This window comes from Clostridioides sp. ZZV15-6598 (assembly GCF_020657705.1).
Taxonomy (GTDB): domain Bacteria; phylum Bacillota; class Clostridia; order Peptostreptococcales; family Peptostreptococcaceae; genus Clostridioides; species Clostridioides difficile_F.
This window is the reverse complement of record NZ_JAGWCS010000008.1, coordinates 1-57,671: the sequence shown is the minus strand read 5'-3', so window position 1 is coordinate 57,671 and position 57,671 is coordinate 1. Positions and strand designations below refer to the sequence as shown.

General features: G+C 27.6%; 70 protein-coding genes and 2 pseudogenes (1 of these 72 running past the window's edge). 62 read left to right on the top strand and 10 right to left on the bottom strand.

Going from position 1 to position 57,671, the window contains the following annotated elements:
- Both KGF50_RS02925 and KGF50_RS02920 read left to right on the top strand, forming a co-directional pair.
- On the top strand, nucleotides 1–299 hold the 3' portion of the coding sequence (locus KGF50_RS02925) for a nitroreductase family protein (protein WP_227846742.1). The gene continues 214 nt to the left of window position 1, outside the view; 299 of the gene's 513 nt are visible here — the last part of the coding sequence; its start codon lies off the left edge, out of view; its stop codon occupies nucleotides 297–299.
- A gap of 93 nt (nucleotides 300–392) precedes the next feature.
- Nucleotides 393–704 (top strand): hypothetical protein, encoded by a 312-nt coding sequence (locus tag KGF50_RS02920; RefSeq protein ID WP_227846741.1) that lies wholly within the window; start codon nucleotides 393–395, stop codon nucleotides 702–704.
- Between the two features lie 211 nt (nucleotides 705–915).
- Here KGF50_RS02920 and KGF50_RS02915 read toward each other — a convergent pair whose 3' ends face one another.
- The 6 genes from KGF50_RS02915 to KGF50_RS02895 form a co-directional block, all read right to left on the bottom strand.
- Nucleotides 916–1,305: a hypothetical protein gene (locus tag KGF50_RS02915; RefSeq protein WP_227846740.1), complete on the bottom strand. Its 390-nt coding sequence runs from the start codon at nucleotides 1,303–1,305 to the stop codon at nucleotides 916–918.
- Nucleotides 1,306–1,564: 259 nt separating this feature from the next.
- Complete coding sequence (locus tag KGF50_RS22515; protein WP_413926777.1) at nucleotides 1,565–1,714, bottom strand: type I toxin-antitoxin system toxin; 150 nt, start codon at nucleotides 1,712–1,714, stop codon at nucleotides 1,565–1,567.
- A gap of 212 nt (nucleotides 1,715–1,926) precedes the next feature.
- Entirely contained in the window at nucleotides 1,927–3,141 is a 1,215-nt protein-coding gene (locus tag KGF50_RS02910; protein ID WP_227846739.1) for a replication initiation protein, read from the bottom strand.
- Between the two features lie 1,231 nt (nucleotides 3,142–4,372).
- Nucleotides 4,373–4,846 (bottom strand): hypothetical protein, encoded by a 474-nt coding sequence (locus KGF50_RS02905; RefSeq protein ID WP_227846738.1) that lies wholly within the window; start codon nucleotides 4,844–4,846, stop codon nucleotides 4,373–4,375.
- Between the two features lie 33 nt (nucleotides 4,847–4,879).
- Nucleotides 4,880–5,086 carry a helix-turn-helix transcriptional regulator gene (locus KGF50_RS02900; RefSeq protein ID WP_038812036.1) on the bottom strand — a complete coding sequence of 69 codons (207 nt, stop codon included), beginning with the start codon at nucleotides 5,084–5,086 and terminating at the stop codon, nucleotides 4,880–4,882.
- 4 nt (nucleotides 5,087–5,090) lie between these two features.
- Nucleotides 5,091–5,402 carry a DUF6442 family protein gene (locus tag KGF50_RS02895; RefSeq protein ID WP_227846737.1) on the bottom strand — a complete coding sequence of 104 codons (312 nt, stop codon included), beginning with the start codon at nucleotides 5,400–5,402 and terminating at the stop codon, nucleotides 5,091–5,093.
- A 236-nt stretch (nucleotides 5,403–5,638) separates the two neighbouring features.
- Between KGF50_RS02895 and KGF50_RS02890 the strand changes: the two genes are divergently transcribed.
- Nucleotides 5,639–6,034: a hypothetical protein gene (locus KGF50_RS02890; protein ID WP_227846736.1), complete on the top strand. Its 396-nt coding sequence runs from the start codon at nucleotides 5,639–5,641 to the stop codon at nucleotides 6,032–6,034.
- Nucleotides 6,035–6,462: 428 nt separating this feature from the next.
- On the top strand, nucleotides 6,463–6,738 hold the full coding sequence (locus KGF50_RS02885; protein WP_227846735.1) for a hypothetical protein: 276 nt from the start codon (nucleotides 6,463–6,465) through the stop codon (nucleotides 6,736–6,738).
- 335 nt (nucleotides 6,739–7,073) lie between these two features.
- Here KGF50_RS02885 and KGF50_RS02880 read toward each other — a convergent pair whose 3' ends face one another.
- A complete protein-coding gene (locus KGF50_RS02880) occupies nucleotides 7,074–7,544 on the bottom strand; it encodes a YbaK/EbsC family protein (protein ID WP_227846734.1) in 471 nt (156 codons plus the stop codon).
- Nucleotides 7,545–8,462: 918 nt separating this feature from the next.
- Between KGF50_RS02880 and KGF50_RS02875 the strand changes: the two genes are divergently transcribed.
- The 3 genes from KGF50_RS02875 to KGF50_RS02865 all read left to right on the top strand — a co-directional run bounded on the left by KGF50_RS02875 (nucleotide 8,463) and on the right by KGF50_RS02865 (nucleotide 17,542).
- Nucleotides 8,463–11,120 (top strand): GTPase, encoded by a 2,658-nt coding sequence (locus KGF50_RS02875; protein WP_227846733.1) that lies wholly within the window; start codon nucleotides 8,463–8,465, stop codon nucleotides 11,118–11,120.
- A 14-nt stretch (nucleotides 11,121–11,134) separates the two neighbouring features.
- On the top strand, nucleotides 11,135–16,354 hold the full coding sequence (locus KGF50_RS02870) for a GTPase (protein ID WP_227846732.1): 5,220 nt from the start codon (nucleotides 11,135–11,137) through the stop codon (nucleotides 16,352–16,354).
- 1,032 nt (nucleotides 16,355–17,386) lie between these two features.
- On the top strand, nucleotides 17,387–17,542 hold the full coding sequence (locus KGF50_RS02865) for a hypothetical protein (protein ID WP_227846731.1): 156 nt from the start codon (nucleotides 17,387–17,389) through the stop codon (nucleotides 17,540–17,542).
- A 23-nt stretch (nucleotides 17,543–17,565) separates the two neighbouring features.
- Here the strand turns inward: KGF50_RS02865 and KGF50_RS02860 are convergent, their stop codons facing one another.
- Nucleotides 17,566–17,934 carry a helix-turn-helix domain-containing protein gene (locus tag KGF50_RS02860; protein WP_227846730.1) on the bottom strand — a complete coding sequence of 123 codons (369 nt, stop codon included), beginning with the start codon at nucleotides 17,932–17,934 and terminating at the stop codon, nucleotides 17,566–17,568.
- Nucleotides 17,935–18,106: 172 nt separating this feature from the next.
- On the opposite strand from KGF50_RS02860, the gene KGF50_RS02855 reads away from it, so the two are divergent.
- The 11 genes from KGF50_RS02855 (at nucleotide 18,107) to KGF50_RS02805 (ending at nucleotide 22,825) form a co-directional block, all read left to right on the top strand.
- Nucleotides 18,107–18,268, top strand: a complete 162-nt coding sequence (locus tag KGF50_RS02855; protein WP_227846729.1) for a hypothetical protein — start codon at nucleotides 18,107–18,109, stop codon at nucleotides 18,266–18,268.
- Between the two features lie 35 nt (nucleotides 18,269–18,303).
- The gene (locus KGF50_RS02850) at nucleotides 18,304–18,519 is read left to right on the top strand and encodes a hypothetical protein (RefSeq protein ID WP_227846728.1); all 216 of its coding nucleotides are present in this window, start codon (nucleotides 18,304–18,306) and stop codon (nucleotides 18,517–18,519) included.
- 32 nt (nucleotides 18,520–18,551) lie between these two features.
- Nucleotides 18,552–18,866 (top strand): helix-turn-helix domain-containing protein, encoded by a 315-nt coding sequence (locus KGF50_RS02845; protein WP_227846727.1) that lies wholly within the window; start codon nucleotides 18,552–18,554, stop codon nucleotides 18,864–18,866.
- 22 nt (nucleotides 18,867–18,888) lie between these two features.
- Nucleotides 18,889–19,356 (top strand): conserved phage C-terminal domain-containing protein, encoded by a 468-nt coding sequence (locus KGF50_RS02840; RefSeq protein ID WP_413926778.1) that lies wholly within the window; start codon nucleotides 18,889–18,891, stop codon nucleotides 19,354–19,356.
- Between the two features lie 429 nt (nucleotides 19,357–19,785).
- Nucleotides 19,786–20,061 carry a hypothetical protein gene (locus KGF50_RS02835; protein WP_227846726.1) on the top strand — a complete coding sequence of 92 codons (276 nt, stop codon included), beginning with the start codon at nucleotides 19,786–19,788 and terminating at the stop codon, nucleotides 20,059–20,061.
- Between the two features lie 14 nt (nucleotides 20,062–20,075).
- The gene (locus KGF50_RS02830; protein WP_227846725.1) at nucleotides 20,076–20,246 is read left to right on the top strand and encodes a hypothetical protein; all 171 of its coding nucleotides are present in this window, start codon (nucleotides 20,076–20,078) and stop codon (nucleotides 20,244–20,246) included.
- Nucleotides 20,247–20,421: 175 nt separating this feature from the next.
- On the top strand, nucleotides 20,422–20,967 hold the full coding sequence (locus KGF50_RS02825; protein ID WP_227846724.1) for a sigma-70 family RNA polymerase sigma factor: 546 nt from the start codon (nucleotides 20,422–20,424) through the stop codon (nucleotides 20,965–20,967).
- A gap of 29 nt (nucleotides 20,968–20,996) precedes the next feature.
- A complete protein-coding gene (locus KGF50_RS02820; protein ID WP_176702517.1) occupies nucleotides 20,997–21,143 on the top strand; it encodes a hypothetical protein in 147 nt (48 codons plus the stop codon).
- Nucleotides 21,144–21,157: 14 nt separating this feature from the next.
- Nucleotides 21,158–21,454, top strand: a complete 297-nt coding sequence (locus KGF50_RS02815) for a hypothetical protein (protein ID WP_227846723.1) — start codon at nucleotides 21,158–21,160, stop codon at nucleotides 21,452–21,454.
- A gap of 104 nt (nucleotides 21,455–21,558) precedes the next feature.
- Nucleotides 21,559–21,999, top strand: coding sequence for a RinA family protein (locus KGF50_RS02810; RefSeq protein ID WP_227846722.1), 441 nt, complete (start codon nucleotides 21,559–21,561; stop codon nucleotides 21,997–21,999).
- A 193-nt stretch (nucleotides 22,000–22,192) separates the two neighbouring features.
- Complete coding sequence (locus KGF50_RS02805) at nucleotides 22,193–22,825, top strand: hypothetical protein (RefSeq protein WP_227846721.1); 633 nt, start codon at nucleotides 22,193–22,195, stop codon at nucleotides 22,823–22,825.
- A 229-nt stretch (nucleotides 22,826–23,054) separates the two neighbouring features.
- Here the strand turns inward: KGF50_RS02805 and KGF50_RS02800 are convergent, their stop codons facing one another.
- Together KGF50_RS02800 and KGF50_RS02795 are read right to left on the bottom strand one after the other, a co-directional pair.
- Nucleotides 23,055–23,786, bottom strand: coding sequence for a hypothetical protein (locus KGF50_RS02800; protein WP_227846720.1), 732 nt, complete (start codon nucleotides 23,784–23,786; stop codon nucleotides 23,055–23,057).
- A 264-nt stretch (nucleotides 23,787–24,050) separates the two neighbouring features.
- On the bottom strand, nucleotides 24,051–25,316 hold the full coding sequence (locus tag KGF50_RS02795; RefSeq protein ID WP_227846719.1) for a cell wall-binding repeat-containing protein: 1,266 nt from the start codon (nucleotides 25,314–25,316) through the stop codon (nucleotides 24,051–24,053).
- Nucleotides 25,317–25,500: 184 nt separating this feature from the next.
- On the opposite strand from KGF50_RS02795, the gene KGF50_RS02790 reads away from it, so the two are divergent.
- The 44 genes and pseudogenes from KGF50_RS02790 (at nucleotide 25,501) to KGF50_RS02585 (ending at nucleotide 57,431) form a co-directional block, all read left to right on the top strand.
- On the top strand, nucleotides 25,501–26,637 hold the full coding sequence (locus tag KGF50_RS02790; RefSeq protein ID WP_413926776.1) for a Fic family protein: 1,137 nt from the start codon (nucleotides 25,501–25,503) through the stop codon (nucleotides 26,635–26,637).
- A 330-nt stretch (nucleotides 26,638–26,967) separates the two neighbouring features.
- On the top strand, nucleotides 26,968–28,479 hold the full coding sequence (locus KGF50_RS02785) for a catalase (RefSeq protein WP_227846717.1): 1,512 nt from the start codon (nucleotides 26,968–26,970) through the stop codon (nucleotides 28,477–28,479).
- Between the two features lie 32 nt (nucleotides 28,480–28,511).
- On the top strand, nucleotides 28,512–28,652 hold the full coding sequence (locus KGF50_RS02780) for a hypothetical protein (RefSeq protein WP_227846716.1): 141 nt from the start codon (nucleotides 28,512–28,514) through the stop codon (nucleotides 28,650–28,652).
- A 408-nt stretch (nucleotides 28,653–29,060) separates the two neighbouring features.
- Nucleotides 29,061–29,636 (top strand): hypothetical protein, encoded by a 576-nt coding sequence (locus KGF50_RS02775; RefSeq protein ID WP_227846715.1) that lies wholly within the window; start codon nucleotides 29,061–29,063, stop codon nucleotides 29,634–29,636.
- Nucleotides 29,637–29,646: 10 nt separating this feature from the next.
- A complete protein-coding gene (locus KGF50_RS02770; protein WP_227846714.1) occupies nucleotides 29,647–29,835 on the top strand; it encodes a hypothetical protein in 189 nt (62 codons plus the stop codon).
- Nucleotides 29,836–30,087: 252 nt separating this feature from the next.
- The gene (locus KGF50_RS02765; RefSeq protein WP_227846713.1) at nucleotides 30,088–30,765 is read left to right on the top strand and encodes a BRO family protein; all 678 of its coding nucleotides are present in this window, start codon (nucleotides 30,088–30,090) and stop codon (nucleotides 30,763–30,765) included.
- Between the two features lie 142 nt (nucleotides 30,766–30,907).
- Complete coding sequence (locus KGF50_RS02760) at nucleotides 30,908–31,324, top strand: hypothetical protein (RefSeq protein ID WP_227846712.1); 417 nt, start codon at nucleotides 30,908–30,910, stop codon at nucleotides 31,322–31,324.
- Between the two features lie 3 nt (nucleotides 31,325–31,327).
- A complete protein-coding gene (locus tag KGF50_RS02755; RefSeq protein ID WP_227846711.1) occupies nucleotides 31,328–31,972 on the top strand; it encodes a tyrosine-type recombinase/integrase in 645 nt (214 codons plus the stop codon).
- Between the two features lie 203 nt (nucleotides 31,973–32,175).
- Nucleotides 32,176–32,394, top strand: coding sequence for a helix-turn-helix domain-containing protein (locus KGF50_RS02750; protein WP_227846710.1), 219 nt, complete (start codon nucleotides 32,176–32,178; stop codon nucleotides 32,392–32,394).
- Between the two features lie 84 nt (nucleotides 32,395–32,478).
- Nucleotides 32,479–32,628 carry a hypothetical protein gene (locus KGF50_RS02745; RefSeq protein ID WP_227846709.1) on the top strand — a complete coding sequence of 50 codons (150 nt, stop codon included), beginning with the start codon at nucleotides 32,479–32,481 and terminating at the stop codon, nucleotides 32,626–32,628.
- A gap of 223 nt (nucleotides 32,629–32,851) precedes the next feature.
- A complete protein-coding gene (locus tag KGF50_RS02740) occupies nucleotides 32,852–33,409 on the top strand; it encodes a recombinase family protein (RefSeq protein WP_227846708.1) in 558 nt (185 codons plus the stop codon).
- A gap of 187 nt (nucleotides 33,410–33,596) precedes the next feature.
- Nucleotides 33,597–33,722: a hypothetical protein gene (locus KGF50_RS22275; protein WP_255654715.1), complete on the top strand. Its 126-nt coding sequence runs from the start codon at nucleotides 33,597–33,599 to the stop codon at nucleotides 33,720–33,722.
- Nucleotides 33,710–35,449 (top strand): hypothetical protein, encoded by a 1,740-nt coding sequence (locus KGF50_RS02735; RefSeq protein WP_227846707.1) that lies wholly within the window; start codon nucleotides 33,710–33,712, stop codon nucleotides 35,447–35,449. Before KGF50_RS22275 ends, KGF50_RS02735 begins: the two co-directional genes overlap by 13 nt.
- Before the next feature lie 22 nt (nucleotides 35,450–35,471).
- Nucleotides 35,472–36,749 (top strand): phage portal protein, encoded by a 1,278-nt coding sequence (locus KGF50_RS02730; RefSeq protein WP_227846706.1) that lies wholly within the window; start codon nucleotides 35,472–35,474, stop codon nucleotides 36,747–36,749.
- A complete protein-coding gene (locus KGF50_RS02725; protein ID WP_227846705.1) occupies nucleotides 36,727–37,491 on the top strand; it encodes a minor capsid protein in 765 nt (254 codons plus the stop codon). The genes KGF50_RS02730 and KGF50_RS02725 overlap by 23 nt, the downstream gene beginning before the upstream one ends.
- Nucleotides 37,492–37,549: 58 nt before the next feature.
- A complete protein-coding gene (locus tag KGF50_RS02720) occupies nucleotides 37,550–38,152 on the top strand; it encodes a DUF4355 domain-containing protein (protein ID WP_227846704.1) in 603 nt (200 codons plus the stop codon).
- 24 nt (nucleotides 38,153–38,176) lie between these two features.
- A complete protein-coding gene (locus tag KGF50_RS22510) occupies nucleotides 38,177–38,677 on the top strand; it encodes a hypothetical protein (RefSeq protein ID WP_413926775.1) in 501 nt (166 codons plus the stop codon).
- Nucleotides 38,665–39,081, top strand: coding sequence for a hypothetical protein (locus KGF50_RS22505; RefSeq protein ID WP_413926774.1), 417 nt, complete (start codon nucleotides 38,665–38,667; stop codon nucleotides 39,079–39,081). Before KGF50_RS22510 ends, KGF50_RS22505 begins: the two co-directional genes overlap by 13 nt.
- Nucleotides 39,082–39,092: 11 nt before the next feature.
- Nucleotides 39,093–39,374, top strand: a complete 282-nt coding sequence (locus KGF50_RS02710; protein WP_227846703.1) for a Rho termination factor N-terminal domain-containing protein — start codon at nucleotides 39,093–39,095, stop codon at nucleotides 39,372–39,374.
- Complete coding sequence (locus KGF50_RS02705; RefSeq protein ID WP_227846702.1) at nucleotides 39,358–39,519, top strand: phage head-tail connector protein; 162 nt, start codon at nucleotides 39,358–39,360, stop codon at nucleotides 39,517–39,519. Before KGF50_RS02710 ends, KGF50_RS02705 begins: the two co-directional genes overlap by 17 nt.
- An 11-nt stretch (nucleotides 39,520–39,530) precedes the next feature.
- Nucleotides 39,531–39,878 (top strand): hypothetical protein, encoded by a 348-nt coding sequence (locus KGF50_RS02700; RefSeq protein ID WP_227846701.1) that lies wholly within the window; start codon nucleotides 39,531–39,533, stop codon nucleotides 39,876–39,878.
- Complete coding sequence (locus KGF50_RS02695) at nucleotides 39,878–40,234, top strand: HK97 gp10 family phage protein (protein ID WP_227846700.1); 357 nt, start codon at nucleotides 39,878–39,880, stop codon at nucleotides 40,232–40,234. Before KGF50_RS02700 ends, KGF50_RS02695 begins: the two co-directional genes overlap by 1 nt.
- An 8-nt stretch (nucleotides 40,235–40,242) precedes the next feature.
- Nucleotides 40,243–40,692: a DUF6838 family protein gene (locus KGF50_RS02690; RefSeq protein ID WP_227846699.1), complete on the top strand. Its 450-nt coding sequence runs from the start codon at nucleotides 40,243–40,245 to the stop codon at nucleotides 40,690–40,692.
- On the top strand, nucleotides 40,693–41,748 hold the full coding sequence (locus KGF50_RS02685) for a phage tail sheath subtilisin-like domain-containing protein (RefSeq protein ID WP_227846698.1): 1,056 nt from the start codon (nucleotides 40,693–40,695) through the stop codon (nucleotides 41,746–41,748).
- 15 nt (nucleotides 41,749–41,763) lie between these two features.
- Nucleotides 41,764–42,204 carry a phage tail tube protein gene (locus KGF50_RS02680; RefSeq protein ID WP_227846697.1) on the top strand — a complete coding sequence of 147 codons (441 nt, stop codon included), beginning with the start codon at nucleotides 41,764–41,766 and terminating at the stop codon, nucleotides 42,202–42,204.
- A gap of 14 nt (nucleotides 42,205–42,218) precedes the next feature.
- Nucleotides 42,219–42,635, top strand: a complete 417-nt coding sequence (locus tag KGF50_RS02675) for a phage tail assembly chaperone (protein WP_227846696.1) — start codon at nucleotides 42,219–42,221, stop codon at nucleotides 42,633–42,635.
- A gap of 26 nt (nucleotides 42,636–42,661) precedes the next feature.
- Entirely contained in the window at nucleotides 42,662–42,811 is a 150-nt protein-coding gene (locus KGF50_RS02670; RefSeq protein ID WP_227846695.1) for a hypothetical protein, read from the top strand.
- 3 nt (nucleotides 42,812–42,814) lie between these two features.
- Nucleotides 42,815–44,647 carry a phage tail tape measure protein gene (locus KGF50_RS02665; RefSeq protein WP_227846694.1) on the top strand — a complete coding sequence of 611 codons (1,833 nt, stop codon included), beginning with the start codon at nucleotides 42,815–42,817 and terminating at the stop codon, nucleotides 44,645–44,647.
- A gap of 10 nt (nucleotides 44,648–44,657) precedes the next feature.
- Nucleotides 44,658–46,184 (top strand): hypothetical protein, encoded by a 1,527-nt coding sequence (locus KGF50_RS02660; protein WP_227846693.1) that lies wholly within the window; start codon nucleotides 44,658–44,660, stop codon nucleotides 46,182–46,184.
- 84 nt (nucleotides 46,185–46,268) lie between these two features.
- Nucleotides 46,269–46,904 carry a LysM peptidoglycan-binding domain-containing protein gene (locus KGF50_RS02655; protein WP_227846692.1) on the top strand — a complete coding sequence of 212 codons (636 nt, stop codon included), beginning with the start codon at nucleotides 46,269–46,271 and terminating at the stop codon, nucleotides 46,902–46,904.
- Nucleotides 46,905–47,179: 275 nt separating this feature from the next.
- Nucleotides 47,180–48,661, top strand: coding sequence for an NlpC/P60 family protein (locus tag KGF50_RS02650; protein ID WP_227846691.1), 1,482 nt, complete (start codon nucleotides 47,180–47,182; stop codon nucleotides 48,659–48,661).
- Nucleotides 48,662–48,675: 14 nt separating this feature from the next.
- Nucleotides 48,676–49,008, top strand: a complete 333-nt coding sequence (locus KGF50_RS02645; protein WP_227846690.1) for a DUF2577 family protein — start codon at nucleotides 48,676–48,678, stop codon at nucleotides 49,006–49,008.
- Complete coding sequence (locus tag KGF50_RS02640; protein WP_227846689.1) at nucleotides 49,001–49,435, top strand: DUF2634 domain-containing protein; 435 nt, start codon at nucleotides 49,001–49,003, stop codon at nucleotides 49,433–49,435. The genes KGF50_RS02645 and KGF50_RS02640 overlap by 8 nt, the downstream gene beginning before the upstream one ends.
- Nucleotides 49,428–50,477, top strand: a pseudogene (locus KGF50_RS02635) (baseplate J/gp47 family protein). Before KGF50_RS02640 ends, KGF50_RS02635 begins: the two are co-directional and overlap by 8 nt.
- A 1-nt stretch (nucleotide 50,478) precedes the next feature.
- Nucleotides 50,479–51,096, top strand: a complete 618-nt coding sequence (locus tag KGF50_RS02630) for a putative phage tail protein (RefSeq protein WP_227846688.1) — start codon at nucleotides 50,479–50,481, stop codon at nucleotides 51,094–51,096.
- Nucleotides 51,097–51,879: a phage tail protein gene (locus tag KGF50_RS02625; protein ID WP_227846687.1), complete on the top strand. Its 783-nt coding sequence runs from the start codon at nucleotides 51,097–51,099 to the stop codon at nucleotides 51,877–51,879.
- A 16-nt stretch (nucleotides 51,880–51,895) separates the two neighbouring features.
- Nucleotides 51,896–53,332: a hypothetical protein gene (locus KGF50_RS02620; protein ID WP_227846686.1), complete on the top strand. Its 1,437-nt coding sequence runs from the start codon at nucleotides 51,896–51,898 to the stop codon at nucleotides 53,330–53,332.
- Nucleotides 53,333–53,348: 16 nt separating this feature from the next.
- Complete coding sequence (locus KGF50_RS02615) at nucleotides 53,349–53,696, top strand: hypothetical protein (protein ID WP_227846685.1); 348 nt, start codon at nucleotides 53,349–53,351, stop codon at nucleotides 53,694–53,696.
- Between the two features lie 11 nt (nucleotides 53,697–53,707).
- Nucleotides 53,708–53,878, top strand: a complete 171-nt coding sequence (locus KGF50_RS02610) for a hypothetical protein (RefSeq protein WP_227846684.1) — start codon at nucleotides 53,708–53,710, stop codon at nucleotides 53,876–53,878.
- 335 nt (nucleotides 53,879–54,213) lie between these two features.
- On the top strand, nucleotides 54,214–54,894 hold the full coding sequence (locus KGF50_RS02605; protein WP_227846683.1) for a hypothetical protein: 681 nt from the start codon (nucleotides 54,214–54,216) through the stop codon (nucleotides 54,892–54,894).
- Nucleotides 54,895–54,910: 16 nt separating this feature from the next.
- Nucleotides 54,911–55,201: a hypothetical protein gene (locus KGF50_RS02600; RefSeq protein ID WP_227846682.1), complete on the top strand. Its 291-nt coding sequence runs from the start codon at nucleotides 54,911–54,913 to the stop codon at nucleotides 55,199–55,201.
- Complete coding sequence (locus KGF50_RS02595) at nucleotides 55,201–55,383, top strand: hypothetical protein (protein ID WP_227846681.1); 183 nt, start codon at nucleotides 55,201–55,203, stop codon at nucleotides 55,381–55,383. The genes KGF50_RS02600 and KGF50_RS02595 overlap by 1 nt, the downstream gene beginning before the upstream one ends.
- Nucleotides 55,384–55,515: 132 nt before the next feature.
- Nucleotides 55,516–57,168 (top strand): glycine rich domain-containing protein, encoded by a 1,653-nt coding sequence (locus tag KGF50_RS02590; protein WP_227846680.1) that lies wholly within the window; start codon nucleotides 55,516–55,518, stop codon nucleotides 57,166–57,168.
- A gap of 12 nt (nucleotides 57,169–57,180) precedes the next feature.
- A pseudogene (locus KGF50_RS02585) lies at nucleotides 57,181–57,431 on the top strand (hypothetical protein).
- The last annotated feature ends 240 nt before the right edge of the window (nucleotides 57,432–57,671 follow it).

Below are 57,671 nucleotides of genomic sequence, written 5' to 3'. Positions count from 1 at the left end.
TATGTATAGTAGTACTTGGAAATAGAGAGAAATTCTTAAAACCTGGTAAATGGATGCAAGACCTAGGTGCTTGTACACAAAACTTATTATTAGAAGCTACTAATCAAGATCTAGCTGCTTGCTGGGCAGGAGTGTTTCCTAAAAATAAAGTGGTGAATAAAGTTAGACAAATTTTAGATTTACCAACAAAACTAGTACCATATGCTCTTATATCTATAGGGTACAGTGAAGAAAAAAATGAATTCATAGATAGATTGGATAAAAATAAAATACATAGAAATGTATATAAAAATATATAGTATTTAGTTGGCAAATTATTTATTCATATTTACGATATAAGAAAGTTCCTAGTTATACATTATGAATTGTATAATAAAAAAAGGGGGCATTTTATGAAAAAAATACTGTCTATAATATTACCAAGTATGATAATACTTGCAATAACTCTATGGGGTAGAGCCGAAAAAAACATATTAGTTGGACTGTTTTTACTATTTCCAATCATCTTTATTATACAAGGGGTAATGTATTCGAATTCTAAAAATGAATTACTTATAGGGTTCACTTTATCATCTATAACATTTATAGTACCTATAAATTTATTATATAATACGGGAAATTGTATAGATTTATTAATAGTATATAATATGTTGGGTATTGGAAGTTTCTTAGTTAAAAAGAAAATATCCTCTAGACATAGTTAATCTTTTTTAAAGTAATTATTTTTCCTTCCAAGCAACAATATTTTTACATAAATTCCATTATAGAGATTTTATTTCTTATTGCTAAAATTGATTCTAATATGACTCAGAATTTAATTAGTATTATATAACAAAATAAAAAATAACTTATTATATAAGTTATTTTTTATTTTGTTATATAAATTTTATTATAAATTATTTTTAAAGTTAACTACTATTTTTTCTTTAAATTTATACTTTCTTCATTTCCATTCCAATATATAATTACTTTATAGCTAGATTCCCTATTTGAATAAAGACCTGGTCTTTCTATTTTTATTGCTTTTTCTTGACCTGCTTCTAAAACTTCATCTTTTAAAATTACCACTGCATCTTTACCATCTATAAACTCATATGAATAATCAAATTTTTGGTCAAATGCTTTTTTACTATCTTTATATTTTATTTCTAATTCTGATCGTTCTTCAGTAGTTACAAACTTAGCTGTCCAATGCTTAGATTCTCCAATAAAAATATTTTCATCATTTGTTTTAGTTTTATTAAATATAAGAATTGCAAAAAATATTAAAACTATAAAAATACCTATAAAAAGTTTTTTTACCATATCAATCCCTCCTTCGAATAAGTATCTGTATTATATCATTGAAAAGATTTATTTCTATTTTTTATCTCAATTTTCCAAATATTTTTACTATTATTATTTTAATACAATAGAATATATTTATTATTAGTAACTTTGGAACAGGTGTTTTGACCAATTCAATATAAAATTGTATCAAACTTAAGTTTTTATGTTATAATAAAAGCAAGAGAACTATATTCTATTTAGCGACAGAATGGAGTTCGTAATTTAAAATAAAAAATTATTTGAACTTTTTGAACTTGATTTTTAAATCGAGTTCCCAGCCACTCTTGCCGGAGTGGCTTTTTACATGTCTAAATAATTTGCAAATTAAATAGAATATTAGACTAGCTATAACAGCAGCCAATATGTTTAGTAAAAAGTTATCCATACTTAGCCACCTCCCTTCAACATTGTTGGGAGGATATCTTTTGTTGTACAGACTCCACTCTTTTTTAGAATATATTTTTTCTCTTGCTAAGACTAATTACACCATAATATGGTAATCAATTAACTTTATTTTAATAAGAATTAATAACTTATATATTAATTTTCTTTTTATTTTATTATATAACTTAATATATAAATTAAAATATAACTTATTTAAAAAGTTATTCTATCTTTTTCTTCTTTACATTTTTCATAGATAGCTTTAAATACCTCGTATTTTTTCTTATCTGGTTTTATTATCCTCTCAAGAAAAGTAACAGGACTCATATCAAGCATTTGCATTTCTTCTAGTTGTTCTTCCGTTAAACTTATTTCAATTAGTTCTATATCAATGACTTCTTCTCTCACTTTTAAATAAGATATTTTATTTCTTAATACTGAAGAAAATAACTCATAATTTGTTGGAACTATTTTAGAAGAATTATCCTTTTTCAAAGTAATTTCTTCTGCTTCTAGTAAAAGCTTATAATACTTTGGCTCACTAAAATCGTATTCTCCAAATTCTAACTTAAATAGATTTTTCAGTTTATCACTCAAAGATATTTCTTCTGGTATAAAAAACTCTTTTTTATTTAAGTTTATATTTTTATTTTCATGTTTATCTTCGATAGCATCTTTTTTATCTTTATAAGAACTTTCTATATTTTCCTTTTTCTCTCTTATGGTGAACTCTATTGATTCAACACTTCTACCCTTACGGATTGGTTTGTACTCAACAAATATATCTGATTTTTCATTAATTTGTTCTGTACTCTTTTTCAATACATACTTATCAAGATCATAATACCTCTTGTATTTATCTTGAATTTCTAAAAGTTCTTTAAAATAGTCTAATTTAAATACTATTCCTTGTCTTGTCCCACTCCACTGTTTTAATAACTCATAAATTCTCATTGCAAAAAAGGTTGTAAAGGAATAAATACTAGCAAAATCTAATTTAGTGAAATTTTCTTCTATGGCTTGTATGTATTTAAATATATGCTCATCTATTATTAAAGTTATTTCATTGTAATCTAAGTCTCCTTTTATAGCGTACCACTGTGTCCTTATAAACTGATCTCCAATGATTACCCTAGGTTGATTGTTTTGGATTCCTTCAATTAGATTTTTAAATTCCTGTTTAGTTATATTCTTATCTACTATTCCACTATAGTCTTTGTATATCGTATCAAATTTGAAAGAGATCTCTCTTGAAGAATAATTCCTCTTTTGAATTATCTCAAAAAGCTTGTAAACAAATTTCTGTTCAGAAGCAGAAAGAGTATATTTTCCCTGTATAAGATTATTGTGTTTTACAAGACTATTGTAGTCTTTAAAAATTTCTTTTTTATCGTATTTATTATAAATGACTCTTTTTACATTACCCATATATCTTAATGTATTAAACTAAAATTTAATACATGCCTCCTTCTTTAGTTTCTAACAAAACAATTAATACGTTTTTACTTACAGTTATATATTAACCTATTTTTCACGAAAAATATATTGTTTTTCGTTTTTAGTTTCCCAAATGCTCGTTTCTATATTTTTTAAAATTATTCAATTGAATTTAATTGGTAAAATTTTATATATAAATATGTCAAAATATTGAAATTTGCAGCTTTTAAAAGGATTTATATTTTCTATAAATGTAAATATTTTTGTTTTTACACTTTTATCTTAGTTTAATAAATTCCCAAACACTCGTCATTAAAAACTCCCAAATGCTCGTTGTTAAATTCCCAAACACTCGTCGTTAAACTCCCAAATACTCGTTGTTAAATTCCCAAACACTCGTCGTTAAATTCCCAAATACTCGTCGTAAATTCCCAAACACTCGTCGTTAAACTCCCAAATACTCGTCGTAAATTCCCAAACACTCGTCGTTCGACCTCTGTACATAAGTAATTTCAATGTGTTCAAATCGTCTAAAATAATAAAATATAAAATAAATAAAATGTTTTTAAAATAGAATAGAATAGTAAAAGAAAAAACACAAATACTTTTCTATTCTGTACTGTCTATATAAAAAATAAAAATATCTTTCTTTTGTAAATTTTAAATTTGTATAAATGCTATTTAAGTTCTAATTATTTATAAAAACAATTTAGATAAAAGAGTTATTTATTAAATAAATTTGAAAGGGCTTTTTAAAGAGTTTTAAAACGTCTGTAATGCTTTCAAATAATAAATACAATAATTTACTTTATGACAAGGGCAAACTCCCTTAAAATGGCAATAAAATGTATTAAACAATTTATTTAATAATATAAAGTTATATTTAATTAGATCACTCAATCTTATTAATGAAAAGTTAATAATTTAAAGAAATATCTTATTGAAAAATAGTAAAATACATACTCCAATCTTTATCTTCATAAAGGATGGGGTATTAAATTAGCAAATAGAGATGCAGTTAAATATTGCATTTGTGAATAGGTATGTTTAAACTCTAAGATGATAATTAAAACATCATTATAAACGATACAAGCCATCAGAAAAGATTTCATTGTTTGTTATAAATAAATAATGTTAAATTATAAAACAAAAGATTTTAAATGGAAATAAATAGATATCCTAAATAAAAGAGTAAAAAAGCAGATAATAAATATCTGCTTTTTTACTCTTGATATAAATTGTGTAATGAACTAATCTTAAAGTTTAAAACATTTGGTTTTAATTCTGTAGTTTGTAATAGTTCATTATATAATTTAAACGGATTGTCATCATAAACAGTTAAAAGTTTTTTAATTTCTTTGTTTTCATGAGTATAAAATAAAGTACTAACATTATTTTTAAACTCTACAAGACTTATTCCAACATGTTCAATAACGTTTTTTTCATCCTTATTAAATCTTTTTTCTGAAATAAAATGTACTTTGATTAGATTTGATCCAGCATCAAATTCATTCGGATTATCCTTATAAACATCAATTAAATATGGATAATCTTCTAACTCTGCTTTTCTTTTGCAATCTTCTAATACATAAAAACCCAGTGTTTTATTAAAATAATCTCCTGTTTTTACAAGTCTCAAAATTTCAAAATCTTTCATTCTAAATTCTCCAACCAGATAAACATTTGGTTTTTTCATTCATTATATCTCCTTTATCCAAAATCAATGCGATTAAAAATAAAATAAATCTTCAAACTTTTTATCTAGAGCAATACACAAAATAAGTGCTAATTTTGCAGTCGGATTAAACTGACCCGTTTCTATTGAACTTATAGTATTTCTTGATACTCCAACCATTTCAGCTAATTGAGTTTGTGATAACTTTTTCTCTGCTCTTGCTGCTTTTAAGTGATTTTTTAAGATTAGTTCATCATTCATATATTTACCTCAATGATGTTGAAACAAAATTAATTAATGAAAGAATTGTTAAAATCGAAGAAGCAACAGCCAAAATTAAGTTCCCTTTATCACGTGTAAATTGGTATTTTACAGTATTTTCAGCAGCCCCAAATGTCCAAACTAAAGCAAATACTGCATCATTTTCTTGGCCAGTGAAAAAGCCAAATATTAAGATGAAAAAAGATACACCAGCGAAAATTGAATAACCTATTTTTCGCCATTTATTTTCAATATATTCGAGCCATTCATCATTATTTGATTGACGGCTTTTTTTTAGAATTTCATCTTTGTCCATTTAAAGCACCTCCGTTTTGAATGCAAAGTTTACTTGGTATTTCTATTATATCATGCCAAGTTTTATTGTCAATAATTTTGAAAAGAAAACTTGGCAAAAATATGCTATAATGAATGTATAATATGTAATGTGCAACATTAAAAAATAGTTAAAATGGTTGAAAATACAGATTCTGATTTGGGACTTTATATTAACTAAGTGGTATGTAAATAAGGTAATTATAGGAGTGGTTTTCAATGTTAATAAATTATTACGATAGAGGTTATTTCAAACAAATTTATATTACAAGTATTCTTGTAATAATATTTTCGATAATATGTGCATTCAAGGTAACATTTCTATTCTTATTACTTGCAGGTTTTTATCTTGAACAAACATATAAATTTTTAATAAAGTATAAAAATAAACTTTATATTTCAATTACTGATGATGATATTTTGATTGATAATAAATATATTTTTAGAGGTAAAAATACTAAAAATCATATCAACTTTAAAGATATTGTAGGTGTAAATAAACAAGATAATATTATCGAAATTTTTACAAATGAAAACTCTTATTGTATATATTTAAAAGCTTTAAGCATTGAGAGCGAAGAATATCTAATAAGTAGACTAAAATCATTTTGTTGATTTCATATATTTTATAAGTAGAAAACAGAGTAGTTAAAACTACTCTGTTTTTGCAAGTGAACTACCATCCAATTAATTACCTATGGTAATATTTAAAACGGTGGCTGTTTGGTCAAGATAACTACTGTTATCAGTATTACCAAGCGAATAGGGTAGTTAATACCCCTTGTATTTACCATTCATATGGCTAAGTTTACTAGATTGATACTTGCATTTATATTTCTCTCATGTAATGTTCCACACTTTGGATATTCTCATTTTATTAAACCTAAGCTTTTATATATAAGGAGATGTGTGCAACTGATTTAAATCGTATTTGTCTGACTCAATATTTGTTATTTATTCCGCTAAATAGGTTATCTGTTCCAAATTATTGAATTTAAGTAATAAATTTAATAAAATTAAAAAAAACAAGGAGGATACTTTCTATGACAGATTTGAATTTAAGAAAAACTGATTTAATTGATATCAAGGCATCAGGGGCTGTTGAATTTGATGAAGTGTATCTTGCTGAGAAGTTTAAAGAAAATATAAGCGATGCTACTTTGATGTCTTCAACTAATGATACAGTGACTCAAAAACTTATATCTTTGGAGGATGAGGGACATCAACCAGATATTGCGATTATAGAGCGTACCAAGATGATGTTGGAAGACTGTTTTGGAAGTAACTTCAGTAAAGAAAATACAAATTCGTTGATTTAAGTTGTTTCTCAGCAAAATAAAAGTGCAGATTTATTAGAAGAAATGGACGAAGAAGAAAAGAGTAAAGTCCACTTGCTATTGTCATGTTGACCCTCTATGGATAGTCTAAGTCCAAACTTGATGTATATTGACTGTTCGTTAGCTATTGCATCTTGGGAAATGGAAATAATCTCAATCACTTCCTTGTTGAAGGGAAAGTAACAAAAATTAACATATAAAAATCCAAAAAGGGAGCTGAACTTAAATTTTTGTACTAAATATGATTTATTCACACTATAGTTAAGCATGATTTCTACTGTTATATTTTTCTGGTTTACAATTATGATTAGAATTCATTAGTATATATATTTATAAGTTGCATTGTTTATATTGTTTATTACTTTTTCAAACCCATTAGATGTAATAATAAATGTCTTTTCTGGTATTCCTGGAGAGAAGATTATTTTATCATAGTTAAATATATCTTGATCTATTACAAGAGATATATTTTCTTCATACCCAAAAGGCGATACACATCCAGGCAAACATTGTGTTTTTTGTGTTAATTCTTCTTTTGAACATATAGATACTTTTTCACCTAAAATATTTTTTATAGTCTTTGGATCTAGTTTTTTTCCTTCTGTTGCTACAAATATATAGTAGTTTCTAGATTTGTCTTTTATAAATAAACTTTTGCTTTCTACTCCAGTATATTGTAATCTTTCTTTTACTTCTTTAGCCTTTTCAAAGGATAGAATAGGTTCATGATTGTATTCTTCAAACGTTATATGGTTTTCTTTTAAAATATTTTTGATATTGCTGTACATAATTTTTTTCCTTTCTATTTGAAATTAATTTATATAGTATTCAATTATTTTTCAATTATAAAGTAATTTTATAATATCTTGAAACCATCACAAAAAGCATTCACATGCTGTAGGAATAAATTATATAAAATTTCCTAGAATATAGTGAATATCTATATTATAACCTATTTTTCATATTGCTGAGGATGAAATTGTTTAACTGAGTCAAAATAATGTATATTTAAAGGTATTTAAAATTTATAAAATACATTAAAAATAAATGTGGATAGAACTATTTCTGTATAAGAATTGAAGATATTAAGAATATATATTCTTTTAACTGAACTTCCACATATTTAGGGATAGGAGTTTCAGTTAGTATTTTAGTAAGTTTAGCAATTAATATAATAGTTTACTTGATTATTAATTTTTTACAGAGGAAAACTTTTTCATGAGGTTATACTTTATTTGAAATAATGATTGTTTTTTAGATAAGAAATACAATAAATATTGTATAATAATTTTTTTATATTTATGACAAAATCTTTTAATAATTTATTATATTATTCTACATAATTTTGCCCAATTTTGAACTTTAAACGACCAATTATGCATGTTCATTGACTAGTTATACAAAAAGATTGAGTGTCATAAAAATTTGTACTAATATATTAATAAAAATATATATAAAATATATTTTTTGTATGAGTATTTTGTTGCTGGAGGGTCAAAATTTAGGACTATTAAAAAAAGATTTAACTGAAAATAGTAAAAAAGAAAATGAATATTTTGTAGTAGTTAAAAATATTTTTACATATCACAGTGATGTATTTAATAGTATCAAAAACAATCATTTAAAAAATTATGATATAAAAATACTATTAACTTAAGTGATGAAACTTTATTTAAATAAAAATCTATAATCAGGGAGATAAATAAATGCCAGAAATTAACAATAAACTTTTAAATGAAATAAAGGTCTTATTAGAGAAAGGAAGAGACGAAATAGATAAAGCTGAAGATCAAAACTTAATTCTAATTCTTGGTAGTACAGGTTGTGGGAAAAGTACTGCAATTAATTATCTTACAGGATGTGTAATGAAGGAAGTAGAAGATGAAGATACTTGTGTTTCCTATGTTGAATGTTTAAATCCTGTATCAGAAATTGGTTCAGGAGCTGTTTCTCAAACTTTGTATCCGAATGTTGTAGATATGAGAATACCAGTAGAAGGCATGAATGCAAAATTATGTGATACTGCAGGATTTAGTGATAATAGAGGGGTAACTTATGATATTAGTGCAGCAGTTTCATTAAGAGAGGTATTTGAAAGATCTTTATCTATATGTGCAGTAGTTGTATTAATACCAGAAGCAGATATATTAGATTCTAGACTTATAAAATTGATGGACTTATTTCAACAACTTAATATGTGTCTTCATAGAGAAAATTTTAAAGATAGTATAACCTTTTTCATTTCAAAAAGCTTTTTAGGAAAAACAGAAAAACAATTATACAATATTATTAAAAGAAAGTATGAACAATTATGTGAAAATTTAGAAAATAATATAGAAGAAAAAGCTTGGTTATTTGAAGAATTTCTAAAAGATAATGGACAAAATATTCATCTTTGTAATCCACTTGCATCAGATAAAAGAGAATATTTGTTAATGAAAATATTAGAGCTAGAAGCTGTGAAAGACAAAACATCTGCATTCCAATATCCAATTAGCGCAGATGCAAAATTAGTTTTAGATATATTGATAAAAGATATTCGAAGCAATATATTATCTAGTTTAGAAGATTATGTTAGGGCATATATAGAAGATTTTATCGAGGTTATTGAAAGAATAACAATGATTCAAGAAATATCTAAATATGATAAAACCATAAGCGTATTTAAAAACTGGTTGGAGAATAAAGAAAGTTTTACTGTAGACAGTTTTATTAATGTATTAACTAAGGAAAACAAATCGTTCTTGAAAGAAAATTGTATTAACTTACAAAATCAGATAAGTGGAAATTTAGATATAATTGATGCCTTAAGTAAATATACAGAGTCTGAAAATGAGAAGTTTTTGTTATCTTCTGTACATATGGAATTAATCATAGAAAAAACAAGTAAGAAAATAATGGAACAAAAATTTGTGATAACAAAGAAGAAATTAGAAGAAATTTTAACCTCTTATGAAGTACAAAGACAGGTATTTATATTACCTAACAGAGAAAAACTAATAGATGTTGAGAATGAAAAGAATTATATATATAGTAGTTATGATTTTGAGCCACTTTTTAAAAATATTACAGTAACACAATGTGAAGATTTAAGAGAAAGTATAACAATTTTAAGTAAATATAGAGAAAAAGGAAATGAAATAATTAGAGATTTTATAAGTAAATACATTTTAAATCCATTTATAGTAAATGAAATTAAGATTAACGATAAGAAAGATATTGAAATAGAGCGCTTGGCTCCAAAATGGGTTCCAAAATGGATAATTAATAATGAATTTGTACATAAATTTATTTTAAATCCATTTATAATAAAATCACTTCTAAATAAAGATAAAAAAGGAATTGAAATAAGAGCATTGACTCCAAATTTGGTAATTAGCAGTGTATTGCAATACTTAAAAAGTAGAAAAATTGATGAAAATATTTCTACTTTTATGTTCTTTGCTAAAGAAACCATTTATATGGATGATAATATTGAAATGGACCTTGTATCAGAAAAGAATGTCATTATTGCTTGTAATAATCTTGATGTAAGTAGTAATGTAAAGATTAATGTAAGTGGAAAGAATGGAGAATTAGTAGACGATTTCATATATGGGAAAAATGGTGAGGATGGTAAAGATGCAGGTAATATTTATTTATATATTAAAGGAGAAATTAGAAATAATCGTTTAACACTGATTGCAAATGGAGGAAGTGGTTCTAAAGGAGCAAATGGTAAAAAAGGCGAAACTGGAAATTCTGGAAGCAATGGAATTGATGCAGGATATATTGCATGTGCAGGATATATTGCATATGATATCTCATTTTTTTTAGTACGCTTTTCAAAGGGTATAAGTGGTAAAAAAGGTGAGAAAGGTGGAACTGGCAGAAATGCTGGAAGAGGTGGAAATGCTGGTAAGAAAGGCAATATTTACATCATTGCAGATTCAGAGGAGCAAAGAAATAGGTTAATGAATAGTTGTGATATGACAATAAAAGATGGGAAAGTAGGTCAAGATGGTATACCAGGTCAAGGTGGAGATGGAGGAAAAGGTGGCTATCATGGATATAATACAATTTCATTTTCTAATTTTAATAAAATTATGGAATGTTATACAGGGTATTTTTCAGATGGGGAAATATCTGATAAAAAATTTCCTATAGGTTATGAAAAGCTTATACATTTGGATAAATTTATAGAAAATAAGGGTATAAATTGTAGAAAAGGTAAAATAGGTCCTGAAAGAAAATATGCTGAATATGGAGACGAAGGAGACAAAGGAGGACTTAATGATCCAAACACTAAGTTATCAACAGCTGTTTCAAAAGTAGAAGAGAATTTTATTAAAAAAGAATATCAAAGTTATTGTTCTGAGGTATAGAAAGGGATGGATGTATGGCAAATAAACTTTATAGTAGAATTATAAACCTTTTAGAAGAAGGAAGGGGCGAACTTAGAAAATATAATTTAGAAGAAAAATCGATTTTATTATTTTTAGGTACCTCAGGTGTTGGAAAGAGTACTTGTATCAATTATTTAAAAGGCTGTGTAATGGAAGAAAAGACAGATGAAGAAACAGGACAAGTATATATTACTGCAGAAAACTCAGCTGTTGAGATTGGAAATGGCGTATACTCTAAAACTTTATGTCCAAAAGCTTTAGATATTTCAGATAGAGATTTCTCATTATGCGATTGTCCAGGTTTTTTTGATAATCGTGGAGCAGATTATATGATTGCAGGTGCTATGCTTGTAAGAGAAGCTATCTCTACATCTTCAAAGGTTAAGGGAATAGTAGTTATTTTAGATTATCAATCTTTACTAGACTCTAAGCATGCACTCTTAATAGAAACAGGCAAAAACTTAAAAGATATGTTTGGTGATTATGAAAAACATAAAGAAAATTTCTTTTTTCTCATTAATAAAATACCTAAGGAAATTAGTGGTAGATTAACTGAAGATAAAGCAAGAAATATACTGAAAAAAGTAAAAAAAGACCTAGACAATCAAGAAGAAAACTATGAAGGTTATAAGGAATTAGGATATTTATTAAATGTAATATTATCAGATAATGTAGCTATTAAATTATGTAATCCATTAGATAAAAAGCCAAAAGTTTTATTGGATGAAATGAGAACTCTTCCTCCAACTTTTAAAAAAACTGATATGGGGTTAATGCTTACTGCTTCTTGTAAAATGGAAATACAAAAAGCTGTTGATGTAACATATAAGGAGTTGGAAAAACTTTTAGTTCCTTATACAAAAAGTGTTACGAAAGGTATAGAAGATTCTATTTCCATTTTATCTTCTATAAAGAGCCTAAATGATAAAAAAATTCAATTAGACAAGATGTATATAGATTTATGTAGCAGAGCTAATAGCATGAAAGAGCTTATGGAGTTTATACAAGAACTTTCATATGATGATGGTGTACAAAAAGTAAATATATTAGAAGAAATGCGTCTTCTTTTAGAGCTAAATAGTTATTGTAGCGAAACTCATATTGTAAGTCTAAATGAATTGTTAAAATCATTACTAAAGAATACATTAGAAAATACATTAAGGGATATTAAATATCAGATAATAGAAGAAGAAACTAAGGAAGAAGAAAGCAAAAAGCTTGAAGATGCAGAATATAGGAGAAAGAGGATTCGAAGTTGTACATACATAAAATCATACAAGAAAGAAAATATACTTTCTCTATATATACCTATACCTAAAGTGAATTTATCAGATTTGACTAAAATAATTTCTGGTTATCAACTTGATACTATATCATCTATATATATGTATGGAGATTGTGAGCTAAAAATAGATTGTAATATGGAAAAAGAAGTTTTCTCAGGTAAAAATATTGTACTACTTACAAAAAAAGTATTTATACCAGAAGGCACTTATTCAATCAATGTATCTGGTAAGGATGCAGAGCAATTGGTTGGAGAAAATACTATTTATAATGGATTGGATGGAAGAGATGGTAATAATGCAGGAACTTCAGGTGATATTTTATTATCTTTTAAGGAGATAGAAAAAAGAGGAGAACTCAAACTTTATACAGACGGCGGACAAGGTGGAACTGGAGAAGATGGAAAAATAGGAGCTGCAGGAATAACTGGAGAAGCTGGAGCAAATGCTAAAATGGATTCTAAAAGAGAGTCGAAAGAATTTGCTAAAAAGGGTGATACGCATGGATTAATAAGATTTTTTATGATAAAAGCAGAAAAAGGAAAACAAGGTGGAACTGGAGGTACAGGAGGTAATGGTGGAAATGCAGGTATTGGGAGCAAATCTGGGCAGATTTATCTCCTTGGAAAAGCGATTGTATTAAAAGGAAATATAAGCAAAAAAGATGGAAGTCATGGTATGGCAGGAAAAGGAGGTCCTGGAGGAAAAGGAGGATCTGGAGGTCTTGGCGGAATTAGAGGTATATGTGAAGACACAAGGTTTTTTAATGGTTATAATATAAACAATTATAATATAAACTACTATTTTTTTGATAGATGCATATTACACGAATATAAAGACGAATATAAAGAAATACTAGATGATGGAGAGAAATTAAAAGCCCTTTATGAAAAACATAAGGACTGGACAATTAGCAAACGTGAAGAGTCAGGTTCAGATGGTGAAGATGGAAAAGAAGGTCGTTTTGGAGATGCACTAAAAGAAAGAGAATTGTTAAAACAAGAATATTCTTTATCAATGGATACATTCTTCTATGAGTTCTTTGAGAGATTTGGCTTTTCTGGAAGTAAGGGGTATAGAAACCTTAGATTATTGTGTGCAGTAGGAATTTTAGAAGCTGATATTTTAGAACTTTCACATATATATGAAATTTTTCATGCAGTTGAGAAAGTAGAGATGCAGTTAAATAGAGAAATACTTCAGAAGTATTCTGGTTTTGATAAGAAAAATAAAGCAGTCATTTCTTTGGATGATATGAATATAAAGAAAGAATTTTATAAAGAGGCAAAGGAAATTTATGAATACCTTATAAATAAATTGATGCAGTCTGATAGAATAGAATCTTTTATAGGAGAAAAGCAGAATTTTAGCGAATGGAGTATGATTTTATTTGCACTTGAACAAAAGGCAGCCTTTTATGTTCAGATGATAGAAGAAAATGAAATTGGAGGAAATCGTGTTACAGATATTCGTAGTTTGACAGAGTATTTAGATAAGATTTTAAAAGAACTGGAACAAGGAAAGAAGGATGAGCTAAAAGAAGGATATTTCAATACATATAAAGAAAGTGTCCTAACTCAAATCAAATATGGGAATCAACAAATTGAAGTTTTAAAAAAAGAACTTGAGAATAAAATGCTTTCTGTTAATGCAAAAATGAATCTGTTGATTCAAGAGATTATAAAGATAAAAGAAAATGAAAAAGAGGATATAGAGAAACTAAAAGAAAAGCAGAAAAAACTTAAGAAACAAATGAAAACACAATTAATTCTTTCAGGAATACAAAGTGCATTGGGCTTACTAACAGCATTTAGTGGTGTTGGACAAGCTTGTCTAGGAGCATTTGATAGTGCAAAATCTTTGCAGGAAAATCTTTTAGCTAAAGAAGAAGAACGCAAGTGGACTAACACTATGTATGATTTTTCAGATTTTAAGTTAAATTTTGATGGTATAGACTTTGTAGTTGAAAAACAGTTAAAAGAAGATAGAAAGAAAGCTTTAGGTAAAATGACTTATAACTTGGCAGGGATTGATGGAGTAACAGAAGTTAAATTTGACCAAATTAAAGCTATCATGGATAAGTCTATAGAGGATTATAACTACCCAAACAAAGCTAATGATATTCAAATAGCAAAAGAGGGTTTAAATGAAGGTAAGTATGAGGAAATTTACTCAAAAATCCAGAAAAAAGAAATAGGTGTGCTAGAAGCTAATTATAATAATAAACAACAAAAGGATAAGTTGGATGCACTAAGAAAGAGTAAAGAGGCTATTGAAAGACAACAAAAAATATCTACTATTAAAAATGCATTAAGTATTGGTAGTTCTGCTTGTTTTCTTGTTAATACAGCAATTAGTGGTGTTAATAATTGTCTTAATGTAAAGTCTAGTTTTGAAAGCAAAATAGAGGTAGTTAAAGAGGCAATTAAAGATAAAGAAAATAATATTAAGAAGTTAGATGAATTAAATACTCAAATGGCAGAGTTTAAAGATAAGACTTTTAAAGAATCTATTATACCATTTGTAGAAAAATTTGATGATACAGTTAAAAGCCAAGATATTTTTGAAAATGAGATAAGTAAATTAAAGATGAAGGAAGTTTTAACTGAATTAAGTACAAAGTTTGCAAGTTTAAAAATGGAAAATTCAGAGGACATTTCTATAATATTCAAAAAAGTACAGGATATGATGGAAACTCAGATTGTCATTACTGATAAGATTGATAAGAAAAAAGATAACCTTGCAATGGGAGAATTAATTTATCAAATATCAGATAGTGGTAATCAAATTAATGAATATCAGAAAAAACTTATTCACCAAATCGAATTAAATCAGGTTAGATATTTGTGTCAGGTGGAGGCAGCAGCTTTTCAACTATGGACGTTTCCATTTGGAAGTAATATAGTAAATATCTTAAATAGATGCCATGTAGGTATCACAGAAGATGAAAATGAGGTTGTAAATCAAGCCAAGGAGCAGAATAGACAGATTAAAGAGTTTCTTGACCAAGATGCTTATCAATGGCAAAAAACAGACAATCATATTTTTAAAATATCATTAGCAGGAAGTTTAGATGGAAAATCATGTGTAGGATTTGAAAATACATATTCTCTATATGATTGTAATGAAGAAGAAGTGAAAAAGCTTTTGACGGGAGATGAAATTAGTTTTAAAGTTCCACTAAATCAAAATTTTGATGCTGTAAAATACATAACTATGTATGCAAATATTCCTAACCTTAGACGAAATATTTTAGATGACAGTCAAAAAGTAAAGGTGCATATTCATTTGTATGATAGCGGATATTTCTCTCTATATGATGGTAGAAAAGATACCTATATTCAATATGTATTTCCACAAAATTATATTGATATTACACATAGTATTGATGTTAAGTATAATGATTCAGATTCGATAAACTCAATATGGTCTTCAGTAGAAGATAAAGGCATAGAAAAGTTCAAGAATGCTGGTTTAAATTCTGGTAGAAGTCCATACTCTATGGCTAAGATTTCTTTGAAGGCACATTTTAATAAGAAGCTTTCTTATGATTTACTTACAAATGGACAGAAGAAGAACTTAGAATCATATTTCGAGAAATCTAGTAAACATGTATGGATCGAAAGTATGAACATATTAGAGAATATAGGATATATTGATTCAAAATATGTATTGGTAAAAAGTTGGTCTGAAATCAAGAGAGATATAGATAATGATGGTGAGATTATGAAATATTTTTCTATATTACAGATTGATTTGTTAGAAAGAATTATTTACGAGCAGACTAGTATATTAAAGGGAAATATACCTGATTTGAAAATTGAATTTGTAGGCTGTGGTGTTTATGTAGAGTCTGAATTTGATTATCTAAAACAAAATGATTTAAAATGTTATGAACAAAGATTAGTTGAAAATATGATTGAAGTATAAGCTTTAAAGAAATTTATAAAAGAGGATATTTCAAATTTTTATTTTGAGGTATCCCCTTTTATTTGATGCAAAAATTAAAATATAACTTAAATAAAAATGTATAAATAATTTATAAAATAAATTAAATAATAAGTTTTATAAAAATGTATATATAAACTCAAATTATTTTGGTTTTCTATATTCAGTTTATTTAATAAATCGAAATTCTTATTAGATAAATTATGCTATAATAAATATATAAATATGCAATGTGCGATACTTTGAAAATAAACGCTGTAAGGGTTGTAAATACTGAATTACAATGTGTTTTTGGAAAATATCAAAAAACACTATCTTGTGCTCACTGCAAATTTTAATATTTTCTATATCTTAAAGTATTGAAAATGCTCAATTTATTTTGGGCTTTTATATTAACTAAGTGGTATGTAAATTCTCATAACAACGCTATATATGTAATAAATAAGCATACTTTTATATTAACTAAGTGGTATGTAAATGAAGTTATTTCTGCTATTGCAACTACTTTAGTTTGCGCCTTTTATATTAACTAAGTGGTATGTAAATTTCTACATCATAATAATTTACATGTTATAATTAATTTCTTTTATATTAACTAAGTGGTATGTAAATGTTTCATACGAAGAAATTTGAGAAAGTGATAGTCCTAGTTTTATATTAACTAAGTGGCAAACAGAGCAATTTTTAATTGCTCTGTTTTTTATTTGCAAATTTAAGATAATAAATTTTATATGGTAAAAATTGGAAGTTAATTATTGAAAAAATAGGTACTATACTTGTAGTATAAAGAAGATATATATCGAAATAATACATATAAACTACGTACGTAAAACAATTTTAAAATAACCATAATCTTTAATTTCAAATTCATCTTAGAACATGACATACGCAAGTAAAAAATATGGAATATATTAGTTTCAAAAAACTTCAAATGAGGGAAGATGTCTATTGTTTTTCGGAAATAGAGGAATTGTAAAAAAATAAATCAGAATATTTTGAATATGGGGGGATATTATGGGAGAGTTAAAACTTGAATCAAAAATGAATTACACTAAGAATAAGAAAAGAGTTGCTATCTCTATACATCGAATGAAAGAAATCTCTAAAAAAGATTATAACTTTTTAACAGATTGCATAGAAGCATTTTATATAAAAGTAAAAGAGGTTTGATAAAGTTCAAACCTCTTTTATCACTATTTATTTTTCTTTTGTAAGAGTTCTATCATTTTTAAGATAGCATCTCTATCTTCCTGTTCTAATTCATAAAGTTTGTTAGTTATTTCTTTTACATCATCATCAATTTCTAAGTCAGCCAGACAATCTTTATAAATTTCACCTTTTCCATTTCTTAGCCATTCTTCACTTACTTCAAATTCCCTACATATGTCATTAATACTTCTTTCTGTCAAAACTCTTTTTCCTTTTTCTAGTAAAGAGATTTGGTCTTGCGATAAGAAAATTCTTTCTCCAAATGCTCTTTGTGAAAGGCTTTCGAGAGTTCTTAATTCATTTAACCTTTTTCCAATTTCTTTAGTTTTTAATTCTTTTGAAACTTCTGTCATTTTTACAATCCTCCCTTGTCATTATTATACTATAATAAAACGACTTTGTCATTTAGAAAATAATAATAACGACAAAATCATAATAATAACAAAAAATATATTGATTTTTAACGACAAAGTAGTTATAATTAAAATAAGCTAAACGACAAAGTAAGTATAGGAGGTGTGAAAAATGATTTGCTCAAACAAAGAAAAAGTAGAAACAGCTCTGATGATAGACTATTTAAAAAAAAATGAACCTAATGAATGGAGAACTATAGAAACCATAATTTCCAGTACATACACATTGAGTAATTTCAAAAAGGGAAATAAGAGTGTTATACATCAGAAATAACAGTTAACAGTGAATATTTAAAGGGAGTGATAAGTTTGAAAATCACAGATTTTGATAGAAATCACATAGGAAAAGCAGTTCAATTACAAGAGACAAGATTTAATACCAAAATGGATTGCATCATTACAAAAGTAGAAAAAAATGAAATACTAGTCATGTATTATGAAAAAGAAATAGAAGAAATAATATACAAAACTATAAGTAAAGAGGATTTAATATTCAATGATTATAAATTCGAATTATTATCTTAAAAAAATAACTTAGCAGGAAGGAGGTGGAGCTTTTGGAACTTTTAAAGGACTCTAGGAAAAGGGATTGGTTTTGGATAGAAAATGAACTCATAGATGATGCTAATTTAAATATCTATGAAAAAATGGTTTATATTGTTTTGACTAGGCGTGCAGATAATGAAAGCTCATGTTTTCCAAGTATTTCATTAATAGCTAAAAAAATAGGGTGCGGAACAACAACTGTTAAAAAAACATTAAGAGGCTTAGAGGAAAAGAAACTAATAATAAAAGTTAAACGCAAAGTTGAGAATAAAAAAGAAAATGATACCAATATGTATTATGTAATGAGTTTAAAAGGTAGGTCGTGAGGCGACCAGTAACAAGACTAATATTAACAAGACTAATTTAACTAATAATATATATAGTCCTCCAGGGCAAAAAGAAGATAAAACAAATGACAAAGAGACACATAAAAGAATTATTGATTACTTAAATGAAAAAGCAGAGAAATCTTTTAAAAGTACAACAAAGAAAACTACGTCTTTAATTGACTCAAGACTCACAGAAGGATTTATTGAAGAAGATTTTTACAAAGTAATAGATAACAAAGTTCTCGCATGGCTAGAAGATGCTAAAATGAGCGTCTATTTACGCCCTGAAACGCTTTTTGGCAACAAGTTTGAGGCTTACTTAAATGAAGTGCCTCGGATGGCTAAAAATGGAAATGAGAAGGTTAAAAGAGATAAAGAAGTTAGTAGAAATAGATTTGCTAATTTTGAACAGACATTTACTAAATATAGCAATAAAGAGTTAGATGAAATTATAAAGAAAAGTCAAAAGGTAAAGTTTGAAAAATAAGTAAAGAAAAGAGGAAGTTTTACAAAGTAATAAATTTGAACAAAATTCAATATTGAAAAAGGGTCATTTTTCAATATTGAAATTATGGATTTACAAGGTATTGAAAATCAATATTGAAAAAAATTAAAAGATATAGTAATTGCAATACTTATAGAATGCGATTACATTACGCAAAAAACACAGATTTAAAGAAGTTGTCAAAAATCATTAAAAGATGGTAATGATAGAGAGAAAAAATAAAATTAAAAATTTTGATAAAAACGTTATTAAATTATAGTCAAAGTTTATTAATTAATTTCCTAGTAGAAAAATAACTTTTAATAGAAAGAGGTACAAAAATGAAATTAGAAAAAATCTTAAACAGAAATAAAATAGATGTTACATTTGTAAATAAACATATGAAACTCTTGTTAATAGAAAGGAAAGTATATGTTATTTAATATTGTAATTTTGATATTATGCTTTGATGCAGTTTTCAGCATTAGAAACAACATTAGATTAAGAAAAAGTATTAAGTTAATAGAGCAAGATATAAAAGAAATTGGTAACTTTAAAAATAGTTTATACAAAAGTACTAATTCATCATTAGATATTGCAGTCAAAATAAATAGAGCTTTTAATGATGCAATTAAAACAGTAGAAAAAACTAAAGAAATAGAAAATAAATGTCAAAACATATATGAAAAGTTAAAAAAAGATATATAAAAGGGGACTAGTTCATGAAGAAAATATCACATATGAACATATTAGAAAAGACAGAATTTATTAATAAAATAGCATCAGAAATAAAATCTGAATCTAAGTCAATGAGTAGATATGAATCATTATTAAAAGCAACAGAGGTTGTAAAAGAGATGGAAAAAAGAGAAGAAATAATGTATGAAAAATAGTAGTAAATAAGAATAGAAAATATGAAGAACATGGAGAGAGAAAAACCTTTACAAAAGTTAGAGCTAAAACTGTTAATTCGCTCGATTATAAGCCAAAGGAAGAAAATAACAAAGATAAGGAGATTGGTTTTCAAGTATTAAATGACGAAGATATACCATTTTAAGAGGTGATTATATGAGAAGTTTAGAGGAAAGAAATAAATTAGTTGAAGATAATATAAACCTTGTGCACTTTATTATAAATAAACATTTTAAATGTTTTCTAAGAAAATATCCATCTTTGAAAGAAGATTTATTTCAAGAAGGTTCTATAGGATTATATAAATCAACATGTTACTTTGATGAAAATAGAGGAAAATTTTCTACAATAGCAGGAGTATATATATTAGGACATTTGAAAACATTTACGACTAGATATGTTAAAAAACATTATAGAAATGATATAGATAGTTTTGAAAAGTGTGTCTATAGAAATACTTATAATGAAGAAATAAGAATAGAAGATAGATTGGCAGGCAATGAAAGTATAGATATAGAAAACGTCCATGTTATTAGATCTTGTGTAAAGAGAAGTAAGATAAAAGATATACAGAAAATAGTTTACCTAAGAGAAAAAGGATATACTCAGAAAGAAATAGGTAAAATGTTTGGAGTAAATCAAATAACAATATGCAGAAGACTTGGGAAATTAAAATCTGAAATTAATATACTAGGAAAATAATATAATAATTTAAGTTTATCGGAGGTAAAATGAAGACTAAAATAATTGGTGGTAGGGAAAATGAGTGTCCAATATGTGGTGGTAATGTATTTAAGATTAAAACTAGTATAGGGATTGTATGGCAATGTAAAGACTGTGGTTGTATGTATCAAGACTTTGAATGTAAGAAAAATTAAAGGAGGAATTTAAGATGGAAGAGAATATGAAAAACCTTATTGAACATAGTGAAAATATAAAGAATCTTAAAGAAAGCATGGAAAGTACAATAGATGAGTTAATTAATCTAAATGTTGGAAGTAGTGGAATTGATGCATATAGAGCAATCATGCAAGAAGAAATACATAAAGAGACTATAAATGTATGTAAAGATAGTAAAGAAATAATTATTATCAAGAAAAGAGAAGAAGAACAAATGCTAAAGGATATAGAAAAAAATGAAAGTAAAATTGAAGATTTTTTTAAGAAAATAGGTTTTGGTAATAAGTAAGTTCAAAAAAGAAAAAAGGAGCATTACTTCATGCTCCCATTTGTCAAAACTCTAAAACTATCATCACAAAATCATTATAACATAAATGGGAGTGTGAAGTAACATTGGCCAATAAAAAAGATACTTTGTTCAGTAGTGCTGAAGGTAAATTATATAGTTATAAAAAAGTAAAAGCAGAAATAGAGAAAATAGGTATCGATATAGAAATAATAAAGAATGACTATAGAGGATGTAGTGGTATTGAGATTAAAGAGAAATCAGGTAGAACATATAACACTAAAAGTGTAGTTGAGATAGAAGTTGAAGATAAAGAAAGGAAAGTATTATTAAAAGAAAAAGAGAAAAGACATAAGGAATTGTTAGTTGAAAAAATAGATAATGCAATGAAGATATTAAGTGAAGAAGAAAAGAAAATAGTCCAATATAAGTACTTTTCAAATAATAGGACGTCTTGGGAATATGTTGGGAGAATGATTGGATTTTCAACAAGTAAGTGTAAACAAATGAGAATAGAGATTATAGATAAGATAAAAGGATTGCTTTGAGATTTTATATTTATGAAAAAATTAAAATCAACTTGTTTTTTTATTAAATTTAGATCATAAAATAATCAATGTGTGCTTTTTTAAACACAATAAACTTATAGATAACTTATAGTTATCTATAAGTTTATTGTTGACTTATTCTGTAAAACTTGATATTATGTGAATAGATAATAATACTAAGGGGGATATAAATATGAAAAAAGCATGGTTATTTAGAGCATTACCAAATAATATTGATAGAATGAAAGAATTTAAAGCAAACAATTTGATAGGAGTTGGTTGGGATTATGTAGAGGACTTATCAGGTAAAGATATAAATGATATAGGAGAAATACTTAATAAACGTAATTATAAAAACCCTAGATCAATGTCTAGTGATAAATCAACATTAGATATAATAGCAAATAGAATGAATATTGGAGATGTTGTAGTTGTTCCACATGGAGATCTTGTCTATATAGGTGAAATATCAACAGACTATAGATATGATGAAACTAAAGCTACAGGTGAAGGATATCCTCATCAAAGAGGTGTCAACTGGATTGGAGAACCACTTTTAAGAAATAATTTAACATTAGATTTAAGAAGTTCACTAAAAGTACCAAAAACTTGTGCAGATTTAACTCATAGATATAAAGATATCCAAATAGCACTTGGAGAAGTTGTAGAAGATAAATTAGATGAAAAAGAGTTTATAACTGTAGAATATCCAATAAGACCAAATGTAAATGTAAAAATAGAAATACCTAAAGATTTAAAAAAATCAGAGTCTGTAAGAATTGGAGAATTTATAAAAACTATATTTTTTGATGATATTGAGGACTAAATTACACTGAAAATACTGTAGGCTAATTTGTGCTTTCATGAAAGAGTGCGTTAAAGGAACTTTTAAATGTCTAAGTCAGTATAATATAAATTAGATTATGGTCTAAAATTTGAAATTTTAGACCATAATCTTATGTTTTTGGATAGGCCTAAAATATTTAGATTAGAAAATAATCAATTTTGAGACATCACTATTTTTGTTTATAATTATGTACATTTTACACTATCAGTTAATTAGAATTATTTTTATTCATATTTAAACTATTCAAATTGTTTTCCCAGTTTTTTATCTCCTTTTTAATTTCTTCACTTAAAGTATCACTTGAAGACATTTTCTTTAATTTATCATTCAAGGATTTCTTTTGTTCCTCTGAAAGATCTGTTTTTATTGTAGGATCAATAATATCTATTACATCTTTTACATCAAAATCAATAAATTTGCACAATTCTTCTAAATGATCAATTAGGAATTCTATATATTCATATGACCATTCTTTATAATTTTTTTTGTTTTTTAACATGAACTCATTAATTTCATAACTTTGATTTGCTAATTCAAAGAACGAACCTGAAGGATCCATTATTTCGTTTATAGAGTTTTCATACTCAACAATATTGATTTGTCTTATTAATTTCTCTTTTTCTGTTAAGTTACTATAATTCTTATTAACAAAAGCAACTAACCCAAATTCAAAATTTAAAATTGAATCTTTACGTTCTTTCACTGAATCTTCTCCAAATTCTCTAAGACCTTCTAAATTTTTATCAATAGCCTTATCTCTAATTTCTGTTAATTGTTCTATACTTAAATCTTCTAAGTTTTTAGGAACTATTTTTTCATTGTTCTTAGCCACTTCTTTTAATTTATCATTTGTATTTCTGTTATTGAAAATAAATATAGCAGTGAATAAACTTAAAACTATTACTAAGATAATTAAACTTATATTTTTCTTATTTAACATATTAATCCTCCTTTTTTGTGATGTATTTATAATTATAACGAATGAAAAGTTAACTTTTAGACATTATATAATTATTTTATTTAAAAATTACATTTATCACATTTTAGTAAAGATATTTACATAGAAAATGATATTCTATACAATACTTATTTTTGTTATTTAGGCTATTTTTAAACAGTAAAAAGCCACTCTAAAATTATAGTTAAGAGTGGCTGAAAATTTGATTTGGAATTAAAACCTTTAAATAGAATCTTTAAATTTTGATTATATTTTAGTTAACTGTTTAGTGTCAAAGTTATACTCATATACTTCTAATGTCTCAGAGTTTACAATTAAAGTTCCAACTGTTTTAACACTCTCATGCTTATCAGTATAAGTATCTGCTTTATCTGTGCTAGAATCACTTTGTTTAACATTCTTAACTTTAATCATTTCAAATTCATAATATGGAAAATCTATATTTTCTACTTTTTTATAATTTCCAAATCCAGAATTATATGCATAACAATATTCATGTGCTTTTGAACCTTTTGCTTTATATATAGCATCTAAAGCTTTTGAAATATCACTTCTTTTAGTTTCACTAGTTAACATGTTATCTGGTGTTATACATTGATCTAAAATTTCATTTTTTATATTACCTATTATTATTGGTAAATTAGCACTAGTAATTAATGATTTATCATTAGTTTCATTTACTAATAATATAGGATATTCCTTATTTATTGTAGAAGATAAAAGTGCATCTATTAAATTATCAGAATTTACAATACATATTTGATTTGGATGTTCTAATTCATCTTTATAAAAATGTTTTACTATTTTTTCGTTAGTATCAAGTCTATCAATACCACCAATTCTAGTAGCTTTTGTACTGTTTACTAAAGAATCATTTATTGATGCTGTTCCTCCAATAGCATATGTTTTTACTCCATCTACTTTGAATGGCACATTCTTTCCATTTGTCAATATAATTGGATTTCTATATTTAACTGCAACTTGAGAGATACTTATAGAGTCCGCTTCTCCTTGGTAAGCATTTGTAAAATATACTTCATCAACCTTTTTTAGATTGCTTATCTCTTTTGCAACATTATAACTTGTATCTATTCTATCTTTTCCTTCTATTCTAATAACCTTTATTTTTTTGTTTTTTAGTGTATTTTCTACGTTTTTACTTATAGAATTAACTCCACCTATTAAATAGATTTTTTTAAATTTATTCAATCTTTCAAGAGTAGGTTTTGGTATAGAATCTTGTTTAGTAAGTAATATTGGTGAATTAGAAGCACCAGCTAAACCACTTGCACTTAGTCCATCTGCAAGACTTTTATCTGTGTTTATGATTACTGCTTGAGTGTACTTTCTTCTGTCAGATATTAAGCCTGCTGTTTCATACTTATTTGCACCTTGTATTTTATGAGCTACTATTTTAAAGTTTAAATCCTTTGCAGCGAAGACCAATGATGTGCTAGATATGAAAATAGAAGTAGCTATCCCTAATGATAATATTTTTCTTTTAAATTTCATTTGTTAAATCCCCCCATCCTTTTATGAGATAAATGATAGTGTATGTTACTTCTGAGGTCAACCAAAGTAAGAAATGTTGTTACTTTAATCTTCTAAAAAGATATATAAAGATAATAAATACTTAAAAATAGTGTAAAAACTAATACTTTTTGTTAATATTAATAGATAAAGATAATCTAAGGTGGTGATTAAACTGACAATAGAAGAATACAAAAATAAATACTCTACTGGAAATAGAATTGTACTTCCTCTAAATAGTTTTGATAACAAAGAACTATACTATCATGAAACTGAAAACATATTAAATTTAATAAATGAAATAGATAAATTAACATCAAGTAAGATATTTAAAATAATAGAAGATAAAAACGATTTGGCACTAGAATCTTATTATTCTAGTGTAATAGAAGGTGCTTTTTCAACTAGAAAGATTGCAAAATCTATAATTAGAGGGAAGATGAAACCAAGTAATAAAAGTGAGTATATGATTTACAATAATCATAGAGCCTTAGAATATGGATTAGATAACTTAGATAAATTGTATAGTCACAAATTTATATATGACTTACATCATATATTGGGTGAAAACTGCTTGGATTCAGAAGAATATGAGTATAGAACTGAAAAAGTATATGTATGTGATTCAAAAGGTGAGATTATACATACAGGACTTGATCCTTTGAAGATATATGACTTTATGAGTAAATTAATAGATTTTATGGAAAATAGCAAAGTTAGCGATTTAATTAAAAGTGCTATAATTCATTTCTACTTTGTATATGTTCATCCTTTTAGTGATGGCAATGGAAGAACATCAAGAGCCTTATCATATCTATATTTGATTGATAAAGGATATGATACCTTTAAAGAGTTTTCAATATCATATATGATATCTAAAAACAGAACTAAGTATTATAAGGCTATACTTGATGTAGAGAATAAGGGATATAATTTAACTGTATTTATAGAGTTCATGCTAAAGTCAATAATACAATCTATTAATGAAATGCGTGACATGCATGATAGGAAGTCTTTAGAGAGTGTGTTGAAAGAAGAGTTATTTGAAAATGATATAACTCTATCAGCAACAGAAGAACATATATTAAAATATATCTGTAATAAAGATAGATATTCTATGACATTGGAAAACTATATTAAAAAGAATAAAAGTAGATACTTAAAGGCTGGAATAAAGGAGATTGAATTAGTTGACCAGTTGATGGAAGTGTTTAATAATCTTGAAGAAATAGAGATTTTATCAAGAGAAAAGGATGTATATAAAGTTAATGAGAAGTACTTGAAAATGCTTGATATAAATTAAAAATTTATCAAAAAATATTTTAATAAAGAAATGAATCCTTATAATAGAGGATTCATTTTTTTATGCTATTTATAACAGATTTAAACGTATAACATATTCATAGAAAGTCTTAAAAAACTTTGATTTATATAGATATTTTATAAAAAATAATAAAAATACAAATGAATTTGTGAATTAAAAATTTAATTTGACAATTATAATCAAATGGAATATTATGGAACTATAAAAGAAATAGTAATCATTATTAATATTGATATTGCTGAAAAGTATTTAAATCTCAACAATATATAATATAAATATATTTATATTTTAAATAAGGAGATGAGTTGCATGAAAAATAAAAATATTTTGACAACAAGTTATGGAATTCCTGTAAGTGAGGATAATGCATCTATCACTACATCAAAAAAAGAAGGATATACTATGTTACAAGATATTCATCTTGTAGAAAAGTTGGCTCACTTTAACCGTGAAAGAATACCAGAAAGGGTTGTTCATGCAAAAGGAGCAGGCGCAGGAGGATATTTTGAAGTTACAAATGATTTATCTAAATATACTAGAGCAGATTTCCTATCTGAAGTTGGGAAAAAAACGGAGGTATTCGCAAGATTTTCAACTGTAGGTGGTGAAAGAGGTTCAGCGGATGCCGAACGTGATCCAAGAGGATTTGCAGTCAAATTTTATACAGAAGAAGGAAACTATGATATAGTTGGTAACAATACACCAGTATTTTTTATACGTGATGCAATCAAATTTCCAGATTTCGTACATACACAAAAAAGAAATCCTCAAACAAATTTACCAGACCCTAATATGTTTTGGGACTTTTTATCATTAACTCCAGAGTCAATACATCAGGTTAGTATATTATTTTCTGATAGAGGTACTCCACAGGACTATAGACATATGGATGGTCATTCTAGTCATACATATATGTGGTACAACAATAATGGAGAATATGTTTGGGTGAAATATCACTTTAAAACAAGACAAGGTTGGAAGACATTTACATCTCAAGAGGCAGAAGAAGTAAAAGGAAAAGATACAAACCATGCAACTAAAGATTTATTTGATTCAATAGAAAAGGGTAATTTTCCAATTTGGGATTTATATGTCCAAATAATGTCACCAGAACAAGCAAAGGAATATAAATTTGACCCATTTGATGTTACTAAAGTTTGGTATCACTCAGATTTTCCATTAATACCAGTTGGAACAATGACATTAAATAGAAATCCAGAAAATTACTTTGCAGAAGTTGAACAGGCTGCTTTTGCACCAAGTGCATTAGTTCCAGGAATAGGAGTTTCTCCAGATAAATTATTACAAGGAAGAATTTTTGCATATGAAGATGCTCATAGATATAGATTAGGTGCTAATCATCATCAAATAGAAGTTAATTCTCCAAAAAATTCTAAAGCAAATACTAATCAACGTGATGGAGCTATGAATATAGATGGGAATGGTGGAAGTTTACCTAATTATTATCCAAACACTGTAAATGGTGCGCCTAAACCAGATATTTCATTTGCACCTCCTCAAATAGAAGTTCAAGCTATACTTGATAGACATGCTAGGCCTTCAGAAGATGTAGATTTTATACAAGCAGGAGAATTGTATTCAAGAGTTTTAAGTGAAGAACAGAAATCTAATCTTATAAATAATATATCTAATCATTTGGGTAATGCTAGAGAAAATCTTCAATATCGCCAAACAGCTCTTTTCTATAAAGCTAATGAAGAATATGGAACAAATATAGCTGAAAAATTAGGATTAGATGTAAAAAGAGTTAAAGAGCTTGCAAATATGAGTCAAAATGAAAGAGTAAATAAAACATTGTAAAAGGACATAATTTAACTGTATTTATATAATTAATGTTAAAGTCTATAATACAATCTATAAATGAAATGAGTAATATGAACTATAGGAAGTCTCTAGAGAGTGTGTTGAGAGAAGAGTCATTTGAAAATGTCATTATTCTATCAGCAACAGAAGCACATATTTTGAAGAGATAGAGCTTTTATCAAGAGAAAAGAATGTATATAAAGTTAATGAAAAGTACTTGAAGATGCTTGAAATAAGTTAAATTGATAGCATATAAAATAAAAGATGTATATAGATATATAATATAATAATAAGCCCTCTATGGATTGCTCTTAATTGAGTTTTCCTAGAGGGTTTTGTTATTTTTCATTCTTAAAATAAAAAAAGATTTTTATTTTGTCCAAAATCTCTTTTATTATGCGTTGTATATATAAATAGACTTATAAGGAGGGACAAATTATATGATATTAAATAAAAATATTATGAAATAAGACAAGGTTTGATTATGAAGTTATATAAAAAGATTATTTTTAATATAACTAACAGGTTATATGGCAGTGTTTGTAGAATAAATATTTAAGTAAAGGTGGTAAAATATTATGTTAAAGAAAAAAATAATAAGTTTTTTAATGGCAGGAATTTTTGTTTTGTCTAGTGGATATAATTTGGTTTATGCATCTACTTTTGAAGAAAATGAATACAAACAAGAACTTGTTGATGAAAATGAATTTACTATTATTGATAGTAATGAAAATGAAATGATTGTAGATAAAAAAGGCAATAACACTTATGTTTCAACAAAAGTTACACCTGGTAGTTGGAAAAATGTTAAATATATAGGTCAAAAATCACGTAAACTAAGTTCTCCTTATACAAGAGAAAGAATTATCCAAACTATTCAATGGGGATTAGGTTATCTTTCTGGAGGGTCATCTTTTTTATTAGGTTTAGCTGAGAGTATTTATAGAGAAAAAGTATATGATATTACTAAATATGGAGGCGTATATACAAAAACATACTATAGAAGACAAATAACTGACATTAGAAATAGTCATGCTAATGTTCCTGTTCCATACAGATATGAATATGTTACATATTTTTATAGCTCATCTAACTTTAAAAAAGTTGTGTATACTGAAAGAGTAGGAGATGGTATAAAACTAGCAAATAACTAGGAGGGAATATATGAATAATAAGAAAAAGGCATTCTTAATTTCTGGCTCTATAAATGTAATTTTATTAATCATTGTTTTTGCATTGTTTAGTTATAATATTATAGAAAATAGTACAAGAAATATGATAATAACTGTGATTCTAATTTTTATTTTTGAAATTATAAAAATAAAAATTCTAGAGAAATATTATAATCTATAAACAAGAAATATCTTTCCTAAGAGCATATTGTAAAGTATGCTCTTAATTTAGTTATATAGATTTAAATGTAAATAATGTCTTTTTTGTAGACGATTTATGTACGATTTATGACCGATTTGTGTACGATTTATGTCTTTTAATCATGATAAGATTGTATTATGAAAAAATATATTTAATAAAAAATGGCTTGGAATTTATATTCTGGGTCTTTTTTTATACAAAAATTCAATTATTAGATTAGGAGGTAGTAGTATGTTGAAAGTTTTGCAAGAGAAAAATATAAGGATGATATGGTCCAAGAGCGGAGAAGAAGTTTGGTTTCATGCTGGAGATATAGGAGAGGAACTAGGAATAGTAAATATTCATGACACATTAAGAAATATAGATAGAGAATATAAAAAGAAATTTAAGAATTCAGATGTCGGAGTTTCCGACAACCGAAATTTTAAAGTTAAGTTGAATAATCGTGGAGAAGTGTTTGTGACAGAAGAAGCAGTATATAGTATGTCATTTAGAAGTAATAAAGCAGAAGCAAAACTATTTACAAAGTGGGTTTCTAAAACTCTTAAACAAATTAGAATACATGGTTATTACATTGCCACAGAAAAAGACCAAGAATGGATAAGCATAAGAACAGAAGGTAAAAAAGTAAGAAAAGACTTCACAGATGAAATTCAAGAGTTTGTTTATTATGCTATTAGTCAAGGGAGCAATAAGTCTCAGATGTATTATAAACATTTCACTGAACTTGTAAGAAAAAAACTAGGAGTACCAAAAGATGTAAAAAGAGATGAATTAAATCAAAGTGAATTGTTTGATATACAAGCACTTGAAAGAGTCATTTCTATGAAGTTGCCTAAGTTAATAGATGAAGATATGAACTATAAAGAGATATATAGGAAAATTAAAGAGTTAATAGAGATAATTTAATGCTATCTATAATAGATGGTATTTTTTTATGCAATAAAATAAGTGTTTTTAAGAGAGGTGTTTTAAAATCAAGCGAGATATAACAGAAGAAGTTTTAAGTGCTGCATATGTACCAGATAATCTAAAATATTATGACCATGTAATGAAAGAGACTCCTGGTATGTATGGAAGAGAATGTTCTTTAGACTTTATAAAGAAAAAGCAAGAAAAACTCTTGAAACTAAAAAAGAAGGTTAAGAGAAACTATAATTCTAAGATTGATAAGTTAGACTTATATTTAAAACTTTTAGAAGAAAGTATAATTGATGAGTCTGATCATGTTGAGTTAGTTACATTTAAGTTATATTTACAGTTAGAAAATGTAGTAAAAGTAACTAGAACTGTAAATGACTTAGGATTTAGAATAAAGACTAGCACTTATTCAAAGGAAAGAAGATATACCACAAATGATATAACCTCTATAATTACAGATTCTTTTGCTAATGTAGATGAAGATTTAAAGATGTTAGTACAAGAGAGACAAAGGAAAAATTATTATGGTAATAAGGAGTGTTTTTAATGAATGGAAGCACATAGTGGACAAAAAGTTAATCCCATAAAAGATATAGAGGATGTATTTAGACTCTTGAATTTTCTAGAGGAATGGAACGAAAGAAACTATTTGTTAGCCCTCTTTGGAATGTGTACTGGACTTAGAATAGGGGATATATTAGCACTTAAAGTTGCAGATGTAACAGATGTAAAGTTAGATAAAAAAGGGAAGAAGATAAGAGTATCTAAGGATTGGATTAGAGTTATAGAGGAAAAAAGGGACTATGATAGAGAGGTTTTCCTATCTGATGTAATAAAGGGGGCTATAGAAAACTATACTCAAGATAAACCAGGAGAAGAATTCTTATTTAAAAGTGGTAAGAGAAAGAAGTTTAATAGGCCTATTCAAACAAGACAAGCAGGAAGAATAATAAAAGGAGCAGCAAAAAAGGTAGGCATAAAAGAAAATGTTGCAACACACTCTTTAAGAAAGACATTTGCAAGACATATTTATGATGAAGAAGAGAATAAGACTTATGCTTTAGAACTTATAAGAAAGATATTAGGTCATAAGACTATAGAAGTAACAAGAAGATATATTGGAATAGATAAAGAAGAAGAAGTAAAAGCAATAACTAAATTTACTAATAAACTAAAGAAAAGAAAAAGAGATTAGAATTATTATAAATTGGCTTTAAATTTCATATGTTACGTTTTTCAGCAATAGGACATTACAAAAGTGTAAAGGCCTTTAATAATAGAATTTCCAAAGAATAGAATAGATTTATTAAGAAGTCTGAAAAACACTATTAAAGGACATTTTTTGAGGCATTAAAGTAAATGTGTATTTAATTAAATATCAAGTAAAGGAGTGATTTCTTGAGTGAAAAAGATGTTGAGATAGTTAGTACAGGATATAGAAGATTAGAAGAATTAAACCAAGAAGAATCAAAGTTAGTATCTCTCTTGATTTCAGGCTTTAATGTGACAGATGCTGCTAACTTAATTGGTATTAGTAGACAGACTGTTTATAACTGGATGAATAGGGAACATGTTAGGAAAGAAATGGACAGGCGTAAGCAAGAGCTGGCAAGCTAGGGAAATTCAATAATATTAAAAGATATAGAGTCCTATGTCAATAATATTAAGGTACTGGCCAAAGATAATAGTGATAAGAGAGTTATGTTAGCTGCCAATCAATATCTTATAAATCGTATTTATGGTAATCCTACAAATACAGTTATACAAGAAGATAGTGGCAATGGTATGGAAATTGGTGAAACAGAAATAGAAGCAGCCATAGCTAAGATAAGAATAAGAACAAAAAAGTAATACTTAATACTCATTAATTTTGATTAAAAAAACTACCACTTTACAAATATTTATTGTAAAAATAAAGCATGGTGCAAATTTACATTGTAAAATATCTATTTTGATGTAAAAATAAAATTAAAAACACAATTAATTTACAAAAAGCACGATAAGTCTTTGACTATAATTTTACATTTATGCTATAATATTGTTTATAGAGCAAATATAGGTGGAGGGGTCAAATATGGTAGTAGGTTATATGAGAGTTTCAACAGCAGAACAAAATGAAGATAGACAATTAGTTACAATGAAAAAGCATAATGTAGAAAAAATATATCAGGAGAAAATAAGTGCCAAAGATACTAAAAGATCACAACTAAATGCAATGTTAGATTTTGTAAGAGAAGGAGATACAATAATTGTACATGATTTTAGTAGACTTGCTAGAAGTACTAAAGACTTATTAGAAATAGTTGAGCTCTTAGAAAAGAAACATGTAAAGTTAATTAGTGATAAAGAAAATTTAGATACAAGTACACCTACAGGAAAACTTATGCTTACAATGCTTGGTGCAATATATGAGTTTGAGAGAACAAACATGCTAGAAAGACAAAGAGAAGGTATAGCTATAGCTAAAGAGCAGGGCAAATACAAGGGTCGTAAAGAAGTTAAGATAGACAACTTTGGTAGTTATTATGATAGATACAAGACTAGAGAACTTAATAAGACTCAATTGGCTAAAGAATTGGGAGTAAGTAGACCAACATTAGATAGATTAATAAAGAGCTATGAGAGTAACTAGGAAGAGCAAATATATGCTTAAGTTAATTTTAGTGGGGCAAATTCATAGAATTATGCCCTTTAATTATGTCTGAAATAATTGTAAATAACTGTTTTTCAGTATAGGGGGGTATCCTTCTATTTCGTAAAAAGTATTTTTTATAGAAAATGAGTTCTAGAAATTTTCTAGCAAAATTTAAAAACCAGAGATGTATTTCAAAGAGGGTGATTTTATTAAAGAAAAATTTACATTGCTTATTTTATTAATTGCATTGCTCGCTGAACCTAAAAAAATAGAAGAAGTAAGAGGAAGTAAATACGAGTGGATAATTTAGAAAGAAATATACAATTAATATTTAGTTATCTAGCAAAGACTTTTATAAGAAATGGAGCATCTATAAAAGATGCTGAAAAAGAAGCAAATGAGATTATAAAAGCTAATTCAAACAATCTTTGGGGAGTTAATGGGCTTGCTTATCAACTTGGAAAGATAAATCTAGAATTTTTCTGTATGTATTTTATGCAAGACACATATTTACCAAAAGAAGATAATGCTGCTGCTCCTATAGCTAAAGTTCATCATGAGTTATGGGAAGACATACAAGAATCTATAATTGGAGATGGTTCACAGCAATTAGGGAGAATTTATCCAAGAGGGACAGGTAAAAGTGCATTTGGAGATTTAGCGACAACTGTATGGTCACATTGTTATAAACATAAGACATATACTTTAATTTGCTCTGATATAGGATCTACAGCAGAAAAATTCGTAAAGGATATAAAAAATGCATTACTTGAAAATGAGTATATTAAAAAAGCATTTGGAGTTCTTTTAAATGATAATGATAGAAAATACATTTGTAATAGTACTCAACTAGAGCTAACAAATAAAACTTTTATTGAAGCAATATCATCTTCATCACCAATGAGAGGAAGAAAATACAATAATAACCATCCAGATCTTATCATACTTGATGATTATCAATCAGAAGAAAATGTTAGAACAGAAGATGCTAGAGAGAAAAAATTTAAAAGATTTTCTGATGATGTAAAGTATGCTGCACAAAAACCAGTTATCAGAAATGGTAAAACTATAAAAAGAGGAACAACCTTTATAGCATTAGGAACCTTGCAACATAAAGAATGTTTCTATAGTAGACTAAAAAATTTACCAACTTGGAAGTTTAAATGTGAAAAAGGAGTTTTAGTTGATAATGTAGATGAATTATTTAATTCTGGATTATGGCTTAAGTTCAAAGAGATCTTATTTGATTTCAAAAACACAAATCATCTTGAAGATGCTAAAGAATTTTACTGGGAAAATAAAAAAGAAATGAAATTCCCTATATTATGGCCAAGTTTTTGGGACTCTTTAGATATGGCTCTAAGTTACTATGAAAATCCAACATCTTTTAAACAAGAGGTCCAAAATGATGTAAATTCAATAGGTGAGAAATGGTTTAAAACAATCAGAACCGAATCTAGAGAATGTATAGAAACTCATACATTCAAAAAGACAATGCTATTATGTGACCCAGCATCTGCAGGTGGGTCTAAACATGACTATAGTGCTTTTCTTGTTGGAAGTGAATCAGAAAATGGTTTACTATATGGAAGATTGGCAGAACTAGCCAAAATAAATGCTAGAACTGATTTTGATAAATATATAGACCATATGATTTATCTATTAAAAGTGTATCCAGATATAACACATGTTTATATAGAAAAAAATACCTTTAATGGTGCAGATGCTAATCAATTAGAACTTAAAATAAAAGATGATGATGTTCTTTACTACAGAGATATAGAAATCATTAATGAGCACCAAAAGAAAAATAAAGATGATAAAATCTCTACCTTAATACCTGTTTTAAATAAAGGTCAAATGATTTTTGCAGAAGAAGATAAGGAATTTATACAACAAATCCTTGATTTTACAGGACAAAAATACTCTCTACATGATGATGCTCCAGATATATCAGCAGAATTTATAAATAGGATTTTTAATATTAAAGTAAATGAAAGTATTACACTATTAGATAGAAGAAATTTAGGTCTTTGATTGTATGGAGGTGATACATTAAGTGGAAATAGCTTTAAGTTTATTGAAAGAAATATATGATGACTGGAGTTTAAAAAAGCAAGAATACAACACTATGTATAAGTATTATAAAGGTGAAACGGATGCTATTAGTAACTATAAAATGGTTACCAAGAGGTCTAATAATAAGATAAACACTAATTTCTTAAAAAAATTTATTAATGAAGAAGTCGCTTATTCTCTTGCAAATAAGATTACCTATACAAGTAGATTGGGTGATGAGAAGATTATAAATGATTTAGAATACTATACTTGCCATTGGAGTAAAAAGCATGACTCAGATTTATTGAGATATACACTACTATTTGGATTTTGCTATGAACTTTACTATGTAAAAAATAATGAAATGAAAGTAAGAATAATAAAACCAACAGATGGCTGCCATTATGAAAATGAAGATGGAGAGACCATCTATTTTTTAAGAGAATTTAAAAAGGATTTTAAAGATGATATTTATATAGATGTATATGATAAAGAATACATCTATCATTTTGATTCAAACTTTAAAGAGATAGAAAATCCTACAGTAAATAATATATTTGATGGTAATATTCCGATATCAATTTGCAAAAGAAGTGAAGAACTAGGAAAAAATACAATATTTAATGATATAAAAGGGTTACAAGATGCTTATGAAACTAATTTAAGTGATATAAGTAATGAAATTAGTGATTTTAGAAATGCTTATTTAACATTCTCTGGATGTAATATTAAAGAAGATGATTTGCCAAGGATGAAGGAACTTGGAATACTTCAAGTTAATGGAGATGGGAAAATAGAGTGGCTTATTAAAGATATGAATGATACATTTGTTCAAAATACACTATCTTCAATAAAAGAAAATATGTATGAAATTACATCTCATATAAATCACAATGAAAAAATGCAAAGTAATACATCAAGTCTAGCAGTTATAGCAAGATTAATCAGTACAGAGTGGATTTGTAGCCAAAATAATGATAGTATTGCAGATACTTTATTTAATAGGTACAAATTATTATGCATTTGGCTTAATAAAAAATATGGTTTTGACTATGATTATAAAGATATTAAGGCTAAATTCACCCCTAAGATACCACGTGATGATTTAGTTGTAGCAAATATATTAAGCCAACTTGGAGATAAATTATCTACTGAAACTGGATTATCTCAACTAAGTTTCATTGATAATCCCCATGCTGAAATGGAAAAGGCTAAAAAAGAGCAGGAAATAGTTTCGGAGGGAGAAATTTTATTAGATGAATCAAAAGATTATAACTAAATTGACTGAAGATATATATAAATCTGCTGAAAATAGGATAAAACCATTTTATAAGTATCAAAGAGAAAATAGGGATAAACTTCTATTAGAAATAGCAAAGATATTGCTAACACACGATATTATTAATGAATACTTAAATATTAATAATAAAGATAAGAAAAATCTAAGGTCAAAACTTAATAAAATTATAAATGAGTATTCTAATAATTATGATGAAGAAGTCAAGGATATAGAAACTATTTTATCTGATTCATCTAAGAATAAATATTCAAATTTGATAATTTTATTAGGAGTAATACTGAAGATAAAAGATATTAGTAATATGAACAATAAAGTTATAAATAAGATAGTGAATAATAAGGTTGATGGGAAACATTGGAGTGACAGGATTTGGAAAAATAAAAAAGGAATAGAAGAGTCATTAAAAAAAGAAATAAAGAGTTTTCTAAATGGAAAAACTTCTGTAAATAAGATAGAAAAAGCAATAAGAGATAAGTATTCAACTGGAGCAAGTCAGACAAGGAGATTAGTAGAATATGAAGTATCTAGGTGCCAAAGTGAAGTAAATGAGTATTTTTTCAAAACACAAGGTATTATAAAAGTAATGTATTGTGCTGATTTAGATTCCCATACATGTAGTGATTGTAGTATTTATAATGGTTTGACATTCTATGTAAATGAACCAAGACCATCATTACCACAACATTGTTTTTGTAGATGTGAATATATACCTGTTATCTAACACAGATTGATTTGATATGTGTATTTACTATGCCCAAATTTATAAAAAGGAGAAGATTATGCAGAAAAGAGAAATGATAGAACTATTACAAAATATAGAAGATGAATCAGAGATAGATTCTTTATTAGAGAAGTTAGAATTGTTTAAGGCAAAAGAACCTAAAAGTCCTACAATAGATGAGTTTAAAGCCTTAATTTTAAGTGATTCAAACTTTAAGTCTTTTATGGATAAAGAAAACAATAACTATTATAGTGAAAGGTTAGAGCATTTCAAGAAAAATGATATGCAAACACTGATAAATGCTGAGGTTCTAAAAAGAACTTCTACAAATGAAACAGATGAGCAAAAGGCTATAAGAGAATTAAATGAAAAACTAGATAGATTAGAGAAAGAAAAAAGACATACAGAAATGATTTCTAAATATAAGGATATTTTAGTTGAAAAGAAAATACCTACAAACTTAATTGAATATCTACTATCTGATGATGATGAAAAAACAATTGCAAATATAGATATATTTGAAAACTCAATGAAAAAATATATCCAATCTGGAGTAGATGAAAGGATTAAAGATGGTTCATACACACCACCTGGAAAAGAAGGTATTAATGAATTATCAGAGATTAGAAATCAGATAAAACAAGGATTAAATAGTTTCTAAAATAAAAGGAGGATGATTTTATAAATGGCTAATGTATTACAATATGTAACGCTTTTTCAACAAGAATTAGATTCACAAATAGTGGTAGGTTCAACTACTGGATGGATGGAAAGAAACTCTGGTCAAGTTATATATGATGGAGGTAGAGAAGTAAAGATTCCTAAAGTTTCTATGGATGGTTTAGGAGATTATGATAGATCTAAAGGATATGCTCCAGGGGCAATAACACTTGAGTATGAGACTAGAAGAATGGAAATGGATAGAAGTAGAGAGTTTATGCTTGATTCGATGGATGTAAATGAAACGAACTTCGTTGTAAACGCATCTTCTGTAATGGGATTATTCCAAAAACAACATGTTATACCAGAAATAGATGCATATAGATACTCAAAAATATTTTCAGAAGTTTCTAAGGCTGATGAACGTGTAAAATATTCTTACGAAGCCTCTGCTGCAAGTATTTTAAGTGAATTAAAATATCAGATAGCATCAATATACCTCTTATCATTAGTATGTCTAGTATAGTAGCAAGTATATTAGAACAGTCTACTCAACTTGATGATATTGAATTTGGTGATGGGGATATAAAAAGAATTGTAAAATCTATAGACAATGTACCTATAATAAAAGTTCCATCAAAAAGAATGAAAACAGAATATATATTCATGGATGGAAAAACATCTGGTCAGACAGCAGGAGGTTTTAAAGAAGGACCAAAAGCACTAGATATAAACTGGTTAATAACTCCATCATCTGCTCCAATTGCAATATCTAAGACAGATAAACCAAGAATATTTACTCCAGATCAAAATCAATCAGCTGATGCTTATAAAATAGATTATAGAAAGTATCATGATTTATGGTTATTAGATGAACCAATAAAACTTTGTAGAGCATGTGTAAAACAAGCAAAAACTGCTCAAGAGTAGAGGTGAAATAAATGTTTGTATTAAAAAAAGGTAATGTTATTAGACTTGCTAATAATGAATATGAAAGTAATAATCTAGTATCAAAGGGATTTAAAATATATTTAGAAGAAGTGACTGAAGAGAATATTGAGAGAAAAGAAGAAAAAATCGAAAAAATTAAACCAATCTCTAATGATTTATTTAATCTATCTAAACCAGAACTTATGGAAATTGCTAAAGGTAAGAATATAAAGGGATATTCAACTAAAACTAAAGAAGAATTAGTTGAAATATTAGATGAGCACAATGCTTGATAACATTAAGTTAGTTTTAGGAATAGAAAATGATAGGTATGACAAATTAATAATTCTTTATATAAATAAGATAAGTTCATCATCTTTTTTAACTGATGTTGATAAAAAGTTTCTTAGTCCGTTTTGCATTGTTAGTATGTACTAAGAGGTGATTAAGTGACAGAGGCAGATATATTAGAAATGACATATTTTGATAAAATGACTATCATCAGAAAGTCAAAAGGCTGGAATGAAGAAACATATTCTAATGATTTTAGTAATGTTGTTATAGCTGAAAATATCCCTTGTGCAATTTCAAGGAAAGAAGAAGCCCTTGTAAGTGGCGATATTGGAGCTATAGTCGTAAATAGAAAGCTATTTTGCAGACCAGAAGTAGATATAAAAATAGGTGATACTATAAATGCAACCTATAATCACGGAGAAGAAGCTGTATTTAAGGTTTCTAAGGCAAATATATATCAAAGCCATATGGAAATACCTATTACAGAATTGGAGAGAATATAATGGGAATAGATAATTTAGGAGTTTTTGAAGCATTAGCCTTAGATTTAAAGTTAAATGCATCAAATTTTAATAGAAAAATTAAGAAGTTTACAAATAAAACTGGCAAGGAATTAGCAGAAAATATAAGAGATGAAACACTTGTGAGAACTGAAAAGTTAAAAAATGGATGGGAAGAAAGTCAACCAGAATATGATACTTATATTGTTGAAGACAAGGTTGAATATGCAACTTTAGTAAATGATGGCCATGCAACTAAAAATGGTGGCATTGTTCCTGGTTCTTTTATGGTTGAAAAGGGAATTGAAAAAACAAAAGAAAATATGACAAGTGCAAAAGCAAATTTATTTGATTGGTAGGTGATTAGTTGCTTACAAACAAAGACATTATAATAGCAGTTAATGAAAGAATAGAAAATGAGTTTATGAATATAGATATTTTTATTAATGAGGATAATATACAAGGCTTTAAGGAGGCTTGTTTTTTTGTGCAACTTTTACCTATTTCTAATAATATTGCAAATAACATTTTAGATGTTAAAAAGATATTCATAGATATTGAATATTACCAAAAGGCTAGAAAAAATAAATTAAATCTATATGACATACAAAGTAGATTAGAAAAAATATTTAATAGAAACATTAGAGTTAAAGATAGGAGTTTAACTATAGAAAATATATCTCCATCAATTGTAAAAGATCCTATAGGGTATAAACTAACTTTTCTAATGACTGTATCTTATTTTGAAGAGATTTACTTTAGTAAAGAAACATATGAAACAATGAAAAGTGTAGATTTAAAGATAGGAAGTGATTAAATGGGTTTACCAGAAATTAATATTTCTTTTATCCAGGCAGGAAAAACTTTTGTTAAACGTTCTGGAGGTATTGTAGCACTTATTTTAAAAGATACAAAGAATATAGGGTTAGTTGAGATAAAAGAAATAGAGGATATTCCAGAAAATTATTCTGCTGTTAATTTAGATTATATAAAAATGGCTATGAAGGGAAATGTGTATCCTCCAAACAAAATATTAGTTTATACATTAGATACAGATGAATTAATAGATGATGCACTAGATTTTCTTGAAACTTGTGAGTTTAATTATCTTTGTATGCCAGATGAGGAAGAAGGAGATTTACCTAAAATTAAGGCATGGATTAATAAAATGAGGGAAGATAATAAAATAAAGGTTAAAGCTATTACTGCAAGTAATTCAGCAGATTATGAAGGTATAATAAACTTTACAGCAACTGACATTGAAGTAGAAGGTAAAAAATATACTTCAAATGAATTTCTACCAAGAATAGCAGGTTTTATTGCAGGAACTCCATCAACTCAATCTGTAACATATGCAGAAATACCAGAAGTTACTAATATACCTAAATTAACAAGAGTTGAAGCAAATACAAGGATAAATAATGGAGAGTTAATTTTGATAAAAGAAAGTGGAGCTATAGTAATCGCTAGAGGAGTTACATCCTTTACAACAACTACTGATTCAAAAGGTGATATATTCAAAAAGATTAAGCTAGTTGATACACTAGATCAAATCCACAATGATATTAAAAAGATAATTGTAAAAAATTATATAGGAAAAACACCAAACACTTATGATAATAAGTGTTTACTTATTGTTGCAATACAATTATATCTTCAAGAATTAGAAAAAGAAGGTTTAATTGATGAAGGTTCAACTGTAGAAATTAATTTAGATGCTCAAAGAGCATGGCTAAAAAAACAAAATATAGATATATCTAATATGGAAGAACAACAGATAAAAGAATACAATACTGACACGCTTGTATTTTTAAAAGCAAGAATTAAATTAATAGATGCAATGGAAGATGTATATTTAGACATCTCTATGTAGTTTGGAGGTTAAAATTTGAAAGCTAAAATAGATGCAAAAAGAATAATATCTGGTACTTTTGGAGAGTGTTGGCTAGATAATAATCAGCTTACATCAACAAAAGGGATGGAAGCCAAGGTTGATATAGATAAAGAAGAAATAAAATTATGTGGTCAAATAATGACCACATATAAAATGATTGGTGCAACTGGAAAAGGATCTATAACTCTTTATAAGATAAGTACCTTATTTGGCGAGTATGTCGAAAAAATGTTAAATGAAGGTAAAGAGTTTAAAGTAACTATAATAAGTAAATTGCAAGATCCAGATTCATATGGTTCTGAAAGAATTGCACTTTATGGATGTATGTTTGACGACTTAACTTTGGCTGATTGGGAAGCTGCGAAAGTTGGAGAAATAGAAGTACCATTCACATTTGAAGGCTTTGAATACTTAGATAAAATAAAAGAAAAATAGGAGGATTTTATTATATGAATACAGTAGAAAAATTATTAAATATGGATGCAGGTAAATTGAAAATGCCATCTAGCGCATTTGAATTATATTGTAAAAAACTAGATGATGCTTTAGAGATAGAGTGCAAGGCTATTGATCCAGAACGTTTTGACGAAATAAGAATGAACTCAATGAATGTTAATAGCGGAGATGTAGAAAACATTAACATATATGAACTTAAAGTAAATACAATATTAGAATCATGCTCAATATTTAGCAATATGGAATTAGTTAAAAAATTTAGTGCAATTACACCTAAAGAACTGGTTAAAAAGCTACTACTTAGCGGAGAAATAGATAAATTATATGAAGAAGTTAATAAAGTAAATGGAATAGATGCTGAGGGAGATAAAAAAAGACAGAAGGAAAAAAATAAAGAAATAAAAAACTAATTAAAACGGATGGAGAAGTTAACTTAATGTACTTATTATTTAAGTACAAAGGTATAATGCCATCCGTTTCTTATCGTATGCTAAGAGGTGAAAAAGAAATTGTTAGTGTTTTTATAGATCAAGAGCTGGATGAAAAAAGAGAAGAAATAAAATCTGGTGCTGGGAGGTTGTTTTAGTATATGAGTTCTAATACAAAAGTCCTACAAGCAATAATAAAAATGAGAGATGAAGCAAGTTCAACCTTAAGGAGAGTAGCAGCAAATACTAGAGCTCTACATGATTCATCTTCCCAAGCATCAAGATCATTAAATAATGTCCAAAGTAATTTAAAAAGTGTTGGAACCAGTGCTTTAAAAGCAGGAGGTCTTATTACTGCTGGAGTTGGTGGTGCATTTGCAGCAGCAACTAAAGTTGGAACAGAATTCGAAAGTGCTATGTCTCAAGTTAAGGCTACATTTGGAAATTCTCTAAAACCAGGAGATTTTGAAGCGATGTCTAAGGCGGCTAGGGATGCTGGAAAAGCTACAACTAAAACTGCTGCTGATTCTGCTAATGCACTTCAGTATATGGGGCTTGCTGGATGGGATGTTCAAAAGTCAATGCATGCTTTAATGCCAGTACTTAACTTATCAGAGGCAGCCTCTATGGACCTTGGTCTAGCATCAGACTTAGTAACTGATAGTATGAGTTCTATGTGTTTAGAGGTTGATAAGTTCAGTAAAAGTGGCAAAGTACTAGCTGGTGCTGGATTAAGTGAGTATTTAGATAAAGTTGCAAATGCATCTACTAAATCGAATACAAATATACAACAGTTAATGGAAGCTTTTAATGTTGCAGGTGGTACATTTAGTAATTTAAAAGTTCCGTTATCTGAGGCAACTGCTATCATGGGTATACTTGCAAATAGAGGAGTTAAGGGCACAGATGCAGGTCATGCTTTAAACTCAATCATGATAAATCTTACAACAGGTGCAGGCCAAGCAGGTAAAGCAATGAAAAAACTAGGTGTAAGTGCATTTGATAACCAGGGTAAATTTAAAGGTATGTCAAATGTACTTAAAGAAGTTGCAAATAAAACAAAAGATATGACTGATAAACAGAAAAATTATTACTTAGCATCCATAGGAGGAAAAACTCAATTAAAAACGTTACAAAAGTTACTTGATGGGGTTGGAAATGAGTATGATAGCTTAAAGAAAAAAATAGATAATTCAAAGGGTGCCTTAAAAACAATGTCTGATGTAATGAAGGATAATACTAAGGGTGGACTTGCGACCTTAAAATCAGCCCTTGAAGAAACTGGAATTACTATTTACTACCAACTAAAGCCAGCAATAGCATCTGTAGTTGATAATTTAACTAAAATGACAGTTTGGTTCAATAATCTAAGTGAACCAATAAAAAGAGTTATAACTAATGTAATGCTTTCGTTTGGAGCATTTGGAGTGCTTTTATTAACTATAGGTGCAGTATCTTTAATTGTTTCAAAGGTTATAGGAGTCTTTGGTTTCTTCGTTCCAATAATACTAAGAGCAAAAGTTGCTTTCAGAGCTTTTATGATTGGTATGAAACCATTAAGTGCAGTATTTTTATCCGTAATGGGTCCTATAGGATGGACTATAACAGCTGTAATTGCACTGTCAGTAGCATTTACTGTTGCTTATGCTAAATCTGAAGTATTTAGAAATAAGGTTAATTCATTAGTAAAATCATTTACAGAATTCGCAAAGCCTATAGTAAATTTTTGTATGCCTGCACTTAAACAGCTAGGAGAGAAATTTAAAGAGTTGTTATCAGCATTTGGTCCACTATTTGCATCTATTTTAAACTTAGGAAGTGTAATAATGAAGGTACTAGGACCTGTTTTAATTGGTGTAATAGGTTTTCATATAGCAAAGTTAGTTGTAGTTTTATCTACTCTAGCAACTGCCTTTAAATCTGTGGTTGATACTATAACTGGTGTATTAAATGGAATATTTGATTTAATTATAGGGTATTGTCACAGGCGATAGTAAAAAGATGATGAATGGAGTTAAGCAAATATTTGATGGTGGAACTAAAATTATAAAATCAATTTGGAAAGGATTCATAGATTTTGTAACTGCTCCTATACAAGCTATAGCTGATATAGCTGACAGTTTATTCAAAGATAAAGCTAAATGGCTTACAGATAAGTGGAGGGATTTAAGAACAACATTAGAAAATCCAATAGAGGCAACTGCTAAAATTGCTACAAAGACAAATATAAATATCCCAGGAAGTAAAGCAGCAGATGCAGCTGGAAAATCTACACCAAACACAGGAGGATTAAAACAAACAGTAGCAAATCTAAAGGGTTCATTTAGTGATTTTAAAACTTTTATTAAACCTATGACAGATTCTATAAGTCAAGGAGTTGAATCTGGAAAATCTAAATTTACAGAGTTACAAAATAAAATATTAAATGATGTTAAGCCTGCACTAAAGGTTTTAGAGGATTCTGGAGTAAATTTTAAGAATAAATTTAAAGAGTCAATAACTTCAATAAAAGATAAATTTAATGAATTAAAGGATATATTAGCTGGAAACATTAAAACAAATATAGATACTCTAGTAAAAGCATTTGAACCTTTAAAACCTCATTTAGATAATTTGAAAGAGTGTTTTGATAAGGTTAAAAAAGCAATTACTGATTTTTTCACTCCAGCTAAACAAGTTGGAGATACAGCAGACCAAGTAAGCCAACCAATGGACAATATTAAAAAGTCTACTGATGGTATAAAGTTAGCATTTCAAAACTTAGGTCAAGCACTTGCCCCTGTTAAAGCTTGGTTTCAAGGATTTATGCCTTTCCTATCACAAATAGGACAGCAATTATTACCAGCCATAGGAATAGCAATAGCTGGTGTTGTTGGAGGAATAATTTTAGCATTTATATGGTTTTTAAATACATTAACTGCAATAATAACAACTGTTTCTGGAATTATAAACGGAATCATATCTTTTATATCTGGAATTGTAAATGTTGTAATGGGACTTATAACAGGAAATGCTGATCAAACTATGGATGGACTTAAACAAATATTTGATGGTGGGGTAGGTATAGTAAAGTCTATATGGAATGGACTTGTTGATTTAGTTAGTGGGATACTCGAACCTGTAATAGATCTTGCTGACTCATTTTTTAAAGATAAAGTTAAAGGAGTAAAGGAAACTTGGAATAAACTTAAAGAATTTTTTAAACATCCAATTAAGGGAACAATAGAAATATTTAAAAATGGTCCTAGCTTGCAAGTTGGAAAAGGTGCCGATGCTGCTGGAACTAATACAAGAGGTGCATTTGGTATAAACAGAGTTCCTAAAAATGATTATCTGATTAGAGCACATGAAGGAGAAAGACTTCTGACTAAACAAGAAGCTAATCAATACAAAAGGAATAATTCAAATGGAAGTTTATTTCTTGATAAATTGGCTGATACAATAATTGTAAGAGAAGAAGCTGACATAGATAAGATAGTAAAGAAAATAAATAGAAAAATATCTATCGCAAATGCTGGAGGGGTATTATAAATTTAATTTCTTATTTAAAGATAATAAATGATATTTCAAAAGACACTTATTCAAATAAGTGTCTTTTGTTTTAGGAGGAATTTGATGGAGATATGGTTAAGACAAGCAAATAATACCTTTAGATTTCCTGTTATTCCATCTTCTTTTGAGATAAATGGAAGTGCAACAATAAATACATCTAATATTTTAAGTGTTGGAGATATTGCAGTATTTGGAGGGTTAGGGCTTAAAACTATAGAACTATCCTCTTTTTTCCCTAATCAAGAATATAGTTTTTGTAATTATAATGGATTTCCAAAACCATATGATTGTGTAAATTTAATAGAAAGTTGGATGAGAGAAGGATATATATTAAGATTTATCATTACAGAAACAAATATAAATTTTGAATGTATAATTGCAGATTTTAACTATAGAGAACAAGATTATTCAAGAGATGTTTATTTTACCTTAAGTCTAAAAGAATATAGGAGGATACAAATATCCAAAGTAAACATTAATAATGATGAAAAATTATCTTCTGAAAAGAACTTTCCACTAACAAAAGGATTTGATACTAAGCAAAAAACACATAAGGTTGTTGAAGGTGATACTCTTTTTAAGATAGCTAAAAAATATTATGGCAATGGAGACTTATGGGAAAAGATTTATAAAGCAAATGAAGATAAAATTAAAGATCCATCTGTAATAAAAAATGGTTGGATATTAATAATCCCTTAAAATGGTGGTGATTTATAATTAATAAAATCAAAATACAAGTTCATATAAAAAATGGAAATATATATAATGTAACTGATTTAGTAGATAAATGCACTTGGTCTGGTGATTATAGATCACCATCAAGAACTTTAGAATTTTCTATAGTCCAATCTGCAAGTGATATTAATTTTAGACAAATAGATATTCCAGTAGCAAGTACAGTTTGTTTTTATGTTAATGATAAAGAACTTTTTAGAGGGATAATAATAGATAAATCTTTAGACTCAAGTAATAACATGATTGATTTCACTGCAAAAGATATGGGTTTTTTACTTTTACAAAGCGAAGTATCATATAACTTTAAAGATAAATTAGTTGAAGATATTGCAAAGCAGGTTTTTGTAGACAATAAACTCCCACTAGGTAATTTGCCTAGAACCAACGTTAAATATACAAAAATGTTTATTGGTGTAACTGGCTATGATACTATAATGAGCATCTATACAGAAGCAAGCAAAACAACTAAAAAAAAGTATATGATAGAGTCTAATATTGATAAATTTAATGTCATTGAAAAGGGTGTAGTTACTTTAAATATAACATTTGAAGAAGGTTTTAATCTTATTAATACTAGTTTTTCAGAGAGTATGGAGAATGTAAAAAATAAAGTACTAGTTGTTGATCAGTATGGTAATAAGATTAGTGAGAAGATAAATGACTCTATATTTAAAGATGTTGGGGTAATTATGCAAAAGGTAATACAGCAACAAGAAAATAGCACCATAGATATAGAAAGCGAGTTTAAAGGACTCGAAAAGACTTGCTCTCTAAAAGAATATGGTGATATAAGTTGTGTAACTGGCAGAGGTGTAAAAGTAAAAGACTCATATACGAAGTTAATTGGTCTTTTTTATATAGATACAGATAAACATACATGGCAAAATGGAGATTATCAAATTGAATTAGAACTTAATTTTGAGAATATAATGGATGAGAAATCTGCTGGTCAAGATGAACAAAAAGAAGATGGTTCAGAGTATACTGGAGGAACAGAATACCCTGCTGAATTTACTGCTTATTGTCCTAGAAAATCTGAGGGTGGAGATAAAGATTGTAGAGGTAAAAAACTTGAACCATCTAAAAAAACATGTGCGGCTCCTATGGTTGGAGCATATGAAAAATCTTACTATACAAAAGATTTCCTAAATAAACATCCTCTTATGAGATATGGAGATGAAATACAGTTAGTTACAGGTGTTTCAAATCGAGATGGAACGTATAAAGTAAATGATAATGGCCCTGCAATAATTATAGAAAAAGATGGCACATACCATATAGATATTTTATTTGGAAATGTTGAAGAGGCCAATAACTTCGGAAGAAGAAAAGGAAAGATTATCATTGGTGGTTATGCTGGAAATGTAACAGAAAGAGCAAAAACTGTTATAGCTGAGGTAAGAAGACACCTTGGAAAACCGTACAAATGGGGCGGTAATGGACCAAGTAATTTTGACTGTTCTGGACTGATGGTATATTGCTTTAAAAAGGTTAATGTTAATTTACCAAGAACTTCAAGTCAACAATCTAAAGTAGGCAAGAAAGTTGATAAAAACAATTTGCAGGCAGGAGATTTGGTATTTTTCCATAATCCAGTTAGTCATGTTGGTTTATATATAGGCAATGGAGAATTTTTACATGCTCCACAAAAAGGTGATGTAGTTAAAATAAGTAAATTAAGTAATAGAAAAGATTTTAATACAGCTAGAAGAGTTTTATAAAAAGAGGTGATAGCATGGCAGATCCAATTAATGAATTTATAGGAATAATGAGACAAGAAGGTAAATTTCATAATGAACCTTCTTTTTTTATTGGTAAAGTTAAATATAAATTACCAGATTTAAAGATAGAGATAAATAATCTTTTATTGGAAAAAGAAAATCTTTTAATAGACAGCTGGATTCTTGATAGACAAATAGAATCTTTTAATACAGAAATAAATAAAGAGCATAAACATAATATAAAAAATCCTTTTATGGATACTTTTGAAGCTGGAGATATGGTAATAATGTTTAAAATAAATGATAAATTTGCTGTTATAAGTAAATTGGTGAGTCTACATGGATAATTCTATATTTCCTTTTATGGGTGTTCCAGAAGATTATATTTCTCCAACCAATGAAGAATTACCTATTTTTAAAGAATTTGCTTGGGATTTTGATAAAGATGAAAAGATAATTGAAAATGGAGATTTTAAAATAGTTGAAAGAAATGAAGCAATTAAAGTATGGATATATAAGACAATAAAAACAGATAAATATGTTCATTTAATATATGCTTGGGATTATGGAACAGATATAAAGAATCTAATAGGACAAAAGTATACTAAAGGTCTTACTGAAAGTGAGGCAAAAAGGTATGTACAAGAAGCAATATTAACTAATCCATATATATTAGAGGTTAATGTAACAAATACAGAATTTAAAGATGATAATTTATCTATAAGTTTAAATATAAAAACAATTTATGGAGAGGAGGAGATTACTTTTGTATAATGACCAATCATTTAGTGTCTTAAATAATAGAACTTTAAATAACATAAATCTACCTCTTTATAAAGGTCAAGGATCTTCTCTTTATAATATAGTTTCACCTGTTAATTCAGAACTTGCACAGTTATATATAGAACTTTCTTATATACATAAGAGAGTTTTTATTCAAGATAACTTTTATGATTTTCTTGATAGAAGAGTCAATGAATTTGGTGTATATAGAAAGTTAGGCACAGAGGCAATAGGTGAGGTAACATTCGAGGGCAAAGTAGGAACTCAAATACCAAATGGAACAATAGTGTCTCATAGTGATTTATTATTTGTAGTTATTAAAGATATTACAATAGATGAAGATAGTAAGTTAAATGTAAGCCCTATACAGGCTTTAGAGGTTGGCATTAAGTATAATTTATCAGCTAAGACAGAATTTAAACTTATAGAAGAAATAAATGGAGTAACTAAAATTTATAATGAACTAGGCATAAAGGGTGGAACAGAAATAGAAACTGATGAATAATTAAAAGAGAGGTTCTATAAAATACAGAAAAACCAAGCCACAAGTGGAAATAAAGCACATTACCAGTCTTGGGCCTTAGAAGTTGAAGGTGTTTATAATGCAAAAGTAATTCCTCGCTGGGATGGACCAGGTACAATTAAGATTCTAATTTATGGTCAAAACAATCAATCAGTTGACAATGAAGTACTACAAAAATGTACTGAACATATAGAAGAAGAAAAACCAATTGGACCTACTGTTACAATTGTTACACCAAGTACTTTTGATATTACTATTAGTGCAACTTTAACACTTGAAAGTGGATATGATATTGAATCCATAAAAGTTGTGTTTTTAGATATCATAAATTCTTATTTAATAGAAAATTCAAGAGAGATTATTTATATAAAAGTAATGAGTTTATTGGCAAGTATAGAAGGTATTCATGATATAAAAAATCTTCTTGTAAATGGTGATATTAAAAATATAATAGTTGATGAAGAAAAAGTCCCTGCTGTTTCAGATGTTACTTTTAATGAGGTGAGTTAAATTGAAGTTAATTGATTATCTACCAAGTTTTGCAAACAATGAAATTGACATACAAATTCAGGAAGCACTTGAAAATGAACTTCTAACACTACTTGATGAAAAAGATGATTTACTGGATCAGTTTTTTATAGATACAGCAACTTGGGGACTTGATGACTGGGAGAACCTCTTAGGTATAAAAATAAATTATAAGTTAGACTTCGATACTAGAAGAAGCAATATAAAAGCAAAAATGAGGGGTAGAGGAATAACTACAATAGAGGTTATAAAAGCTATATCAGAAGCTTACACAAATACTAATGTTGATGTAGAAGTATTTAGTAATCTATTTAGTTTTACACTCAGTTTTATAACAAATAATTGCAGTTACAACACTATTTTAGAATTAGATAAGAAAATAGAGGAAATAAAGCCAGCGCACCTTGAACACAGATTTGAAATGATTTTATATAATGAAAATGGACTTTATGCAGGAGCAGTGACCAATACAGGAGAAACAGTTACAATCTACCCTTATACTCCTAAAGACATAACATGTTTTGGGGAAATAATACTAGCTAGTGGAAACAATAAAAGTGCTGAAAGGGTAATATTATACCCTAAACAGGAGGTGATATAATTGGCACAAGCACAATATTATACATTGCTTACAGAAATAGGCAAGGCGGCTATAGCAAACGCTACAGCACTTGGGACTAGAGTAGACTTTGCAAAGATAAAGGCTGGAGATGGTGGAGGAAGTTCATATATTCCAACAGAAACACAAACAGCACTCAAAAATGTAGTTTGGGAAAGTACATTAGAGCATGTTCAAGCAGACGAAAAAAATCCTAATTGGGTAGTTATCCAAAAAACTATAACTGGAGATACTGGAAGCTTTACAATTAGAGAGCTTGGGGTGTTTGACTCTAAAGACCAACTTCTCGCAGTATCTAGCTATCCCGAAACTTATAAACCTGCTCCAGATTCAGGAACAGTAAAAGAAATATTAATTAAAATTATATTAGCTGTATCTAATACAGCAAGTATAATTTTAAAAATAGACCCAACTGTTGTATTAGCAACTTTAAAAGATATACAAGATTTAAACACTAAAATAAATACAACTAAAACAGAATTAACAAGCAACATAGAAACTGCTAAAACAGAATTAAGCAATAAAATAGGAGATACAACACAACTTACCACAACAGATAAAACAAATATAGTTAGTGCAATAAATGAGGTAAAAACCAGTGTAGATAGCATTGAAACAACAGCAGATAAAACAAGTATAAAAGATACAGATAACTTGTTTGCAAGTGACAATGTAGAGGGAGCATTAAAAGAAGTGATGCAAGAAGTAAAAGGTAATAGAACTAGTATTATATCTAGTATAAATAATAATTTGATACCAATGTAGAAAGGATGTGATTTAAATGGCAGATATTGAAGTTTATAGAACTATTAAAAAAAGAAAAGGTGTTTATTCTGCATCTGATATTTGTTTGCCTCCTTATTCTTACGATTCTATAAGTTCTACTTATTATGGTCGCTATAGATTAAATACTTCTAAAATTTTTACAATAACTGAAACAGGAGCATATAAGTTTGGGTCATACGAAGTTTATATTTATGTCGATGGTCGAGAAGTTATACAAAAAGATTATCATATGTATCAAAATGTTACTGTTCAAGTTGTACCAAACCCTACTCTCTCTATAAATAGTGATTTAGGTGTGATTAGTGAAGCTTGTAGTATAAAATATAATATTTATGATAACAACCCTGATATTAAATTTAAAATAACTGTAAAATTAAATGATGTTGTAATAAGTGAAAAATATAATATAGTAGATTCTAATTATACTATAGATTTAACTGATGAATATTTATCTAAGTTAACACTTAATTCTGTAAATAATGTAACTGTTGAAATTGGCACTGATGATGGCGGCAAGATATTAGATAAAACTGTTACATTTACAAAAGGCAACACTAAACCTAAATTGAATATATCCTCTTATAATTCCACTTCTGCAACATTTACAGCAATAGACACAGATAATAATTTAAGTAAAATTGAGTGGTATTTAGATGATGTATTAAAAGAAACAATAACAACAGATTTAACAGCAGAGAAAACAATTAACTATGAACTTACAGACAATGCAATACACGCATTAAAAATAGTTGCTACAGATGCAGAAAACGCAACAGCAGAAAAAGTTTTAAGTATAAGTAAAGAGATAATGCCACTGCAAACAGATGCAACACTACAAGATATATCAACTAAGTTGGCAGAGATTGGAGAAGGATTTAAGAATGGTAAAACAAGTATTATAAATACTTTAGCACTTAAAAATATAGATTCATCTTTGAATAATACGCTAGTAGAATTATCAGAGAAAATAAAGGCATCATTTGATAGTGGAGACGCTAGTTTGCAGGATTTAACAAACAAATTAACACAAGCTAATAACACTATAAGTCAGCTAAATGCTCAATTAGTACAAAGAAAAAGATGGGCTACGGGTACTTTTGACCAAAGCAAAATTACAAGTAGAAGTACAACCATTCCAATGAACTTATCTTTTACTCCATCGATTATTTTTGTTAGTTGTGGAATTAATTTTAGCTTTGCATATGCTTCAGCGAGGTCATGCAATCTTAAATTTTTTACAAATCTCATGAAAGCAAATCCCACAACTTCAACAATTAATGATGAAAATTTTAATGGCGTTGTGTTTGCAACTGTTGAAGAAATTAATAAAAGTAATTTTGTTTTATATCTTAAAGGATTTTCATACAATGGTTCAGACGCAGAAGTGAGTCCCCTTGCTGGAACAACATTTAATTGGACAGCTATAGAATAAAAAATGAGGTGATAATATGAATAGAAATAATAGAATAATTTACGACCAAACAGGCAAAATATGGCTTCAAACAGGAGAAGCAACAGGTGATGTGTTAGAACATGATGCAGTAACAGAATTAACTTTTATAGATGTTGAATACGGAAGTATAGACTATAGTAAACAATATATAGAGTCCATAAATCCAGTTACAAAAGAACCTGTTTTAAAAAATATAGAAGTTGTTTTGACAGATGAACAAAAGAGATTACAAGCATTAGAAAAAGAATTAAGTATGTTAAAAGAGGAAAATAAAAACAGAGATTCAGAGATAGTAAACACAGCCTTTGAAGTAGAAAACATCAAATTAAATAAAAATTTATAGGAGGAAGTGATATGTATAACTTATTAAAATTAATGATAGAGCAAAAGAACTATAGTACTAAAGAGAATTTGCAACACAAAATAGATGTATTTTATGCAGTAAATAGGATTACAGAAGAACAATATTTAGAATTAACAAGTTTATTAAATAAAGAAGAAATACCAGTAGAACCAACAGTTTAAGAGAGGTTCTTTTTTATTTCTAAAAATATATAAATTCATTTACATTTTGCCTACACTTCCTCTACGTTTTGTAGACGTTTATAGTTTTAAAATTAGGTACAATAAAACCATAAATTAAGAAAAAGGAGGATTAAATAACTTTTAAAGAGTTAATAAGGTTAGAAATTTTGTATTAGAAGCAAAGAATGTAACTATAGAAGATGCAGAGAATAACTTTACAAGTGATAATGCAGATGGATCATTTAAAGAATTATCAATAGAAGTAAATGGTCAGATAGCAAAAGGTATTACAATAGAAAATGACTTAATAGATATGATATAAGTGGGGTGAGAATATGACAGAAAAATTAACAGATAATGATAGTTTAGGGGAACTTATGACATCATTACAAAGTGTACAAACTGATTTTCAAACTGGTAAAAACAATATAGTTAGTGCATTAGGAAGTCCTTTTGTAGCAACAGATAAATTAGATGTAACTAAAACAAAAATAGAAACATTAAAAAATACTTTTGCAGCAAATTTGACAAATAAAAATGTTTCAGCAAGTAAAACTGAAAGCATGCAAAGTTTAATAGATAAAGTGTCAAGCATAAAAAATATAATAAAAACAGCAAAGAGCGAAAACAATTATATTACATTGAAATCAAGATATGTCTTGCAATATGGTCAAACGGAAAACTCAACAAACCATATCGTCCTTGAGATTAATTCATTATCTTTTAGACCTGATTTAGTTTTCATGCTTGTGAAGGATAATTATAGTAACTACACAACTATTGCTTTTGACTCTACTATGAATTTAAGCCCTAATTTAATACTATGCATTGATGAACAGTACAGACCTAGCATCAGACAGAATATTTCTAGATTTCAAAATTTCACATATGACACAGATACTTATTCTAACAATAATGGAGTTGGATTTTTTACAAACGGATTTATAACACCAATTTATTTAAATGATACTAGTATAAACGCAACAGTTAGTTGGTTCGCTATAAAATACAAATAAAAAAGGAGGTCTAAAAATGGAAATAGGAAGAAGAATAATCTTTGACCAAGACGGAGAAATAATCGCAATATATGGAGAAATGGAAGGGGATATTATACCAAGAAAGACTATATCAAAACTAGACTATATTGATATTCCTTTCAAATCAATACCAGATAATTGTTATATAGAAAAAATAGATGCAGTTAGTAATGTACCAATCATAAAAGAATTAAAAAGAGAATTAACAGAAGAAGAAAAGAGAATACAAGAGTTAGAAAATCAAATTTTATCAAATGAAAATGAAAAAGCGGGAGGATTACTATAATGAATATAAATAATGTTGTGGTAAGAATATTAGGAGAGAGGATTCTTAATGGAGGGTTAAACCCTTTGAAAAACAGACTTTTTGAATTAGATGATGTAATTAATGTAGAGTACAGAAAATCAGTAGAGAATTATATTATAGAGCATAGTGGAATAGTAGAAGGAGCAGAACCTACAAAATAGATGGTTCTTTTCTATTTCTAAAAGTATATAAATTTATTTACATTTTGCCTACACTTCATCCACATTTTGCAGACATTTATGGTTTTAAAATTAGATACAATAAAACTATAAATTAAGAAAGAGGTGGATTAAATGGCAACAATTTATGAATTTAATTATGCTAATTATACGCAGAATATTTCATTGTTACCTGGTCGCTATAAATTAGAATGTTATGGGGCATGTGGTGGTGGCAAAGGTGCAGGTTCTTTTGGTGAATGCGCAAAAGGTGGTTATGCAAAAGGTGAAATCACATTAAAAACCCGTACTAATTTAATTGTTTGCGTTGGTCAATCAGGTTATGAAAAACTTCCAAAAGGTTCAAATATTACTAGAACTGGATTTAACGGTGGTGGTCGTGCTGGCACAACAACTATAGGAGACTATTGCTATTCTGGATACGGTGGTGGTGCTACTGATATAAGACTTTATTATCCTAGTGCTACTTGGGATAGTTCTAAAGGATTACTTTCTCGCATACTTGTTGCAGGTGGAGCTGGAGCAATCGATGGTTTTTCTTATTCGCATCCTTCTATCGGTCATGGTGGTGGTGAAAAAGGTTCTGATGGAGTTAGTGCTAACACTAACAGATTTAGTGGTGGCGGTTCTCAATATCAAGGTGGAAGTAATCAAGAAACTATCGAGTACCATGGTTCGTTTGGTAAAGGTGGTATTGGATATTATAGCGTAGGAGGTGGTGGTGGTTGGTATGGCGGCGGAGGTATAAATGTGGGAGATGTTGCAGGCGGGGGAAGTGGTTATGCACTAACTAAAGATAGTTATAAACCACAAGGATATATACCAACGTCTGAATATTGGCTAGAAAATATAGTTATGACTACTGGCGGAAATACTACAAAAGCAGATGGCCATGCTAAAATAACACTACTCCAAGCATTACCTTTTTTAACTATATCCTCTTATAATTCCACTACAGTAACATTTAAAGCTGACCACACAGACCCTACGTTATTAACTAAAATAGAATGTTTTATAGATGATATATTAAAAGAAACTATAACAACAGATTTAACAGCAAAAAAAACAATTAACTATACATTAGAAGATAATGCACTACATACACTTAAAATAGTTGTTACAGATAGTTCTAATGCTACAGTAGAAAAAGTAATAAGTATAAGTAAGAATATAATGTCATTAGGAGATGACGCAAGTATACGAGATATAGTAAGTAAAATGAGTGAAATAAAAGAAGGATTAGTAAATGGCAAGACTGCTATTATAAATATATTAGCACTAAAGAATATTGAATCAAGTTTAAAGACTCCTCTAGTAGAACTGTCAGAGAAAATTAAAACTTCTTTTGATAGTTCAGATGCTAGTGTTGAGGAGTTGCAAAATAGGATAACAGAACTAACCAATCAGTTAAGCCAAAGAGCTAAATTTGCAACTGGTACTTTTACAGTAACTGATAATAAATTCCCAATTACAATTCCTACTAATTTAAATTTTGTTCCTAAGGTGGTTATAGTACGTTTCATGACTGTTAAAGATAAAAATGGACTGATGATAAACAGTGATACTTTTGGAAATTTGAGTAACCCACAATATGGTTATGCTACTGTTAATGGTGTAAAAAAAATAGTTTTCAATTTTTCTTTTGAAAATATTAGTGAATCAAGTTTTACAATTACTGGCGGAAGTAATGATAGTGTAGTTGACTTTCCTGTAACAGTTGTTAACAGTACTTTAAGATGGTATGTATTTGATGTTGATATAGTATAAGGAGGTTATGAAATGGAAAGATGCAATAGAATAATTTACAATCAAAACAGAAAAATATTACTCCAAACAGGAGAAGCAACAGGGGATGTATTGGAGCATGATGTAATAACAGAATTAAATTTCATAGATGTTGAATTTGGTAGTATAGATTATAGTAAACAGTATATAGAGTCTATAAATCCAGTTACAAAAGAACCTGTGATCAAAGATATAACAATTATTTGACAGACAAACAAAAGAGATTACAAGCATTAGAAGAATAATTAAGTATGTTAGAAGGAACAGAACCGACATTGTAGAAGGTTCTTTTCTATTTCTAAAAATATATAAATTCATTTATATTTTGCCTACATTTTATCTATATTTTGTAGATATTTATAGTCTTAAATTTGTATACAATAAAACTATAAATTAAGAGAGAGGTGTTTAAATGACTTTTAAAGAGTTAGTTAATAAAGTTAGAAATCTTGTATTAGAAGCAAAGAATGTAACTATAGAAGATA

Coding starts and splice junctions, on each gene's coding strand:
- KGF50_RS22515 (WP_413926777.1), bottom strand. CDS start 1,714: ATGGATAACTTTTTACTAAACATATTGGCTGCTGTTATAGCTAGTCTA.
- KGF50_RS02900 (WP_038812036.1), bottom strand. CDS start 5,086: ATGAATGATGAACTAATCTTAAAAAATCACTTAAAAGCAGCAAGAGCA.
- KGF50_RS02890 (WP_227846736.1), top strand. CDS start 5,639: ATGTTAATAAATTATTACGATAGAGGTTATTTCAAACAAATTTATATT.
- KGF50_RS02920 (WP_227846741.1), top strand. CDS start 393: ATGAAAAAAATACTGTCTATAATATTACCAAGTATGATAATACTTGCA.
- KGF50_RS02695 (WP_227846700.1), top strand. CDS start 39,878: ATGGGAATAGATAATTTAGGAGTTTTTGAAGCATTAGCCTTAGATTTA.
- KGF50_RS02705 (WP_227846702.1), top strand. CDS start 39,358: ATGAGCACAATGCTTGATAACATTAAGTTAGTTTTAGGAATAGAAAAT.
- KGF50_RS02855 (WP_227846729.1), top strand. CDS start 18,107: ATGATTTGCTCAAACAAAGAAAAAGTAGAAACAGCTCTGATGATAGAC.
- KGF50_RS02820 (WP_176702517.1), top strand. CDS start 20,997: ATGAAGACTAAAATAATTGGTGGTAGGGAAAATGAGTGTCCAATATGT.
- KGF50_RS22505 (WP_413926774.1), top strand. CDS start 38,665: ATGTCTAGTATAGTAGCAAGTATATTAGAACAGTCTACTCAACTTGAT.
- KGF50_RS02785 (WP_227846717.1), top strand. CDS start 26,968: ATGAAAAATAAAAATATTTTGACAACAAGTTATGGAATTCCTGTAAGT.
- KGF50_RS02675 (WP_227846696.1), top strand. CDS start 42,219: ATGAATACAGTAGAAAAATTATTAAATATGGATGCAGGTAAATTGAAA.
- KGF50_RS02905 (WP_227846738.1), bottom strand. CDS start 4,846: ATGAAAAAACCAAATGTTTATCTGGTTGGAGAATTTAGAATGAAAGAT.
- KGF50_RS22275 (WP_255654715.1), top strand. CDS start 33,597: ATGTATTTCAAAGAGGGTGATTTTATTAAAGAAAAATTTACATTGCTT.
- KGF50_RS02800 (WP_227846720.1), bottom strand. CDS start 23,786: ATGTTAAATAAGAAAAATATAAGTTTAATTATCTTAGTAATAGTTTTA.
- KGF50_RS02665 (WP_227846694.1), top strand. CDS start 42,815: ATGAGTTCTAATACAAAAGTCCTACAAGCAATAATAAAAATGAGAGAT.
- KGF50_RS02760 (WP_227846712.1), top strand. CDS start 30,908: ATGAAAGAGACTCCTGGTATGTATGGAAGAGAATGTTCTTTAGACTTT.
- KGF50_RS02755 (WP_227846711.1), top strand. CDS start 31,328: ATGGAAGCACATAGTGGACAAAAAGTTAATCCCATAAAAGATATAGAG.
- KGF50_RS02600 (WP_227846682.1), top strand. CDS start 54,911: ATGGAAATAGGAAGAAGAATAATCTTTGACCAAGACGGAGAAATAATC.
- KGF50_RS02865 (WP_227846731.1), top strand. CDS start 17,387: ATGGGAGAGTTAAAACTTGAATCAAAAATGAATTACACTAAGAATAAG.
- KGF50_RS02615 (WP_227846685.1), top strand. CDS start 53,349: ATGAATAGAAATAATAGAATAATTTACGACCAAACAGGCAAAATATGG.
- KGF50_RS02780 (WP_227846716.1), top strand. CDS start 28,512: ATGTTAAAGTCTATAATACAATCTATAAATGAAATGAGTAATATGAAC.
- KGF50_RS02660 (WP_227846693.1), top strand. CDS start 44,658: ATGAATGGAGTTAAGCAAATATTTGATGGTGGAACTAAAATTATAAAA.
- KGF50_RS02610 (WP_227846684.1), top strand. CDS start 53,708: ATGTATAACTTATTAAAATTAATGATAGAGCAAAAGAACTATAGTACT.
- KGF50_RS02620 (WP_227846686.1), top strand. CDS start 51,896: ATGGCAGATATTGAAGTTTATAGAACTATTAAAAAAAGAAAAGGTGTT.
- KGF50_RS02870 (WP_227846732.1), top strand. CDS start 11,135: ATGGCAAATAAACTTTATAGTAGAATTATAAACCTTTTAGAAGAAGGA.
- KGF50_RS02880 (WP_227846734.1), bottom strand. CDS start 7,544: ATGTACAGCAATATCAAAAATATTTTAAAAGAAAACCATATAACGTTT.
- KGF50_RS02765 (WP_227846713.1), top strand. CDS start 30,088: ATGTTGAAAGTTTTGCAAGAGAAAAATATAAGGATGATATGGTCCAAG.
- KGF50_RS02815 (WP_227846723.1), top strand. CDS start 21,158: ATGGAAGAGAATATGAAAAACCTTATTGAACATAGTGAAAATATAAAG.
- KGF50_RS02650 (WP_227846691.1), top strand. CDS start 47,180: ATGATTGATTTCACTGCAAAAGATATGGGTTTTTTACTTTTACAAAGC.
- KGF50_RS02595 (WP_227846681.1), top strand. CDS start 55,201: ATGAATATAAATAATGTTGTGGTAAGAATATTAGGAGAGAGGATTCTT.
- KGF50_RS02685 (WP_227846698.1), top strand. CDS start 40,693: ATGGGTTTACCAGAAATTAATATTTCTTTTATCCAGGCAGGAAAAACT.
- KGF50_RS02725 (WP_227846705.1), top strand. CDS start 36,727: ATGAATCAAAAGATTATAACTAAATTGACTGAAGATATATATAAATCT.
- KGF50_RS02910 (WP_227846739.1), bottom strand. CDS start 3,141: ATGGGTAATGTAAAAAGAGTCATTTATAATAAATACGATAAAAAAGAA.
- KGF50_RS02830 (WP_227846725.1), top strand. CDS start 20,076: ATGAAGAAAATATCACATATGAACATATTAGAAAAGACAGAATTTATT.
- KGF50_RS02915 (WP_227846740.1), bottom strand. CDS start 1,305: ATGGTAAAAAAACTTTTTATAGGTATTTTTATAGTTTTAATATTTTTT.
- KGF50_RS22510 (WP_413926775.1), top strand. CDS start 38,177: ATGGCTAATGTATTACAATATGTAACGCTTTTTCAACAAGAATTAGAT.
- KGF50_RS02860 (WP_227846730.1), bottom strand. CDS start 17,934: ATGACAGAAGTTTCAAAAGAATTAAAAACTAAAGAAATTGGAAAAAGG.
- KGF50_RS02795 (WP_227846719.1), bottom strand. CDS start 25,316: ATGAAATTTAAAAGAAAAATATTATCATTAGGGATAGCTACTTCTATT.
- KGF50_RS02775 (WP_227846715.1), top strand. CDS start 29,061: ATGTTAAAGAAAAAAATAATAAGTTTTTTAATGGCAGGAATTTTTGTT.
- KGF50_RS02875 (WP_227846733.1), top strand. CDS start 8,463: ATGCCAGAAATTAACAATAAACTTTTAAATGAAATAAAGGTCTTATTA.
- KGF50_RS02895 (WP_227846737.1), bottom strand. CDS start 5,402: ATGGACAAAGATGAAATTCTAAAAAAAAGCCGTCAATCAAATAATGAT.
- KGF50_RS02720 (WP_227846704.1), top strand. CDS start 37,550: ATGCAGAAAAGAGAAATGATAGAACTATTACAAAATATAGAAGATGAA.
- KGF50_RS02770 (WP_227846714.1), top strand. CDS start 29,647: ATGAATAATAAGAAAAAGGCATTCTTAATTTCTGGCTCTATAAATGTA.
- KGF50_RS02710 (WP_227846703.1), top strand. CDS start 39,093: ATGTTTGTATTAAAAAAAGGTAATGTTATTAGACTTGCTAATAATGAA.
- KGF50_RS02835 (WP_227846726.1), top strand. CDS start 19,786: ATGTTATTTAATATTGTAATTTTGATATTATGCTTTGATGCAGTTTTC.
- KGF50_RS02605 (WP_227846683.1), top strand. CDS start 54,214: ATGACAGAAAAATTAACAGATAATGATAGTTTAGGGGAACTTATGACA.
- KGF50_RS02645 (WP_227846690.1), top strand. CDS start 48,676: ATGGCAGATCCAATTAATGAATTTATAGGAATAATGAGACAAGAAGGT.
- KGF50_RS02825 (WP_227846724.1), top strand. CDS start 20,422: ATGAGAAGTTTAGAGGAAAGAAATAAATTAGTTGAAGATAATATAAAC.
- KGF50_RS02590 (WP_227846680.1), top strand. CDS start 55,516: ATGGCAACAATTTATGAATTTAATTATGCTAATTATACGCAGAATATT.
- KGF50_RS02885 (WP_227846735.1), top strand. CDS start 6,463: ATGACAGATTTGAATTTAAGAAAAACTGATTTAATTGATATCAAGGCA.
- KGF50_RS02670 (WP_227846695.1), top strand. CDS start 42,662: ATGTACTTATTATTTAAGTACAAAGGTATAATGCCATCCGTTTCTTAT.
- KGF50_RS02740 (WP_227846708.1), top strand. CDS start 32,852: ATGGTAGTAGGTTATATGAGAGTTTCAACAGCAGAACAAAATGAAGAT.
- KGF50_RS02745 (WP_227846709.1), top strand. CDS start 32,479: ATGTTAGCTGCCAATCAATATCTTATAAATCGTATTTATGGTAATCCT.
- KGF50_RS02805 (WP_227846721.1), top strand. CDS start 22,193: ATGAAAAAAGCATGGTTATTTAGAGCATTACCAAATAATATTGATAGA.
- KGF50_RS02640 (WP_227846689.1), top strand. CDS start 49,001: ATGGATAATTCTATATTTCCTTTTATGGGTGTTCCAGAAGATTATATT.
- KGF50_RS02655 (WP_227846692.1), top strand. CDS start 46,269: ATGGAGATATGGTTAAGACAAGCAAATAATACCTTTAGATTTCCTGTT.